The sequence below is a fragment of the Marinovum algicola genome (assembly GCF_900109145.1).
GTDB classification, from domain to species: Bacteria; Pseudomonadota; Alphaproteobacteria; order Rhodobacterales; family Rhodobacteraceae; genus Marinovum; species Marinovum algicola.
Genome location: NZ_FNYY01000005.1, coordinates 107,952 through 162,308 on the forward strand (window position 1 = coordinate 107,952; position 54,357 = coordinate 162,308).

The 54,357-nt window shown below is 63.9% G+C and carries 56 protein-coding genes (2 of these 56 running past the window's edge); 26 read left to right on the forward strand and 30 right to left on the reverse strand.

The genetic code is table 11. The features are described from left to right. The 3 genes in view from ruvB to ruvC are tightly spaced (at most 25 nt apart) and all read right to left on the reverse strand, a layout consistent with a single transcriptional unit that may run on beyond the window. On the reverse strand, positions 1-109 hold the 5' end (the start) of the coding sequence (gene ruvB / locus BMW90_RS09145) for a Holliday junction branch migration DNA helicase RuvB (protein WP_074836215.1). It extends 917 nt beyond the left edge of the window; the window shows 109 of its 1,026 coding nt (coding positions 1-109); the start codon lies at positions 107-109; its stop codon lies off the left edge, out of view. A gap of 25 nt (positions 110-134) precedes the next feature. Continuing rightward, entirely contained in the window at positions 135-800 is a 666-nt protein-coding gene (gene ruvA, locus BMW90_RS09150; RefSeq protein WP_048532812.1) for a Holliday junction branch migration protein RuvA, read from the reverse strand. After that, positions 797-1,291 carry a crossover junction endodeoxyribonuclease RuvC gene (ruvC, locus tag BMW90_RS09155; protein WP_074836216.1) on the reverse strand — a complete coding sequence of 165 codons (495 nt, stop codon included), beginning with the start codon at positions 1,289-1,291 and terminating at the stop codon, positions 797-799. The genes ruvA and ruvC overlap by 4 nt, the downstream gene beginning before the upstream one ends. Positions 1,292-1,612: 321 nt before the next feature. On the opposite strand from ruvC, the gene BMW90_RS09160 reads away from it, so the two are divergent. After that, positions 1,613-1,828 carry a DUF1127 domain-containing protein gene (locus BMW90_RS09160; RefSeq protein WP_048532810.1) on the forward strand — a complete coding sequence of 72 codons (216 nt, stop codon included), beginning with the start codon at positions 1,613-1,615 and terminating at the stop codon, positions 1,826-1,828. Between the two features lie 225 nt (positions 1,829-2,053). On the opposite strand, the gene BMW90_RS09165 is transcribed toward BMW90_RS09160, so the two are convergent. The 3 genes from BMW90_RS09165 to BMW90_RS09175 form a co-directional block, all read right to left on the reverse strand. Continuing rightward, positions 2,054-2,398 (reverse strand): Rossmann-fold NAD(P)-binding domain-containing protein, encoded by a 345-nt coding sequence (locus BMW90_RS09165; protein ID WP_048532809.1) that lies wholly within the window; start codon positions 2,396-2,398, stop codon positions 2,054-2,056. A gap of 107 nt (positions 2,399-2,505) precedes the next feature. Then, positions 2,506-3,378: a 50S ribosomal protein L11 methyltransferase gene (locus tag BMW90_RS09170; RefSeq protein WP_074836218.1), complete on the reverse strand. Its 873-nt coding sequence runs from the start codon at positions 3,376-3,378 to the stop codon at positions 2,506-2,508. A 151-nt stretch (positions 3,379-3,529) separates the two neighbouring features. After that, a complete protein-coding gene (locus BMW90_RS09175; RefSeq protein WP_074836219.1) occupies positions 3,530-4,765 on the reverse strand; it encodes an MFS transporter in 1,236 nt (411 codons plus the stop codon). A gap of 118 nt (positions 4,766-4,883) precedes the next feature. On the opposite strand from BMW90_RS09175, the gene BMW90_RS09180 reads away from it, so the two are divergent. Next, positions 4,884-5,510 (forward strand): hypothetical protein, encoded by a 627-nt coding sequence (locus BMW90_RS09180; RefSeq protein WP_074836221.1) that lies wholly within the window; start codon positions 4,884-4,886, stop codon positions 5,508-5,510. 69 nt (positions 5,511-5,579) lie between these two features. Here BMW90_RS09180 and BMW90_RS09185 read toward each other — a convergent pair whose 3' ends face one another. Next, a complete protein-coding gene (locus tag BMW90_RS09185) occupies positions 5,580-5,831 on the reverse strand; it encodes a hypothetical protein (protein WP_048532805.1) in 252 nt (83 codons plus the stop codon). Between the two features lie 113 nt (positions 5,832-5,944). Continuing rightward, entirely contained in the window at positions 5,945-6,766 is an 822-nt protein-coding gene (locus BMW90_RS09190; protein WP_074836224.1) for a glycosyltransferase, read from the reverse strand. Between the two features lie 163 nt (positions 6,767-6,929). Between BMW90_RS09190 and BMW90_RS09195 the strand changes: the two genes are divergently transcribed. After that, positions 6,930-7,319, forward strand: a complete 390-nt coding sequence (locus BMW90_RS09195) for a YbgC/FadM family acyl-CoA thioesterase (protein WP_074836225.1) — start codon at positions 6,930-6,932, stop codon at positions 7,317-7,319. On the opposite strand, the gene BMW90_RS09200 is transcribed toward BMW90_RS09195, so the two are convergent. After that, complete coding sequence (locus BMW90_RS09200) at positions 7,316-8,113, reverse strand: protein-disulfide reductase DsbD domain-containing protein (protein WP_083416010.1); 798 nt, start codon at positions 8,111-8,113, stop codon at positions 7,316-7,318. The two genes, BMW90_RS09195 and BMW90_RS09200, sit on opposite strands and share 4 nt — an antisense overlap. Positions 8,114-8,231: 118 nt before the next feature. On the opposite strand from BMW90_RS09200, the gene BMW90_RS09205 reads away from it, so the two are divergent. Next, on the forward strand, positions 8,232-8,816 hold the full coding sequence (locus BMW90_RS09205; RefSeq protein ID WP_244526469.1) for a YqgE/AlgH family protein: 585 nt from the start codon (positions 8,232-8,234) through the stop codon (positions 8,814-8,816). A 200-nt stretch (positions 8,817-9,016) separates the two neighbouring features. Here the strand turns inward: BMW90_RS09205 and BMW90_RS09210 are convergent, their stop codons facing one another. Beyond that, the gene (locus BMW90_RS09210; RefSeq protein WP_074836229.1) at positions 9,017-10,069 is read right to left on the reverse strand and encodes an MBL fold metallo-hydrolase; all 1,053 of its coding nucleotides are present in this window, start codon (positions 10,067-10,069) and stop codon (positions 9,017-9,019) included. Continuing rightward, positions 10,069-11,787, reverse strand: a complete 1,719-nt coding sequence (locus tag BMW90_RS09215) for an acyl-CoA dehydrogenase family protein (protein ID WP_074836230.1) — start codon at positions 11,785-11,787, stop codon at positions 10,069-10,071. The genes BMW90_RS09210 and BMW90_RS09215 overlap by 1 nt, the downstream gene beginning before the upstream one ends. 92 nt (positions 11,788-11,879) lie before the next feature. On the opposite strand from BMW90_RS09215, the gene BMW90_RS09220 reads away from it, so the two are divergent. After that, positions 11,880-12,824, forward strand: a complete 945-nt coding sequence (locus BMW90_RS09220; protein ID WP_074836232.1) for an L-threonylcarbamoyladenylate synthase — start codon at positions 11,880-11,882, stop codon at positions 12,822-12,824. A 34-nt stretch (positions 12,825-12,858) separates the two neighbouring features. On the opposite strand, the gene BMW90_RS09225 is transcribed toward BMW90_RS09220, so the two are convergent. Continuing rightward, the gene (locus tag BMW90_RS09225; protein WP_074836234.1) at positions 12,859-14,508 is read right to left on the reverse strand and encodes an electron transfer flavoprotein-ubiquinone oxidoreductase; all 1,650 of its coding nucleotides are present in this window, start codon (positions 14,506-14,508) and stop codon (positions 12,859-12,861) included. Positions 14,509-14,804: 296 nt separating this feature from the next. On the opposite strand from BMW90_RS09225, the gene greA reads away from it, so the two are divergent. From greA to BMW90_RS09240, 3 genes are all read left to right on the forward strand, one after another. After that, on the forward strand, positions 14,805-15,275 hold the full coding sequence (greA, locus tag BMW90_RS09230; protein WP_048532790.1) for a transcription elongation factor GreA: 471 nt from the start codon (positions 14,805-14,807) through the stop codon (positions 15,273-15,275). Positions 15,276-15,322: 47 nt separating this feature from the next. Then, positions 15,323-16,381, forward strand: a complete 1,059-nt coding sequence (locus BMW90_RS09235) for a hypothetical protein (RefSeq protein WP_074836236.1) — start codon at positions 15,323-15,325, stop codon at positions 16,379-16,381. A 132-nt stretch (positions 16,382-16,513) separates the two neighbouring features. Then, positions 16,514-16,693, forward strand: coding sequence for a hypothetical protein (locus BMW90_RS09240; RefSeq protein ID WP_074836237.1), 180 nt, complete (start codon positions 16,514-16,516; stop codon positions 16,691-16,693). Between the two features lie 126 nt (positions 16,694-16,819). On the opposite strand, the gene BMW90_RS09245 is transcribed toward BMW90_RS09240, so the two are convergent. From BMW90_RS09245 to BMW90_RS09255, 3 genes are read right to left on the reverse strand one after another with little or no spacing between them, the layout of a single operon-like run. Next, entirely contained in the window at positions 16,820-18,595 is a 1,776-nt protein-coding gene (locus BMW90_RS09245) for a bifunctional molybdopterin-guanine dinucleotide biosynthesis adaptor protein MobB/molybdopterin molybdotransferase MoeA (protein WP_074836239.1), read from the reverse strand. Next, the gene (mobA, locus tag BMW90_RS09250) at positions 18,592-19,221 is read right to left on the reverse strand and encodes a molybdenum cofactor guanylyltransferase MobA (protein ID WP_074836240.1); all 630 of its coding nucleotides are present in this window, start codon (positions 19,219-19,221) and stop codon (positions 18,592-18,594) included. The genes BMW90_RS09245 and mobA overlap by 4 nt, the downstream gene beginning before the upstream one ends. Before the next feature lie 43 nt (positions 19,222-19,264). Beyond that, positions 19,265-20,149 carry a formate dehydrogenase accessory sulfurtransferase FdhD gene (locus tag BMW90_RS09255; RefSeq protein WP_074836242.1) on the reverse strand — a complete coding sequence of 295 codons (885 nt, stop codon included), beginning with the start codon at positions 20,147-20,149 and terminating at the stop codon, positions 19,265-19,267. Positions 20,150-20,201: 52 nt separating this feature from the next. On the opposite strand from BMW90_RS09255, the gene BMW90_RS09260 reads away from it, so the two are divergent. Then, a complete protein-coding gene (locus BMW90_RS09260) occupies positions 20,202-20,915 on the forward strand; it encodes an AzlC family ABC transporter permease (protein WP_048532781.1) in 714 nt (237 codons plus the stop codon). Continuing rightward, the gene (locus BMW90_RS09265) at positions 20,912-21,238 is read left to right on the forward strand and encodes an AzlD domain-containing protein (protein WP_074836243.1); all 327 of its coding nucleotides are present in this window, start codon (positions 20,912-20,914) and stop codon (positions 21,236-21,238) included. Before BMW90_RS09260 ends, BMW90_RS09265 begins: the two co-directional genes overlap by 4 nt. A 49-nt stretch (positions 21,239-21,287) precedes the next feature. On the opposite strand, the gene BMW90_RS09270 is transcribed toward BMW90_RS09265, so the two are convergent. From BMW90_RS09270 to BMW90_RS09285, 4 genes are all read right to left on the reverse strand, one after another. Beyond that, positions 21,288-21,917 (reverse strand): hypothetical protein, encoded by a 630-nt coding sequence (locus BMW90_RS09270; RefSeq protein WP_170850529.1) that lies wholly within the window; start codon positions 21,915-21,917, stop codon positions 21,288-21,290. Positions 21,918-21,939: 22 nt separating this feature from the next. After that, positions 21,940-22,074, reverse strand: a complete 135-nt coding sequence (locus tag BMW90_RS09275; RefSeq protein ID WP_074836245.1) for an aa3-type cytochrome c oxidase subunit IV — start codon at positions 22,072-22,074, stop codon at positions 21,940-21,942. A gap of 79 nt (positions 22,075-22,153) precedes the next feature. Continuing rightward, complete coding sequence (locus tag BMW90_RS09280) at positions 22,154-22,636, reverse strand: DUF6173 family protein (RefSeq protein WP_074836246.1); 483 nt, start codon at positions 22,634-22,636, stop codon at positions 22,154-22,156. Between the two features lie 13 nt (positions 22,637-22,649). Beyond that, on the reverse strand, positions 22,650-23,108 hold the full coding sequence (locus BMW90_RS09285) for an Lrp/AsnC family transcriptional regulator (RefSeq protein WP_074836248.1): 459 nt from the start codon (positions 23,106-23,108) through the stop codon (positions 22,650-22,652). 105 nt (positions 23,109-23,213) lie between these two features. Between BMW90_RS09285 and BMW90_RS09290 the strand changes: the two genes are divergently transcribed. The 3 genes from BMW90_RS09290 (at position 23,214) to BMW90_RS09300 (ending at position 26,094) form a co-directional block, all read left to right on the forward strand. After that, positions 23,214-23,432, forward strand: coding sequence for a DUF6356 family protein (locus BMW90_RS09290; protein ID WP_244526470.1), 219 nt, complete (start codon positions 23,214-23,216; stop codon positions 23,430-23,432). Positions 23,433-23,570: 138 nt separating this feature from the next. Then, positions 23,571-25,289, forward strand: a complete 1,719-nt coding sequence (locus BMW90_RS09295; RefSeq protein WP_083416005.1) for a tetratricopeptide repeat protein — start codon at positions 23,571-23,573, stop codon at positions 25,287-25,289. Continuing rightward, entirely contained in the window at positions 25,276-26,094 is an 819-nt protein-coding gene (locus BMW90_RS09300; protein WP_074836249.1) for a 4-(cytidine 5'-diphospho)-2-C-methyl-D-erythritol kinase, read from the forward strand. The genes BMW90_RS09295 and BMW90_RS09300 overlap by 14 nt, the downstream gene beginning before the upstream one ends. 92 nt (positions 26,095-26,186) lie before the next feature. Here the strand turns inward: BMW90_RS09300 and BMW90_RS09305 are convergent, their stop codons facing one another. Further along, positions 26,187-27,185: a polyprenyl synthetase family protein gene (locus BMW90_RS09305; protein ID WP_074836251.1), complete on the reverse strand. Its 999-nt coding sequence runs from the start codon at positions 27,183-27,185 to the stop codon at positions 26,187-26,189. A gap of 55 nt (positions 27,186-27,240) precedes the next feature. On the opposite strand from BMW90_RS09305, the gene BMW90_RS09310 reads away from it, so the two are divergent. From BMW90_RS09310 to BMW90_RS09320, 3 genes are all read left to right on the forward strand, one after another. Then, the gene (locus BMW90_RS09310; protein WP_048532770.1) at positions 27,241-27,453 is read left to right on the forward strand and encodes a putative signal transducing protein; all 213 of its coding nucleotides are present in this window, start codon (positions 27,241-27,243) and stop codon (positions 27,451-27,453) included. Then, positions 27,428-28,213 carry a tRNA1(Val) (adenine(37)-N6)-methyltransferase gene (locus BMW90_RS09315; RefSeq protein ID WP_244526471.1) on the forward strand — a complete coding sequence of 262 codons (786 nt, stop codon included), beginning with the start codon at positions 27,428-27,430 and terminating at the stop codon, positions 28,211-28,213. Before BMW90_RS09310 ends, BMW90_RS09315 begins: the two co-directional genes overlap by 26 nt. Positions 28,214-28,304: 91 nt before the next feature. Next, positions 28,305-28,478, forward strand: coding sequence for a YdcH family protein (locus BMW90_RS09320; protein ID WP_074836254.1), 174 nt, complete (start codon positions 28,305-28,307; stop codon positions 28,476-28,478). A 201-nt stretch (positions 28,479-28,679) separates the two neighbouring features. On the opposite strand, the gene phbB is transcribed toward BMW90_RS09320, so the two are convergent. The 3 genes from phbB to BMW90_RS09335 all read right to left on the reverse strand — a co-directional run bounded on the left by phbB (position 28,680) and on the right by BMW90_RS09335 (position 31,750). Continuing rightward, a complete protein-coding gene (phbB, locus tag BMW90_RS09325; protein ID WP_048532766.1) occupies positions 28,680-29,402 on the reverse strand; it encodes an acetoacetyl-CoA reductase in 723 nt (240 codons plus the stop codon). A 144-nt stretch (positions 29,403-29,546) separates the two neighbouring features. Further along, complete coding sequence (locus tag BMW90_RS09330; protein ID WP_048532764.1) at positions 29,547-30,722, reverse strand: acetyl-CoA C-acetyltransferase; 1,176 nt, start codon at positions 30,720-30,722, stop codon at positions 29,547-29,549. A gap of 191 nt (positions 30,723-30,913) precedes the next feature. Next, positions 30,914-31,750 (reverse strand): EAL domain-containing protein, encoded by an 837-nt coding sequence (locus BMW90_RS09335; RefSeq protein ID WP_244526472.1) that lies wholly within the window; start codon positions 31,748-31,750, stop codon positions 30,914-30,916. 85 nt (positions 31,751-31,835) lie between these two features. Here BMW90_RS09335 and BMW90_RS09340 point away from each other — a divergent pair, with 85 nt between their 5' ends. From BMW90_RS09340 to BMW90_RS09365, 6 genes are all read left to right on the forward strand, one after another. Continuing rightward, positions 31,836-32,450: a DNA-3-methyladenine glycosylase I gene (locus BMW90_RS09340; protein WP_074836257.1), complete on the forward strand. Its 615-nt coding sequence runs from the start codon at positions 31,836-31,838 to the stop codon at positions 32,448-32,450. A gap of 191 nt (positions 32,451-32,641) precedes the next feature. Further along, positions 32,642-33,262, forward strand: a complete 621-nt coding sequence (gene rpsD, locus BMW90_RS09345; protein ID WP_048532758.1) for a 30S ribosomal protein S4 — start codon at positions 32,642-32,644, stop codon at positions 33,260-33,262. Positions 33,263-33,339: 77 nt separating this feature from the next. Further along, positions 33,340-34,761, forward strand: coding sequence for a homospermidine synthase (locus tag BMW90_RS09350; RefSeq protein ID WP_074836258.1), 1,422 nt, complete (start codon positions 33,340-33,342; stop codon positions 34,759-34,761). Between the two features lie 302 nt (positions 34,762-35,063). Continuing rightward, complete coding sequence (hisC, locus tag BMW90_RS09355; RefSeq protein WP_074836260.1) at positions 35,064-36,146, forward strand: histidinol-phosphate transaminase; 1,083 nt, start codon at positions 35,064-35,066, stop codon at positions 36,144-36,146. Further along, positions 36,146-37,069 carry a prephenate/arogenate dehydrogenase family protein gene (locus BMW90_RS09360; RefSeq protein ID WP_048532752.1) on the forward strand — a complete coding sequence of 308 codons (924 nt, stop codon included), beginning with the start codon at positions 36,146-36,148 and terminating at the stop codon, positions 37,067-37,069. Before hisC ends, BMW90_RS09360 begins: the two co-directional genes overlap by 1 nt. 18 nt (positions 37,070-37,087) lie before the next feature. Next, positions 37,088-37,876, forward strand: a complete 789-nt coding sequence (locus tag BMW90_RS09365; RefSeq protein ID WP_074836261.1) for an extensin-like domain-containing protein — start codon at positions 37,088-37,090, stop codon at positions 37,874-37,876. Here BMW90_RS09365 and BMW90_RS09370 read toward each other — a convergent pair. The 4 genes from BMW90_RS09370 to BMW90_RS09385 all read right to left on the reverse strand — a co-directional run bounded on the left by BMW90_RS09370 (position 37,864) and on the right by BMW90_RS09385 (position 41,278). Continuing rightward, a complete protein-coding gene (locus BMW90_RS09370) occupies positions 37,864-38,736 on the reverse strand; it encodes a hypothetical protein (protein ID WP_074836263.1) in 873 nt (290 codons plus the stop codon). The two genes, BMW90_RS09365 and BMW90_RS09370, sit on opposite strands and share 13 nt — an antisense overlap. A gap of 5 nt (positions 38,737-38,741) precedes the next feature. Further along, the gene (locus tag BMW90_RS09375) at positions 38,742-39,662 is read right to left on the reverse strand and encodes a manganese-dependent inorganic pyrophosphatase (RefSeq protein WP_074836265.1); all 921 of its coding nucleotides are present in this window, start codon (positions 39,660-39,662) and stop codon (positions 38,742-38,744) included. 115 nt (positions 39,663-39,777) lie between these two features. After that, positions 39,778-40,563 carry an SseB family protein gene (locus tag BMW90_RS09380; protein WP_074836266.1) on the reverse strand — a complete coding sequence of 262 codons (786 nt, stop codon included), beginning with the start codon at positions 40,561-40,563 and terminating at the stop codon, positions 39,778-39,780. A 127-nt stretch (positions 40,564-40,690) separates the two neighbouring features. Continuing rightward, positions 40,691-41,278, reverse strand: a complete 588-nt coding sequence (locus BMW90_RS09385) for a uracil-DNA glycosylase family protein (protein WP_074836268.1) — start codon at positions 41,276-41,278, stop codon at positions 40,691-40,693. Between the two features lie 214 nt (positions 41,279-41,492). Between BMW90_RS09385 and nrtS the strand changes: the two genes are divergently transcribed. From nrtS to BMW90_RS09405, 4 genes are all read left to right on the forward strand, one after another. Next, positions 41,493-41,747, forward strand: a complete 255-nt coding sequence (nrtS, locus tag BMW90_RS09390) for a nitrate/nitrite transporter NrtS (RefSeq protein ID WP_074836269.1) — start codon at positions 41,493-41,495, stop codon at positions 41,745-41,747. Between the two features lie 217 nt (positions 41,748-41,964). After that, positions 41,965-43,314: a tyrosine-type recombinase/integrase gene (locus BMW90_RS09395; RefSeq protein WP_139211293.1), complete on the forward strand. Its 1,350-nt coding sequence runs from the start codon at positions 41,965-41,967 to the stop codon at positions 43,312-43,314. Between the two features lie 329 nt (positions 43,315-43,643). Then, positions 43,644-46,022, forward strand: coding sequence for a hypothetical protein (locus tag BMW90_RS09400; RefSeq protein WP_074836272.1), 2,379 nt, complete (start codon positions 43,644-43,646; stop codon positions 46,020-46,022). A 585-nt stretch (positions 46,023-46,607) separates the two neighbouring features. Beyond that, positions 46,608-47,168, forward strand: coding sequence for a recombinase family protein (locus BMW90_RS09405; RefSeq protein WP_074836274.1), 561 nt, complete (start codon positions 46,608-46,610; stop codon positions 47,166-47,168). Between the two features lie 49 nt (positions 47,169-47,217). Here BMW90_RS09405 and BMW90_RS26320 read toward each other — a convergent pair whose 3' ends face one another. The 3 genes in view from BMW90_RS26320 to BMW90_RS09420 are tightly spaced (at most 3 nt apart) and all read right to left on the reverse strand, a layout consistent with a single transcriptional unit that may run on beyond the window. After that, complete coding sequence (locus BMW90_RS26320) at positions 47,218-48,078, reverse strand: HNH endonuclease (RefSeq protein ID WP_074836275.1); 861 nt, start codon at positions 48,076-48,078, stop codon at positions 47,218-47,220. Continuing rightward, entirely contained in the window at positions 48,078-49,610 is a 1,533-nt protein-coding gene (locus tag BMW90_RS09415) for an AAA family ATPase (RefSeq protein ID WP_074836277.1), read from the reverse strand. The genes BMW90_RS26320 and BMW90_RS09415 overlap by 1 nt, the downstream gene beginning before the upstream one ends. A 3-nt stretch (positions 49,611-49,613) precedes the next feature. After that, a protein-coding gene (locus BMW90_RS09420; protein WP_074836278.1) for a DEAD/DEAH box helicase crosses the window boundary here: on the reverse strand, positions 49,614-54,357 show its 3' portion. Its footprint extends 125 nt past the window's final position; only the last 4,744 of its 4,869 coding nucleotides appear in the window; its start codon lies off the right edge, out of view; it ends in the stop codon at positions 49,614-49,616.

Sequence of the window (54,357 nt, forward strand, 5' to 3'; positions counted from 1 at the left end):
CGCGGGCCTCGGCCTGACCGATGAAATCGCCGAGCTGCTGCGGGCGCAGCGCGCGGTCGACATCCTCGGGCCGCGCTTCGGGGCGCAGGGTGGGGTCCGGTTCGCTCATCTCTGCCGCTCCTCGCGCCTTTGCCTCATCCTTTCGGCGCCAAGAGCTTGAGCGCGGCGCGGATCAGGGCCGGGGTTTCGGCCGCGGGGTCGTCGCCGGCGGCCTGGGCCACCGCGCCCGCCGCCTCGCCGGGACCGTAGCCCAGGTTGCTCAATGCCGACAGCGCCTCGGCCTGGGCGTTGCTTGTCTTGGGTGCGGGTTTGGCTGCGGGCCGGGCCGGGGCCGGCTCGATCACCGCGTCTTCGACATCGCCCAGTTCGGCCGTCCGGGCGCCGCCCATGGCCATCACCGCCGGCGCCTTGTCCTTCAGCTCATGCACCACCCGCTGCGCGGTTTTGGGGCCGATCCCCTTGGCCGCCTTGATCGCCGTGACATCGCCAAGCGCGATCGCCCGGCCCACGCCCTCGGGGCCCAGTGCGCCCTGGATCGCCAGTGCCGCCTTGGCGCCGACGCCCTGCACCGTCAGCAGCAGCCGGTGCCATTCCTTCTCGACCAGCGACGGAAAGCCGTAGAGCTGCAACAGATCCTCGCGCACCACCAGATCGGTATAAAGCGCCACCGCTTCGCCGGGGCCGGGCAGGGTGGCCAGGGTGCGCTCGGAACAGAACACCACATAGCCCACGCCGCGCACGTCGAGCAGCACGTGATCCTCGCCGCGATAGTCGATCCGCCCCGAGAGCTTGCCGATCATGACGCCCGCGCCTCGCGCAGGCTGGGCGAACGGTAATAGAGCGCATGGGTGATGGCGATGGCCAGCGCGTCGGCCGCATCGGCCCCGGCCAGCACCACGCCGGGCAATTGCATCTTGACCATATGGGCCACCTGTTTCTTGTCCGCATGGCCGACACCGACCACGCATTTCTTGACCGCGTTGGGGGCATATTCGCCAACCGCGAGCCCGGCCTGCGCCGGCACCAGAAGCGCGATGCCCCGGGCCTGGCCCAGCTTCAGCGTCGCCACCGCATCCTTGTTGACGAAGGTCTGTTCCACCGCCGCCGTGGTGGGGGCGAACCGCGCCAGCACCGCCGAGAGCTGTTCATGCAACGACACCAGCCGCAGTGCAAGATCCGTGCCCGAGGAATGGCAGATGCCGTTTGCCACATGCGTCAGCTTGTTGCCCGAGACGTCGATCACGCCCCAGCCCAGGTTGCGCAAACCCGGATCGATGCCCAGAACCCGCATGACTGCCCCGTTTGTTGCCTTTTTGTTTCGCTAGCACGAACCGGGAACAAACGCCAAGCGAAACCTGTCAAGCCGATTGCCCGGTCAGGACCGGGCCGGCGGCGATCCAGGGCCGTCGCAAAACGCGTCCCGCGAAGGTCTGAAAACGACATGAAAGCCCTTAGTTTATTGATTTATTTCAGACTCTTGGGGGCCAAAAGAGCCATGCAGAAAACGCATATGGGGAATGCGCCGGTGGCGCTTGCTCGGGGCGTGTTTGCACATTAATTGCGCGAAATGAAAACACGCGCCGCCATGGCGCTTTAGCCTAGGAGCAAAACAATGGCAGTTTCTGAACAGAGCCACGCCCATATCGCCATTGCCGGCGTTGCCGAACGGATCGGTCGCGTCATTATCGCCATGATCTCGGCCGTGCAAGAGTGGAACGACGCCCGCCAGACCCGCAAGATGCTGTCGCAGCTGAGCGAGAGCGAGCTGGACGACATCGGTCTGACCCGCGCTGACATCGACCGCGTCGCACGCGGCGATTATCACTGAAAGCGCGCAGATGAGTACGCCCCCGGGCCGCGACTTCGATGGAAGCCGCGGCCTTACTCGTTAATGGGGGGCGGGTAAGTCTGATGATGCGGCCCGCAGAAATCTAGGCGTGGGTGCGGGCCGCGGGAATCCGGTCCGGGCCGCGGGGGGCGGCTGGACCGGAGCACTGGTTAACAAACAATCGGATGCGCGGGGCGCGGCACGCCAGGGCCGGCGCCCCTGCGATCACATAAGCAGCGGTGCAATGAAGCGGGCGACGGCCTGCGATACGGGCTCGATCTGCATCGCCCAGGCGGCGCCCTGCTCGAAAATCGTGCCCTCGGCCAGCAGCGCCAGCTTGTCTTCGTATTGAACTGGGCCCTGATGGGCGATCAGCAGGCCCTTGAAGCCGACAAAGCCCAGGCCGATGGTCAGCAGGCCGCGCAGCGGCACGCCGGTGAGCCCGCGGCGCGGACGTTGACGGATGACCCCTGTACGGTCAATGAAATTGACGTGACCGCGCGCCAGCTTGCGGTTCTTTCTGGCAATGCGATTCACACGTTTGTCGAAATGGAAAAGCGTTTCCGACATGGCAGCCTCTAACTATCTGGCCCCCACCAGACACGGGAACCTTAATGGGCTGCAAATGTGGCGGCACTGCGGCAACTGCCTCGAATTGACCGAAAAACCCCGCAAAATCAGCTAGATTTGCGGAGGGTCAGGGTCGTCCATTCAACAATATCTTCGCGTTGCACCAGATTGATACCATTCCGGGAATAAACCGCAATGACCTCATCCGCCTGTTCGGTGAGGATTCCGGATAGAATCGCATATCCCCCGGTATCGAGCGCCCGGGCCATATCGGGAGCCAGGGCGATCAGCGGCCCCATCAGGATATTGGCAAAGACCAGATCAAAGGGCGCGCGCGCGGCGATGTCGGGATGATCGAAGCCGGTGGCCTCGACACAGGCCACCCGTCCCTCGAGCCCGTTGGCGCGGACATTGGCCTCGGCCACGTCGACGGCCACTCGGTCGATATCCGAAGCCAGCACTTCTTGCGGCCAGATCCGCGCCGCCGCCATCGCCAGAACGGCAGTGCCACAGCCGATGTCGGCCACGCTCTGGCCTTCGAAGCCCTCATTGGCCAGCCGGTCGAGCGCCCGCAGACAGCCCAGCGTGGTGCCATGGTGGCCGGTGCCAAAGGCCATGGCGGCCTCGATCAGCAGCGGCTCGGCGTTTTCGGGCACCTTGTCGGCGTCATGGCTGCCATAGACAAAGAACCGGCCGGCCTCGACCGGAGCAAGCTCGCGCCGGACCTTGGCCACCCAGTCGGTCTCGGGCAGTTCAGAGATGACGAAGTCCTTGGCGGCGAAGGCGGCCGAGAGCAGCGCAAGCGCTGCCGCATCGGGGGCTTCGGTGAAATAGCCGCCGATCTCCCAGAGGCCCGAACCATCCTCCATCTCGAAGACGCCGACGCCGGTGGGCTCCGGCTCCAGCCGTTCCATCGCCAGACCGAGCGCATGGGCCTGATCTTTTCCGGTCAGGGTGGTGAAGGCGGTGAATGTGGGCATGAGGAGCCTCCTGGCAAGCGTTTCCGGTCTCTAGCCCGAAGTCGCGGCCATGGCCAGTCACTCTCTGCCTGGCCCGGATGGCCCGCCGCGCCCCGGACGTGATCCGGGGCCTCTTGGCCCGGCTGGCGAAGCGCTCCCGGCCGGGCGGGGATCACTCGGCGGGGGCGGCGGCGATATAGCCGGAAAACACCGTCTCGTTGCCGGGCGCCGGGTGGCGCGGGATCAGCAGCGCCAACAAGAAGGAGGCCGTGGCGATCCCCGCCGCCCCGACAAAGACCGCGCCGGGCGAGATCAGCCAGAGATACCCCAGCCCTGCCGGCAGGAACACCGCCGCGATATGGTTGATGGTAAAGGCCACCGCCGCCGTGGGGGCGATGTCGCGCGGATCGGCGATCTTCTGGAAATAGGTCTTGAGCGCCAGCGCCAGGGCAAAGAACATGTGATCGATCACGTAGAGCGAGGCGGCCAGCAGCACGCCCCAGCCGAAATAGTAGATGCCGCCATAAGCCAGAAACACCGCGATCAACCCGGCGTATTCAAAGAGCAGCGTCGCGCGTTCGCCGAACCGGCCGACGGCGCGGCCCATCACGGGCGCAAAGACCATGTTGGCCACGAGGTTGATCAGGAACAGCGCCGTGACTTCATGCACCTGAAAGCCGAAGCGTTCGACCATCATGAAACCGGCAAAGACCACGAAGATCTGCCGCCGCGCGCCGGACAGGAATTGCAGCACGTAATAGAGCCAGTAGCGCCGCCGCAGGATCAGCTTCTTGATCTGCGGATCGGGGGCTTCGAACCGCGGATAGGCCTGCATCGCCAGCACGGCCAGCGCCGCGGTGATGCCGCCGGCGATCAGGTAGACATGTGGATAAGACAGTCCCAGCGCCTCCCAGGTCAGCACGATGGCGCCATAGGCCAGCAGGGTCGCCGCCGAGCCCGCCGCCAGCAGCAGGCCGAGAATGCGCGGCGCCTGATCTTTGGGCATCCATTGCAACTGTAGCGACTGGTTGACCGTCTCGTAGTAGTGAAAGCCGATCGATGACAGCATGGTCACTGTCAGGATACCCGCCATCGAGGGGAAATATGCGGTCACCGCCGTCGCCACCCCCAACAGCAGCAGCGCGACAAGCCCCAGCACCTGCTCATGCATAAGCATGATCAGCGCGATGACGCCCACCGCCAGAAAGCCGGGGATTTCGCGTACCGTGTGCAGCCAGCCGATGTCCGATCCGTCAAACCCGGCCACTTCGATGACGAAGTTGTTGAGCAGCGCCGACCAGGTGGCAAAGGCCACCGGCATCGCCGCCGCCATGAGAAACAGCAACGTCACCGGCCGCTGCCAGAGTGGCAGCTCGCGGGAGGTGGAAAGGGGCACGCAACGGATCATGAGCCTTGCCATACGCCCGCCCGCGCGCGAAGGCGAGCGAAACCGGCGCGCAGGCGCCTCTGCATGGCCGCACAGAGCGCGGTTTATCCCGCCGTCGCAGGGTGCTAAGGACGGCGCCATGCTGACGTCCGACGATATCGCCCCGCTTTTCACCCGCGCCGACGGGAGCTATCTCTTTGCCCGCTGGGGCCGTCCGATCGCGCCGATCGTCTTTGGCGTGACCGAGGCCACCCTGCCTGTGATCAAGGGCGCGATGGAGGCGGTGGTTGCCATGGCCGGCCACCAGATGGCCGAGACCGACCCGGAGCTGGGCAGCAACTGCATGTTTTTCTTCTTCCGTGACTGGGACGAGCTGACCGAGGTGCCCGACCTCGACAAGCTGGTGCCGGATCTGGCGCCGCTTGTGACGCGGCTCAAGGCGGCAGAGGCCAACCAGTACCGGGTGTTCCGTTTTGACGATCAGGGCGCGATCAAGGCGGCTTTTGTCTTTCTGCGGATGGACAAGGAGCTGGGCGCCCAGCCGGCCGCGGATCTGGCGCTGGGGCAGGTGGTGCAGGTGATGCTGCTCTGGTCGGAACAGGCCTTTGCCGAGGTCTCGCCCTTGGCCATTGCCGGGGGCAGGACCGTCTTGCGCCCCGAGATCGGCGCCGTGATCCGCGCCGGCTATGATCCCGTGATGCCGGCGGTGGCGCAGGATCCGAGCCATGCGCTCCGGCTGGCGGCGCGGGTGGGCATGGCGCAATAGCTTTGTGGGGGCAGGGCCGCGGCGCCCTCCCGAACGCCGCGACCCCGGATCATCTGTCGGGGGCAGGTTTCACTTCTTGTCGTGCCGACCCGGGGCGTAATCCTTGCCGTTGGTCCGGCCATCGCCATTGCGATCCTCGCCGACGCTGGCCGAATAGCCGGGCGAATAATCGCCGCCGTTGGCCTTGCCGTTGCCATTGCGGTCGCTGATGTCGTCAGGGTTGTCCTTGGCCACCTGTCCCGGCGGATTGCCGCCTTCGTGCAGGGCGGCCACGGGGCCAGCGGCAATAACCGCGCTCAGTGCAATCAGAAAAAGTCTCATGCTGTAATCTCCCATGTCAGACCGAAATCCTCGGTCGGCGGAAGCTACGTAAGGTCAACCTCAAAAGTTTCGCGCGTGACGGATTTTTCGCGGATCAGGGGGCGGCCGCGCCATCAGGCGGCTTGTTCCACCCGCGTCTCTGCATCGGCAATCGGCCAGTCGGCGATCAGCTCTCGCAGCAGGGGAAAGGCGCGGTGCATCTTCTCCATCTCATCGGCCTGTACGATGTTGTCGGAATACTGCGCCCGGCTGTCGTTGCTGTCGTGCACCGCCCGGATATAGCTCGGGCTGCGCGAATAGATCACCCGGACCGGGCGACGCTCGAGGATCTTCTTGTGGGCGATGCCAAAGGGCTGACGGCGCGATCCGGTGGGGGCGGTGACCGCCAGCCCGAGATTGGTGGCCGCATTGAGCCGGTGGCGCAGCGATATCTGGCCGTCCCGGAACACTGCCGAAATGCCACGCGCATGCGAGAGAAAACAATATTCCTCGCCCGGCGCGCGCAGTTTCTTGGCGGCCATCGCCTCGGCGCGCAGCTTTTCGGTGAAATCGGCGCTGACCGCGTCATCGTCATCGAGCACGATCTGCGTGCTCCAGGGATCGCGGTTGAAGGTTGCCTTGCGGTAGCGGGTGAAACAGGTGCCGGCGCTGTCGGGGCCGCGAAAGATCACATGCGCGCGGTCGCCCAGCATGTCGCCGCAGACCTGTTGCAGCCGGGATTTGTGCCGCTCTGGCAGCGCCTCGGCCGAAAGCACGATCAGGCCGAAATCGCCATCGCTCTGATCGGCCAGCGAGCGCAGGGCGATCTTTTCGAGGAAATAATGCCGCCCGTCAAGCCGCGCGTCATCGAACAGCTTGGCGGCGTCGTTCGACGCCTCGGATTGCCAGCCGGAGCGCCCGAAATAGGAATAGCGCATTTCGTAGATCATGTGCATCGGCGGCCTCGCGGATCATTCGAGACAAAGTCTAGCGAGAGGCGGGCGGCCAACCAAGCGGCTTAGCGGCACTTGCGTCGGGGCTGTTGCCAAATTGAATCCGCCCGGCTTGCACCGCGCGCGGCGGGATGGTTTGACGGGGGCGGGCAACAGGGGATTTGCGATGCGCCACCGTTTCGACTGCCGGGTCTATTACGAAGACACCGATATGGCGGGGATCGTCTACCACGCCAATTTCCTCAAGTTCATCGAACGCGGGCGCAGCGAATGGGTGGCCTCGCTGGGAATCGACCAGCGGCAGATGAAGACGCGTGACGGGCAGGTCTTTGTCGTCAGGCGGATCGAAGGCGACTATCTGAGCCCGGCGTATTATGGTGATGACCTGACGGTCCTGACCACAGCGGACAAGATCGGCGGCGCCCGCATGGTACTGCGCCAGCAGGTCTGCCGGGATGAGACGCCGCTGTTCGAGGCGCTGGTGACCGTGGTGGTTCTGGGGCCGGGTGGTCAGGTGCTGCGGCTGCCGCCGGAGCTGCGGCGCGCGCTGTCCTAGCCGCTGGCGCAGCCGCGAATGTCGACGGCGTGACGTTTGCCCAGAACGGTAAAGCGCAGGCCGGAGCGGTCGAGCGCAAAGGGCGCGCCCTCGACATGCTGCATTTCGGTCGATGCGGTCAGGATGTTGCCGGCGCGGCGGGTCTCGGCCTCGGCGACCCAGATCGACGGGTTGGCGGTCTCGACCACCACGAACTCCTGGCCGCCGGCGCTGGGCATGGCGATGCGCGCGGTCAGGGCGACGCCGCCCTCGACCGGCGAGATGCGGCAGGAAACCTGGCCGACCTGCGCCTCGCGCGCCGTCAGCGGCCGGTCGACCAGCGCCGCGACAAGCCGCGGATCGCGCCTGTCGCCGGGGGTCAGCGTGGCGGAGAACCGCAATTCCGCAGGCACGCAGACATCCTTGCAGACGCCAAGCTCCATTCGGCCGGTCAGGCGCATCTCGCCGCCGGTGCTCTCCGGGCGGATCATCAGCGGGATCACCACGTCGCCGGGATAGCCGATTGAGGTCATGCCGTTCTGGTCCATCGCCTCGGGCGTCGGCCAGAGCGCGCGCAGGCCGGCGATATTGCGGCTGCCGGCCCAATCGAAACGCGGCGGGATGCCGGCGTCGCCGGGGCTGCGCCAATAGGTCTTCCACCCCGGCGCGAGATCGAGCAGCAGCCCGACCACATGGCTGCCGTCGGCCTGTTGCCAGCCGGGGATCAGCGCGGCGCGCGCCACCTCTGTCGTCTGGGCGGCGGCGGGCCCGGCAAGTCCGAACGCAAGCGCAAGTGAAGTCAGCAGGTGTCGCATCATAGGTTATGAGATGCGGGAAAGCCGGCTGAAATCCAACTCACTTTGTGGCGAGCCTTGCGTCATCTGGCGCCACGGCCCATCTTGACTGCAAGGCAGCAAGGGGAGCGCAGAGGCGATGAACGAGCCGATGACCAACGACGGCGATACCGGCCTGACAGGACAAGTGCTGATCGCGATGCCGGGGATGCTTGACCCGCGCTTCGCCCATTCCGTCGTCTATCTCTGTGCCCATTCACCGGAAGGCGCGATGGGGCTGATCTTCAACAAGCCGGTGGCCGATCTCGGGCTGGGCGAGTTGCTGGAACAGCTCGAGGTGCCGGTGACCGACGACTTCCGCCAGAGCCGGCTGCATTTCGGCGGACCGGTGGAGCAGGGCCGGGGCTTCGTGCTGCACACGCCGGATTACGAATCGCCGGTGGCGACCCTGCATGTGGACGAGATGGTCTCGATGACCGCGACGATGGACATCCTCGAAGAGATCGGCGCCGGCCGCGGCCCGCGGCGGCGTCTGGTGGCGCTGGGGTATGCCGGATGGGGGCCGGGGCAGCTCGAGATGGAGCTCGGGCAGAACGGCTGGCTGACCTGCGAACCCGACCCGGCGCTGCTTTTTGACCGGCCGGACCCGGAAAAATGGGAGGCCGCGCTGGGCGTGCTGGGGATCGATGCCCTGGCGCTGTCCGCGACTGCCGGGCACGCCTGAACGGCGCGCGCGTCGCGAAGGCAGGCCGCTTTGTTGCGTCCCGGGTTTGCCTCGGGATCGCGCCCGGCGTTGCGGCCCCGCACTTGGCCCGGAGGCCCCGGATCGGGTCCGGGGCGGTGGTGTGGGCAGAGCTGGCCTTGAATGGCACGCGTCCCGGGCTCGCCCCGGGACCTCGCGGCTGGTTGCCCCCAAGCTGAAAATCAGCCGGCAGCCACCCGTTGCCAGACCCAGGCGCCGTCGTCGCGGATCTCGCGCGTGGCCTGACCGGTGTGCCAGAGGTGCAGGCAATGCGCCATCGCCTCGACCATCGCCAAGCCGTATTCGCCGGCGCCGATCCGGCGCTTGAAAAGCGGCGCGAAGCAGTCGGTGGCGGTGCGTGGCGTTGCGAGATGGGCCGCAAGCCGCCTGAGCGCGCCGTGATGGTTGTCGATCAACTGGTGCAGGCGCAGCGGCAGCCCGGTGAAGGGCAGCTTGTGCCCGCCAAGCACCAGGTGCTCCTCGCGCGCGAGCGGCAGGAAGCGTTCGCAGCTCTCCAGCCAGTCGGCCACCGGATCGGCCTCGGGCTCGGTGGCATAGACGCCGATGTTCGACGAGATCGACGGCAGGATCTGATCGCCGGCGATCACCAGGTTGTCGTCGCGACTCCAGAAGGTGGCATGCGCCGGGGCATGGCCATTGCCGAGATGCACGGCCCAGCGGCGGCCGCCCATGGTGACCTCGTCACCCTGGGCGATCCGATGAAACCCCAGCGGCAGCGGCGCCACCACATCGGCGAAATTGAACGGCCGCTCGGCGCTGCGTTTCGCCAGGATCTCGGGGTCCATGCCGCAGGCGCGCCAGAAGGCCAGGGTTTCCTCGGTGGGCCCGTGCTGTTCGTCCAGCGTCAGCATCCGCGTCATCAGCCAGGCGGTGCGGGTGGCCCAGACCTCGGCGCCATGGGTGGATTTGAGCCAGCCCACCATGCCGGTGTGATCGGGGTGGTGGTGGGTCATCACCACGCGGCGCACGGGCTTGCCGGCGAGCGGCCCGGCAAGCAGCCGGTCCCAGAGCGCGCGGCTGCGTTTCGACGAAACGCCGCTGTCGATCACCGTCCAGCCGTCGCCATCATCGAGCGCATAGACGTTGACATGGTCCAGCGCCATGGGCAGCGGCAGGCGCATCCAGAGCACACCCGGCGCCACCTCCGTCGCCGCGCCCTCGGCGGGTGGCTCGGGCCAGGGATAGCGGATGCCGGAGGTGTCGCCGTCCCGCATCAGGAGGCCAGGTCTTCGGGGCTCAGCGCATAGAGGGCCGCCGCGCCGGCGCGCGATTGTTCGAGCAGGCTGGCGTGTTCCGGCAGCAGCCGTTCGATGTAGAACCGCGCCAGCCGGCCGCGGGCGCTGTCGGCGCCGTCGGCCTCGGCGGCCTTGAGGTGGAAATGTCCGCCCAGCACCCGGGCAAAGCCCATCAGGAAAGGCACCGCGCCGGCGAAGCGTTCGTTCAGGTCGCTTGTACCGATCAGAGCCTCGACGGTTTCGCGCAGCGTTTCCGAGGCCTGCCAGACCGGCTCGGCCAGATCGGGCAGGGTGGCGCGCAGCCCCTCGGCATGGGCCTCGACCTCATCCAGCAGCGCATTCATCGCCTCGCCGCCGTCCATCATCTTGCGGCCCACCAGATCCATCGCCTGAATGCCGTTGGTGCCCTCGTAGATCGCGGTGACGCGGACATCGCGATAGAATTGCGCCGCGCCGGTCTCTTCGATGAAGCCCATGCCGCCGTGCACCTGCACCCCGGTTTCGGCGACGCGCATGCCGGTCTGGGTGCCAAAGGCCTTGGCGATCGGGGTCAGCAGCGCGGCCCGCGCCGTCCAGGCCGGATCGCCGGTGGCCTGGCCCATGTCGATCGCCTGGGCGCATGCCACGGCAATGGCACGGGCGACAAAGGTGTCGGCGCGCATTTCGGCCAGCATCCGGCGCACGTCGGCGTGATCGACGATGGTGCCGGTGCCGCCCGCGACCGGGGTGCGGCCCTGCTTGCGGTCGAGCGCATAGGCCAGCGCGGTCTGGGTCGCCGCCTCGGCCTGGCCCAGCCCCTGCACACCGACGCCGAGGCGGGCGTTGTTCATCATGGTGAACATGGCGCGCATGCCGTCATGCGCCTCGCCCACCAGCCAGCCGGTGGCGCCGTCGTACTCCATCACCGCCGTGGGCGAGCCATGCAGGCCCATCTTGTGCTCGAGCGAGACCACCCGCAGGCTGTTGGGTTTGCCGGGAGCGCCGTTGTCATCGGGGATGAACTTGGGCACCAGGAAAAGCGAGATGCCCTTGGTGCCCGGCTTGCCATCGGGCAGGCGAGCGAGGACCAGGTGACAGACGTTCTCGGCAAAGTCATTGTCGCCCCAGGAGATGAAGATCTTCTGGCCGGAGACCGCATAGGTGCCGTCGCCGTCGGGCTCGGCCTTCGACCGCAGCGCGCCCACGTCCGACCCGGCCTGCGGCTCGGTCAGGTTCATCGTGCCGGTCCATTCGCCCGAGATCAGCTTGGGGATATAGAGGTCTTTCAGCGCGTCCGAGGCGTGGTTTTCCAGCGCCTCGATCTGGCCCTGGCTCATCAACGGCGCCAGTTGCAGCGACAGGCAGGCGCCCGACATCATGTCGTTGACCGCCGTGGTCAGCATCATCGGCAGGCCCATGCCGCCATGTTCGGGGCTGGCCGACATGCCGATCCAGCCACCTTCGCCGATCGCCTTGTGCCCCTCGGCAAAGCCGGGCGAGGTGCGCACCACGCCGTTTTCAAGCACCGCCGGGTGCAGATCGCCGTTGCGCTGGTACTGCGAAAGCTTGTCCTCGCAAAGCCGGGCGGCCTCGGCCAATACGGCCTGGGCCATGTCTTCGGAGGCTTCGGCGAAGGTTTCGGTTGCGGCAACCGGGGCCAGTGGCACGACATGGCGGAAAATGACGTCGTAATCACTGAGCGGGGCGGAATAGGCCATGGGAATACTCCCTTGCAAAGGCTTTGCTTTCTGTTGCGCTACAGCTATACGGCTGCGCAGCTTTGCGGCAACTGAAACGCGGCGTCACGGACATGACCCAGATTGAGACAGACCGGCTCGATCCCGCCTCTGGCGGAGTGGCGCGCGCCGTGGCGGTGCTGCGCGCCGGCGGCCGCGTGGCGTTCCCGACCGAGACGGTCTACGGCCTCGGTGCCGATGCCCGCGACGGTGCGGCGGTGGCGGGGATCTATGCCGCCAAGGGCCGGCCCAGCTTCAACCCGCTGATTGCCCATGTGGCGGATATCGCCACCGCGCGGCGGTACGTGCATTGGAGCGACCTGGCCGACCGGGTGGCGCAGGCCTTCTGGCCGGGGCCGCTGACGCTTGTTCTGCCGCTGCGCGAGGATGCCGGAATATCGCCGCTGGTGACGGCGGGGCTGTCGACTCTGGCGGTGCGGGTGCCGGCGCATCCGCTGGCACAAGAGCTGTTGCGGGCCTTTGACGGGCCGCTGGCGGCGCCCTCGGCCAACCCCTCGGGCCGGATCAGCCCGACCTTGCCGGACCATGTGCTGGCGGGGCTCGATGGCGAGATCGAGGCGGTGCTGATGGGCGGCGCCAGCGAGGTCGGTGTGGAATCGACGATCCTCTGGCTGGCGCCGGCGCCGGTGCTGCTGCGCCCCGGCGGGCTGCCGGCCGAGGCGCTCGAGGCGATGCTGGGCGCGCCGCTCGAGACCGGCGGCTCGGCCGAGGCGCCTTCTGCGCCCGGTCAGCTGCTGTCGCATTACGCGCCCGAGGCGGGCCTGCGGATGGATGCCACCGAGGCGCGCGCGGGCGAGGTGCTGCTGGGTTTCGGGCCGGTGTCAGGCGCGATGTCCCTGTCCGAGAGTGGCGATCTGCACGAGGCGGCGGCGCGGCTCTTCGGGGCGCTGCATGCGCTGGACGGTCAGGCGTCGGTGATCGCGGTGGCGCCGATCCCGGAGGTGGGGTTGGGCCGGGCGATCAACGACCGGCTGCGGCGGGCGGCGGCGCCGCGCTGAGCCGCCGTATGGGCGTTCCGGCGCGGCGCTCACCTCACATATTCGGATAATTCGGCCCGTCGCCGCCCTGCGGTGTCACCCATTTGATGTTCTGCGACGGGTCCTTGATGTCGCAAGTCTTGCAATGCACGCAGTTCTGGAAGTTGATCACGAACTCCGACCGCCCATCCTTTTCCACCACTTCATAGACCCCGGCCGGGCAATAGCGCTGCGCCGGTTCGGCGTATTTCGGCAGGTTCTCGTCGATCGGCACCGAGGGGTCGAGCAGCCGCAGGTGACAGGGCTGGCTCTCTTCGTGGTTGGTGAAGGAGAAGGCGACATTGGTGAGCCGGTCAAAGCTCAGCTTGCCATCGGGCTTGGGATAGTCGATCGGCTTGTGGTGATAGACCGTCTGGGTGGCCTCGGCATCCGATTTCCCATGCTTCAACGTGCCGAAGAGCGAGCCGCCAAACAGCGAATTGGTCCACATGTCGAGCCCGCCAAGCGCCAGTGAAGCAGTGAGGCCCCATTTCGACCACATCGGCTTGACGTTGCGCACTTTCTTCAGGTCCTTGCCGATTGCGCCTTCGCGCACTTCGGTCTCATAGGCGCTCAGCTCGTCGCCGGCGCGCTCGGCCTTGATCGCATCATAAGCCGCCTCGGCCGCCGCCTTGCCCGACAGCATGGCATTGTGGTTGCCCTTGATGCGGGGCACGTTGACCATGCCCACCGAACAGCCCAGCAGCGCCACGCCCGGCGCCACCATCTTGGGCATCGACTGATAGCCGCCCTCGGTGATCGCCCGCGCACCATAGGCGACGCGCTTGCCGCCTTTCAGCAGCTCGGCCACCATCGGGTGATGCTTGAACCGCTGGAATTCCATATAGGGGAAGAGATGCGGGTTCTTGTAGTTCAGGTGAACCACGAAACCCACATAAACCTGATTGTTGTCAAGGTGATAGATGAAGGATCCGCCGCCTGCATTGCCGCCCAGCGGCCAGCCCATCGTGTGGGTGACCGAGCCTTCGCGGTGTTTGGCGGGATCGATCTCCCAGATCTCCTTCAAGCCGAGGCCGAATTTCTGCGGCTCTTTCCCGGCCGAGAGGTCGTATTTCGCGATCACTTCCTTCGACAGATGCCCGCGCACGCCTTCGCCGAGGAAGACGTATTTGCCGTGCAGCTCCATGCCCGGCTCGTAGCCCGGTCCCTCGCTGCCATCGGGGTTGCGGCCGAACTCGCCGGCGATCACGCCCTTCACTTCGCCGTTCTCGCCATAGACCAGCTCGGAACAGGCCATGCCGGGGAAGATCTCGACGCCCAGGGCTTCGGCCTGTTCCGCCATCCAGCGACAGACATTGCCCATGCTGACGATGTAGTTGCCATGGTTGTTCATCAGCTTCGGCATCGGCCAGTTGGGGATGCGGACCTTGCCCGCTTCGCCCAGCATGTAAAAATTGTCATCCCGGACCGGCACATTGATCGGCGCGCCCTTGTCCTTCCAGTCGGGGATCAGCGCGTCGAGACCGCAAGGATCGAGCACCGCGCCCGACAGGATATGCGCCCCCACCTCGGAGCCCTTTTCCAGCACCACCACCTCGAGATCGGCATCGAGCTGCTTGAGCCGGATCGCCGCGGACAGGCCGGCCGGCCCGGCGCCCACGATCACCACATCATATTCCATCGCTTCGCGCGCCACGTCGCTCATCTCCGTCCCCTTGGCTTGTGCTGCACCTGCATCATAATCCGCAGAGTCCTGCCCGGAAAATACCCCTTGGTCAACGTCCGGCGCTGCGTCAAAACCGGTCATTTGCCGGACAATTCGGAAAATTTCGGGATGTTAGCGCCCAAGCTGTGCGGCGCTGCCGAATCGCGCGGCGCTTTGCCCATGCAGGGAAATCCCCCTTGCATCCGGTCCGATGCTCGGGGCAATGTCGCTGAAACGAGCTGAGATGAATTCGCCGCCGCCTCGACAGGGGCAGGCGGCCCTTTCTGGTAAGGCCTATGGAAAAGATACCTATGACGCGCGCCGGCCACGCCGCGCTCGAATCCGAATTGAAAACGCTCAAATCCGTCGAGCGTCCCGCCGTCATCCAGGCGATTGCCGAGGCGCGCGAGCTGGGCGACCTCAAGGAGAACGCCGAGTATCATTCGGCGCGGGAAAAACAGGGGTTCATCGAAGGCCGGATCAAGGAACTCGAGGGTGTGCTCAGCCTGACCGAGGTGATCGATCCGACCAAGCTGTCGGGGCCGGTCAAATTCGGCGCCACCGTCACCGTCGTCGACGAGGACACCGACGAAGAAAAGACCTGGCAGATCGTCGGCGAACATGAAGCCAATGTCGAAAAGGGCCTGCTGAACATGAAATCGCCGATCGCCCGTGCCCTGATCGGCAAGGAAGAGGGTGACAGCGTCGAAGTCCGCACGCCGGGCGGGACGAAGGATTACGAAATCCTGAAAGTCGCCTATATCTGACGGCGCGCTCCCTGCGCGCTGAGCGCCCCCTCATGAAGAGCCCGGCCATGCCCGACGCGACATCCGACACCCCCCCGACCGACCCGGGCGCCAGGCTTGCGCCGGCGGCGCCGACGCCGCTGGGCATCTACGACCGCAGCCGCGGCCCGCAGGTCACCGGCATCGAGGTGACCGCCGTGGCGCTGTCGCTGGTCTGGCTGTTGGGGGCGGCGATCTTCTTTGTCGTGCTGGAGCCGTCGAACGGCACCGATGACAGTCTGCGGTTCCTGATGACCATGCTGGCGGTGTTCATGCCGGTGGGGATGATCTGGGTCGCCGCCACCGCTGCGCGCGCCTCGCGGGTGATGCGCGAAGAGGCGACGCGGCTTCAGACCGCCATCGACGCGTTGCGCCATGCCTATGTCAGCCAGAGCCAGGGCGGCGCCTCGGCGACCTCGGTGGGCCGCAAGCTCGACGAGATCGCGGCGGCGCAGCGCAAGGCCGAGGCGACGCTGGCGATGTTCTCCTCGACCCGCGAGATCGGCAGCCACCGTCCGGCCCAGCCCGGCGCCCGCGCACCCGCCGCGCGGCCGCAGGGCCAGGCCGACGATCAGCCGGCGCTGGCGCTGGGCACCCCGGCCGAGGCGCTGACGCCCGAGCTGTCGAATGACGATTTCATCCTCGCGCTGAACTTCCCGGAAACGGCCGAGGACCGCGACGGTTTCTCCGCCCTGCGCCGGGCGCTGAAGCATCGGCCCACCGCGCAGCTGGTGCAGGCGGCGCAGGATGTGCTGACCCTGTTGAGCCAGGACGGCATCTACATGGACGACCTGCGCCCCGACATGGCCAAGCCCGACGTCTGGCGCCGTTTTGCCGAGGGCGCCCGCGGCCGCGCCATCGCCGGGCTGGGCGGCGTGCGCGACCGGTCGTCGCTGGCACTGTCAGCGGGGCGGATGAAGCAGGATCCGATCTTCCGCGACGCGGCGCATCATTTCCTGCGGGTCTATGACCGGGCGTTCCAGAGCTTTTCCGAACGCGCCTCGGATGCCGAGGTGGCGGCGTTTTCCAACACCCGGACCTCGCGCGCCTTCATGTTGCTGGGCCGGGTCGCGGGGACGTTCGACTGACGGCTGATCCGGCTTGGGGCTGGTTATGCGGAGGCCCCGGATCGGGGTCCGGGGCGGGGGTCCTGAAATCCTCGCGTCCCGGGCCTGACCCGGGACCTCCTGGCCCCGCCACCGAGCGCGCCGGATCACATCTTGAAATTTCCGAATGGCAGAAGCTTCCCCGACGCGGCGCATCATTTCCTGCGGGTCTATGACCGGGCGTTCCAGAGCTTTTCCGAACGCGCCTCGGATGCCGAGGTGGCGGCGTTTTCCAACACCCGCACCTCGCGCGCCTTCATGTTGCTGGGCCGGGTCGCGGGGACGTTCGACTGACGGCTGATCCGGCTTGGGGCTGGTTGACGCGGAGGCCCCGGATCGGGGTCCGGGGCGGGGGTACTGAAATCCTCGCGTCCCGGGCCTGACCCGGGAGCTCCTGGCCCCGCCACCGAGCGCGCCAGATCACATCCCGAAACTTCCGAATGGCAGGAACCGCACCGGATCGCCGACGGCGATCTCGGCCGCGCCATCGGGCAGTTCCACCAGCCCTTCGGCCCAACTCAGCCCGCTGATCCGGCCCGAGCCTTCGGAGCCAAAGACCTCCGCTCGCCCCTCCCGCATCCTGGCGCGCAGGTATTCCCGCCGCCCCGGTTTCTTGCGCTTGGCGAACCCCGCCGGCACCTCGAAGCTCTGCGGTGCCGGCCAGTCGCCGCCGGCCAGCAGCGCGACCGCCGGGCGGGCAAAGATCAGCGCGCAGACCAGCGCCGCCACCGGGTTGCCCGGCAGGCCGAAGACCGGCACGCCGTGCCAGGTGCCAAGCGCCAGCGGCCGGCCAGGCTTGACCGCGATCCGCCAGAGCTGCATCGCCCCCGCTTCGCGCAGCAGCGCCGACATGTGGTCTTCGTCCCCCGCCGAGGCGCCGCCAGAGGTCAGCAGCACATCTGCCCGCCCGGCCGCGTCGTCGAGCCGGGCGCGCAGCGCGGCGCGGTCATCGGGGGCAATCCCCAGGTCGACCGCCTCGACGCCCCAGCGCCGCGCCAGCGCCAGAAGCATCGGGCGGTTGGCGTCAAAAATCTGCCCGCCGCCCGCGGCGGCGCCGGGCGGCCGGATCTCGTCGCCGGTGGACAGCACGCCCAGCCGCAGCCGCCGCCGAAGCGGCAATGTCCCGTGGCCGACGGCCGCCAGCAGCGCCAGGTCGGCCGGGGTCAGCGGGCGCCCGGCACGCAACACGGTCGCGCCTTCGGCCACATCCTCGCCGGCGCGGCGGGCATTGGCGCCGCGTTTGAGCGGCCCGTTGAGGGCAATCTGCCGGCCGTCGGTCGTCACATCCTCTTGCAGCGCCACGCTGTCCACGCCCTCGGGAAGCGCCGCGCCGGTCAGGATGCGAAGGGCATGGCCCGGCGGCACGGCGCCGGCAAAGGGCACCCCCGCCGCCGCCCGGCCTTCGACCAGCGGCAGCCGGGCCACGCCCGCGGGCAGCGGGCCGGCAAAGCCATAGCCGTCGACCGCCGAATTGGCCTGCGGCGGGTTTGCGCGGCGAGCGGTGAGATCTTGTGCGAGGATGCGGCCCTCGGCCGCCTCCAGCGGCTGCTGTTCGATGCCCACCACCGGGCGCAGGTTGGCACGCAGATGCGCCAGGGCGTCCTCCACCGGCACCCAGTCGACCCCGGCCGGCAGGGCAAAGCAATCGTTGCTGAGCGGCGGCGGGGCGAGGGGCGCTGCGTCCGCCGCAGGCGCCTCCTGCGCCACCAGCCCCACCTCGCGCAGGATGAAATCGGCAATGGCGGCGGTGTCGTCGAGGTGAAACACCGGCCGGTCGAGCGCTGGGGCGGCATCCGAGGCGACGGCGCGGATCGTCGGGTCGCCGGGCGCGATCAGCGGCTGGCCGGTGGCGGCGCGCTGGGCTTCGATCTTGGGGTGACGGTCGCGCTTGTAGCCTTCGACCAGCACCAGATCGCAGGGCGCGAGTTGCGTCAGCAGCGCCTCGAGCGGCGGCTCGCTGGCGCCACGCAGCTCGGTCATCAGCGCCACGCGGTTGCGCGAGGCCAGCAGAACCTGCGCCGCGCCGGCCTCGCGGTGACGGTGCGAATCCTTGCCCGGCTGATCGACGTCAAAGCTGTGATGGGCATGTTTCACCGTCGATACGGTAAAGCCGCGTCCGGTGATCTCGGACACCAGCCGCTCCATCAGCCCGGTCTTGCCCGAGTTTTTCCAGCCGGTCACGCCATAGAGTCTCATGACAGCAGTGCCTCCGCGTGCGCCAGATCCTCGGGCGTGTTGACGTTGAAAAAGGCCTGGCTGTCGGGGAAAAGCGCCTCGCGGCCACCGTGCCGGTCGGTCCAGAGCACAACCTTTTTCAGCCCCTCGTGCAATGCCGCGCGCAGGTCGTCGCGCAGGGCGACCGGCCAGAGGCCGAAGGTCGGGTGACGGATCAGGCCGGATTTCGACATGGATTTGGTCTCTTCCACGTCGCGCGGTGTGGCGGCGAGCACCAGCGGATGGGCCTGGCCCCGGGCCTGCGCGCCGAGCCGCGCCACCAGGTCGGCGGGCAGAAAGGGCGTGTCGGCGGCGGCGGTGACGATCTGGTCGAAACCGCGCGTCGCCGCGTGGTCCAACCCGGCCAGAACCCCGGCCAGCGGGCCGGCAAAGCCCGGGATCGTGTCGGCGACCACGGGCAGGCCAAGGCCCGCAAAGCGCGCCGGGTCGCCATTGGCATTGAGCACGATCTCGCTCACCTGCGGCTGCAACCGGGCGATCACATGGGCGAGGATCGTGGTGCTACCCAGCGGCAACAGCCCCTTGTCGCCGCCGCCCATGCGCCTGGCCTGGCCGCCGGCAAGGATCACGCCCAGCGGCGCGCTCATCGGTGCGCCCCTCCGCTTTGCCGATCTCGTAGAGCCTCGGCCGTCATTGCCCGCCCCCCTTGCGCCGGTGCTTGCCGGGTTCCTCCGGCACGCTGTCGGGGTCGGCGTCCCAGGTGATGCGTTCTTCGCCCGACAGGCAGACAAAGCGCTTGCCGCGCATCCGCCCGATCAGCGTCAGGCCCACCTGCCGGGCAATCTCGACCCCCCAGGCGGTAAAGCCGGAGCGCGAGGCCAGCACCGGGATGCCCATATGCGCCGTCTTGATCACCATTTCCGAGGTCAGCCGGCCGGTGGTATAGAGGATCTTGTCGCCGCCGGCGACGCGCTCCTGCATCATCCATCCGGCGATCTTGTCGACCGCGTTGTGCCGTCCGACGTCCTCCATGTAGACCAGCGGGCGGTCCTGGTGACAGAGCACCGTGCCATGGATCGCCCCGGCCTCGAGATAGAGCGACGGCGTGCGGTTGATCCGGGCCGACAGCGCATAGAGCCAGCTCGCGCGCAGCTCGGCCTCGGGCAGGGTAAGGTCTTCGAGCCCCTCCATCATGTCGCCAAAGACCGTGCCGACGGCACAGCCGCTGGTGCGGGTCTTCTTCTTGAGCTTGTCCTCGTGGCTGGTCTGGCGCGCGGTGCGCACCACGACCACCTCGAGATCGGCGTCATAATCGACCCCGGTCACCACGTCTTCGGAGCCGAGCATCGCCTGATTGCGCAGAAAGCCCAGCGCCAGATATTCGGGATAATCGCCGATCGTCATCGCGGTGACGATTTCCTGCGAGTTGAGATAGATCGTCAGCGGCCGCTCCTCGACCACCGATATTTCCTGCGCCTGGCCGGCATGATCGACACCGCGCACCACCCGCGTCAGACGCGGGGCCGAGGGATCGGGGGCGATCAGAAAGGGGGCGGCATCTGGTGCGGTCGGCAATTGCGTCTCCCGGCGTCTCTTAGTAGGGCTTGCGCGAACCTAGGATGAAGCCATGCAACCCTCCACCCCCAAACGCGATTTCTGGCGCGGGATGCGCGACGGCGCGCCCTTTATTCTCGTCATCATCCCCTTTGGCGGGCTGTTCGGCGTGGTCGCCACCGAGGCCGGGCTCAACGTCTTCGAGGCGCTGACCTTTTCCATTGTGGTGATCGCCGGCGCGGCGCAGTTCACTGCGCTGCAACTGATGGTCGAGGATGTGCCGCTGTTGATCGTGCTGATCTCGGCCCTGGCGGTCAACCTGCGGATGGCGATGTATTCCGCCGCGCTGACGCCGCACCTGGGCGCGGCGCCGGTCTGGCAGCGCGCGCTCTGCGCCTATTTCACCATCGATCAGAGCTTTGCCACCAGCCAACTCACCTTCGAACGCGAGCCGGACCTGCCGGTCGCCAACAAGGTGGCCTATTTCCTCGGCACCGCCTTGGCGGTGTCGCCGCTGTGGTGGGTGGCCACGGTGGTGGGGGCGTTGCTGGGCAAGAGCGTGCCCGAGTGGATGGCGCTCGACTTTGCCATTCCGATCACCTTCCTGGCGCTGCTTACGCCGATGCTGCGCACATTGCCGCATGTGATCGCGGCGCTGGTGTCGATCGTGGTGGCGCTGGTCTTTGCCTTTCTGCCATACAACCTTGGCCTTCTGGTCGCGGGTGTCGCCGCGATGATGGCCGGGGCCGAGGCCGAGCGACGGCTGACCCGGAGAGCGGCGGCATGATCACCACGGTCGAGATCTGGGTGGCGATCATCGTCATCGGGCTGGGCAGCTTCCTGCTGCGGTTCAGCTTTACCGGCCTTGTCGGCGGACGCAATCTGCCGGCCTGGGTGCTGCGGCACCTGCGCTATACGGCGGTGGCGCTTCTGCCGGGGCTGGTGGCACCGCTTGTTGTCTGGCCGGCGGCCACGGGTGGCACCCCGGATGCCCCGCGTATGGTCGCCGCCGCGGCCACGATCCTCGTCGGGCTGGCCACACGCAACGTGCTGGCGGCGATCGGGGCCGGGGCGGCCGGGCTCTATCTCACGCCCTATCTGGTGGGGTAGGGCGCGGGCCGGGCCCGCGCGGCGCGCTAGTCAATCTTAACGCGTGGCGTCATTGGCTCCGCCGGGCGCGCTGTTCGGCGTCGAATTCCGCAATCGCCTCGGATTTGTCATCCGAATCGTTTTCCCTCAGGGTGCGCGTCGTCACGCCGGGCAGCTTGGCGAACTGATCGCTGAGACTGTTGGGAAAGAATGTCGGCCGGATGCTTTCGAACCCCGGCAGTTGCCGCAGCAGCCGGCTGGTGGCCTGGCTGCAAAAGGCCTGTGACACCGCGCCATTGTCGAGCGCCAGTTGCAGTGCCTTTTCGGCGGTCGCGGCATCGACCTCGATCCGCTGGATCACCACGTGAAAGGTTTCACGAGCGTGAGCGCGGGCATAGAAATCGGCGATTCGCGGGGTGACGCCGAACAGCACGTCGCCCCGCTCGGCAATATCCGGATGCTGGACCGATCCGGCGGGATCAAAAATCACCCGCTGCGACCCGTTGATCATCAGGCTGGTATGCGCGCCGGCCCCGGTCTTGTTGCTGACCATCGTATAGAGCGTCAGCGCCGGCGGCCCGTCATGACGATAGGCGGCGCGCTGCACCACCTCGAGATCATCGTACCGGGTGCGATCCGGCGCGGCGCCGCAGCCGCCCAGAACGGCGAGGCCCAGACAGGCCGCAATCAGCGTTTTCATAAGTCAGGCCCCGGCCGCAGCGTCAGGTGTTGAAGATCGCGAGGAACAGCAGGATCAGGATCGTGGCCACCACCACCCGGATCGTGGCCGTGACGAACCCGTTGAAGGTTTCTTCCTGAACGGTGATGTCCATCTCGCCGTGCTTGTGATCAGCCATCTGTCGTAGTCCTCTGAACTGGTTTGCCCGAGGATGTAGCGGATTCCCGCAGGGGTGTCACGCCTCCATCGGCGCGCGATTATGTCGCTTCCGGCGACTCTTCGCGGGTGGCATCCTCGAGCCTCTGCGCCAGCCGGAAACCGATCCGCCGGGGCTTCTCGGCCTCGACCAGCTTGGGCAGGGCCCGCAGCAAGACATTGAGTTGGCTGATATGCTGGACAAGCTGGGTGCGGATGCCCTGCGGGTCGGTGCCGTAGAATGTGATGATGTCAGGATCGAAGAATCCCATGCCCTCAATCCGCAATACACCGGCCTGCGACCCGGTGAACCCCATCGCCACCTCATGCGCATTGTCGAGATCGGCCTCGAAGTCGCGGATATAGAGAACCAGCCGCTCATAGGCCCATTCCGCCGGGCTTTTCCGGGCCACCGGCTTGTCGGTGACACAGCCGTCCGGCGTGGCCCCGCCCTTGCGGCTGTCATCGGCATAAACCTCGATGCGACGGGGCAGGGCGGCGGCCTCATAGGCCTCGGCGGTGGTGGAAATTTCGGTCTCGTCCATGGGGCCTCTGGCGTTAAAGCGGGAGTTCGGTGGTGTCCTTGATGTCTTCCATAACAAAGCTGGCAGAGATATCCGAGACCGGCACCATCGCGATCAACTTCTTGTAAAACGCGTCATAGGCCGGCACGTCGGCGACCCGCACCCGCAGCACGTAATCGAGTTCGCCGGTCATCCGGTGAGCGCCGGTTATTTCCGGCAGCAGCCGGACGGCGCGGCCGAATTTCTCCATCCAGTCGGCGTCATGAGCATTGGTGCGCACCATGACAAAGGCCTGAAGCGGACAGCCGGCGCGCGCCGGATCCAGCAGCGCCACCCGCTTGCGGATCACGCCGCGCGCTTCGAGATTGCGCATCCGCCGCCAGCAGGCATTGCGCGACAGCCCGGCGGCGGCAGCCAGATCATCCATGCTCTGGGTGGCGTCGCGCTGCAATGCGGTGAGGATTTTGAGATCGAATGGGTCAAGGTCGGCCATGGCTGGGATCATGTCCCAATGCCGGGCCGATGTGCAATGAATTTCGGGATCTCCTCTCACGCCCGCAGGGCTAGCCTTGGGCAAACGCACCTTACGGAGAGACCCATGTCTGCACAGAACGGCCCGATGGCCTTTTTCACCGCCCATCCCGCCTCGGTCAACGAGAGCTATTTCCAGCACATGCGCTTTGCCCTGGGCTTTGCCGGGCTGCTGGTGCTGGCGGCGGGGGCCGCGCTGGTGCATGCGGTGTTTCCGGCGCTGTGCGAGACAACGGCCAGCCGGCTGGTGCGCCGGATGCATGACCGGCTGACACGCCGGCACTGAGCCGATTTTCCCGGCGACGGCCCCGATTTTCGTCTCACGATGACGTGAAATCGCCGATAAGGGGATATCTAGAACCGCTGCATTGCCTGTTTACTGCCTGCAAACTAGGGTGTCTGACAAGCCAATGAGGAGCAGCGGGTGACAGCGAACAGATTTGGATGGATCGTGGCATGGGGCCTGGCGCTTGCCACTGCGGCGCCGGTTTCGGCGGCAACCCTGTCGGGGGCCTATCTGGCCGCGCGTCAGGCCGGGTATCAGACGGATTTCCGGGCGGCGGCCGATTATTACGAAAAGGCCCTGTTCCTCGACCGCGAAAATCCCAGCCTGATCGAGGCGGCCGGCGCCGCCCGCCTGTCGCTGGGCGAGGTCGATCGTGCGATTGATCACGCGCGCAAGCTCGAAGAGATGGGCATTCGCTCGCAACTGGCGCAGATGGCGCTGACGGCGGGCCATGCCCGCGACGGCCGCTACGGCGATATCCTCGGCATGATCGACGACAGCCGCGGCATCGGCCCGCTGGTCGACGGGCTGCTGGTGGCCTGGGCCAAGCTGGGGCAGGGCGACATGAGCGCCGCCCTGGTGGCCTTTGACGAGGTTGCCAACGAAAAGGGGCTGGGCAGCTTTGCCGCCTATCACAAGGCGCTGGCGCTGGCCTCGGTCGGCGATTTCGAGCGCGCCGAGGAAATCATGTCGGACGAGACCAGCGGCGGCGCCCTGCTGACCCGTCGCGGCATCGTTGCGCGGGCCCAGGTGCTGAGCCAGCTCGGCCGCAACGCCGAGGCCGCCGAGCTGATGGACGCAAGCTTCAACGCGCGCCTCGACCCGGGGCTGAGCGCGCTGCGCGAATCGCTCGAAGGCTCCGCGCCGGTGGGCTTTGATATTGTCAGCTCGCCGCGCGAAGGCATGGCCGAGGTCTTTTACACCATTGCCGGCGCGCTCGAGGGCGAAGCGGGCGACGATTACACCCTGCTTTATACCCAGATCGCCGAATATCTGCGCCCCGATCACATCGACGCCATCCTGCTGACCGCGCAGCTGATGGAGGATCTGGGCCGCTACGAGCTGGCCGTCGCCACCTATGAACGGGTGCCCGAGGACGATCCGGCCTATCACGCCGCAGTTCTGGGCAAATGCGATGCGCTGCGCGCTTCGGGCAAGGTCAAGGACGCGATCACCGAACTCGAGGCCCTGGCGGTAACCCATGGCGACCTGCCGGTGGTGCATGTCTCGCTTGGCGATCTCTATCGCGGCGAGGCCGATTACGAAGCCGCCACCTCGGCCTATGACAAGGCGGTGGCGCTCTATGGCGAGCCGACCAAGGCGCAATGGTTTGTGTTTTTCGCCCGCGGCATCGCACAGGAGCGGCGCGGCGAATGGGCCAGCGCAGAGGCCGATTTCCGCCGCGCGCTCGATCTCAGCCCGGATCAGCCGCAGGTGCTGAACTATCTAGGCTATTCGCTGGTGGAAAAGCGCCAGAAGCTCGATGAGGCGCTGGCGATGATCGAACGCGCCGTCGACATGCGGCCGAACTCCGGGCATATCGTCGACAGTCTCGGCTGGGTGCTCTATCGCCTGGGCCGCTATGACGAGGCGGTGGGCCACATGGAACGTGCCGCCGAGCTGATGCCGGTGGATCCGGTGGTCAACGATCACCTGGGCGACGTCTATTGGGCGGTGGACCGCAAGCTCGAGGCGCGGTTCCAGTGGCACCGGGCGCTGAGCTTTGTCGATCCCGATGACCCCGATGGCGAGGCCGATCCCGAGCGCATCCGCCGCAAGCTGGAGCTTGGCCTCGACGCCGTGCTGGCCGAGGAAGGCGCGCCGCCGCTCGAGGTGGTGGAGAATGGCGCCAACTGAGGCCTTCGCCCCGGCGAAGATCAACCTGACACTGCATGTCACCGGCCAGCGTGCCGACGGCTATCACCTGCTTGATTCGCTGGTGGTCTTTGCCGGGGTGGGCGACGTCCTGCGCGTTGCGCCGGCCGACGAGATGTCCTTGCGCGTCACCGGGCCGATGGCGGCGGGTGTGCCCGAGGACGCGCGCAACCTCTGTTGGAAAGCGGCCGAGGCCTTTGGCGCGCCGGTCCGCATCGAGCTGGAAAAGCACCTTCCGGCGGCGGCGGGCATTGGCGGCGGCTCTTCCGACGCGGCGGCGGTGCTGCGGGCGATGGAGACGATTTACGGCCGGCCCTTCAGCGGCGACGCCCTGCGCCTCGGGGCCGATGTTCCGGTCTGTCTGCTGGCCCATGCGGCACGGATGTCGGGGATCGGCGAACAGGTGCTGCCGCTGTCGCAGCCGCCGATGGATGCGGTGCTGGTCAATCCGGGCGTCGCGGTCTCGACGCCGGCGGTCTTCAAGGCGCTGAGATCACGGGACAATCCGCCGATGACGGATTGGCCGCTGGATGGCCGGAGCGACAGCACATTGGCCTGGCTGCGCACCATGCGCAACGATCTCGAGCCGCCGGCGATCGGGGTGCAGCCGGTGATCGGCCGCGTCCTGACGGCGCTGGACGAGGAAGGCGCCGACCTGGCGCGGATGTCGGGGTCTGGCGCGACCTGTTTCGGGCTGTTCCCCGACGGCAGCGCGGCCACCGCTGCGGCGGCGGGCCTGCGCGCGGCACATCCCGACTGGTGGGTGGTCGCCACGACTCTGACCTGAGCGCCCGCGGCCCGGACCCGATCCGGGGCCTCCCGGTGGGCCAGGGGGTCCCGGATCGGGTCCGGGACGGGGTGGGGCAGGTTCGGGACGGGTTAGTTCACCCGCGCGACGACATAGGTGGCGAGATCGTCGAGCATGGCGCGGATCGGGTGGTCGGGCAGGCGGGTCAGGGCGTCACGCGCCCTGTCGGCCCAGTCCAGCGCGTCCTGCCGCGCGGCCTCGAGGCTGCCGTGCCGCTCCAGCAGCGCCAGCGCCTGCGCGAGATCGCCGTCTTCCTGCCGCCCTTTCTCGATGGTGCGTTTCCAGAAGGCGCGTTCCTCGGCATCGGCCTGGGCCACCGCCTTGATCACCGGCAGGGTGAGCTTGCGTTCGCGGAAATCGTCGCCGACGTTCTTGCCGGTCGCCTCCGAGCCCCAGTAATCCAGCAGGTCGTCGACCATCTGAAAGGCGACCCCCAGCGCATCGCCAAAATCGAACAGCGCCTTGATCTCTTCTTCCGGGCGGCCGGCGATCACGCCGCCCACTTCGGTCGCGGCCGAGAACAGCGCGGCGGTCTTGCCACGGATCACTTGCAGATAGACCGCTTCGTCGGTGGCCAGGTTCTGTGCGGCCGAGAGCTGCAAGACCTCGCCTTCGGCAATCGTCGCGGCGGCGTTCGACAGGATGTCGAGCACCCGGAGATCGCCCGGTTCCACCATCAGCTGAAAGGCGCGGGCAAAGAGGTAGTCGCCCACCAGAACGCTCGACTTGTTGTCCCACAGCAGGTTGGCGGTGGGCCGGCCCCGGCGCTGGGCGCTTTCGTCGACCACGTCGTCATGCAGCAGCGTCGCGGTGTGGATGAATTCGACCGTCGCCGCCAGCTTGACGTGATCGGCGCCCTCATAGCCGCACATCCGCGCACAGGCCAGCGTCAGCATCGGCCGCAGCCGCTTGCCGCCGGCATCGACCAGATGCGCCGTCACCTCGGGAATGCGCGGCGCATGTTTCGACGCCATGCGGCCCCGGATCACCTCGCCCACGGCCTCGAGATCCGCGGCGAGGAGCTCGGCCAGCCGTTCGTGAGGTTTTGCCACCGCGTTGTCCAAGCTCATCACACTCCCGTCACAAGGCTCGACATGTCTGCCACCTTGCCCTTACATCGCCAACATGGAAGAGCTGTTGCGCACCAACGACATCACCGTCATCGCCTATGCCACTGCCCTGTTGCAGGACGAGGGTATAGAATGGTTTGAATTGGACGTAAATATGAGCGTGCTCGAAGGATCGATCGGCATTTTGCCGCGCCGGCTGATGGTGCGCCGGGACGAGCTGGCGCGGGCGCGGGTGCTGATGCATGACCATGACATCCGTCTCGACTGAGACAACCGACAATGCCTTTCTCGGTGGTCGAGTGCAGCTGTTGCAGCCGCGCCGGGGCTATCGCGCCGGCGTGGACCCGGTGCTGCTGGCGGCGGCCGTCGCGGCGCGGCCGGGTGAGGCGGTGCTCGAACTGGGCTGCGGCGTCGGAACGGCGCTTCTCTGCCTTGGGGCGCGGGTGCCGGGACTGACGCTCTGCGGGGTGGAAGTGCAGCCCGACTATGCCGAACTGGCGCGGCGCAACGCCGCCCGCAACCGGCTGTCCGCCGAGGTGGTCTGCGCCGATCTGGCCGATCTGCCGCCCGGGGTAAAGGCCCGCACCTTCGATCAAGTCCTTGCCAACCCGCCATATTTCCAGCGTACCACCAGCCACGCCAGCCCCGATGCCGGGCGTGAGACGGGCCGTGGCGAGGGGCTGGCGCTGGGGCACTGGATTGCCGTCGCGGCCCGGCGGCTCAGGACCGGCGGCTTTGCCACTTTCATCCAGCGCGCCGAGCGGCTGCCCGAGATGCTGGCAGGCTGCGAGGGGCGGCTCGGCGGGCTCGAGGTGCTGCCCCTGATCCCGCGTGCCGGCCGGGCCGCGCGGCTGGTTCTGCTGCGGGGCCGAAAGGGCGGCGGCGCGGCCTTTCGACTGCACGCTCCGGTTGTGCTGCACCATGGCGAAGCGCATCTGGCCGATGGCGACGATTACGCGCCTCGGATCGCGGATGTGCTGCGAAACGGGGCGGCCTTGCCTTTTGCAGCGGCAGGAAAACAAGGGTGAGCGGGGCTCCGCGGTCTTTTGCAGTCGCAGCGTGACAGAACTGTAAAAGTGTGCTGCACTGGGGATCCACACGAACCTTAGGAGGATCCTCATGAGCTTGAGTTCGCACCTGCACGAATTGAAGAAGAAGCATCAGGTACTGTCGGACAGGGTGGAGGAAGCCCAGCGGGCCCCAGGCACCGACGACCTGACAATCGCGAACCTCAAAAAGCAGAAATTGCGGCTGAAGGAAGAAATCTCCCGGATTTCGGAGGAAGTGGCCTAACGCGTCACCGTCGGCACCATGTGCGCTGCCGGTGCAAGAAATTCTGGCCGTGGCAAAGGGATGTAGCCCGGCCGGCTGGCCATCAGATGGGGGCGGGTGTCCGCCCCTTTTTGGTGCCGGGCCGCCGTGCGGCGGTGGCAGAACAGAAAATGGCCGGTCGCTGGGACCGGCCATTTCGCGTATCAGAAGCAAGTGCCCGGATCAGACGAAGAACTGGCCGCCGTTGGCCGAGATCGTCGAACCGTTGATGAAACCGGCGTCGTCGGAGGCCAGGAAGGCCACGCAGCGGGCGATTTCCTCGGGTTCGCCGAGGCGGCCGGCGGGGATCTGGCCGATGATCGATTCGCGGACCTTTTCCGGCACCGCCATGACCATTTCGGTGGCGATGTAGCCGGGACAGATGGCATTGGCGGTGATGCCGGCGCGCGCACCTTCCTGCGCCAGCGACTTGACGATGCCGAGATCGCCGGCCTTGGTGGCGGCATAGTTGACCTGGGCGAACTGACCTTTCTGACCGTTGATCGAAGAGATCACGATGACGCGGCCGAACTTGCGCTCGCGCATGCCGGGCCAGATCGGGTGAACGGTGTTGAACACGCCGGTCAGATTGGTGTCGATCACCTCGTTCCATTGTTGCGGCGTCATCTTGTGGAACGGCGCGTCGCGGGTGATGCCGGCGTTTGCGACCACGATGTCGATCGGGCCGACCTCGGATTCGACCTTTTCGATCCCGGCCTTGGATTCGTCGTAGTCGCCGACGTTCCACTTGTAGGTCTTGATGCCAGTTTCCTCGGTGAACTTGGCCGCGGCCTCGTCGTTACCGGCATAGGTGGCGACCACCGTGCAACCCTGCGCCTTGAGCGCCTTGGAAATCGCCGCGCCGATACCGCGCGAACCGCCGGTGACGAGTGCAATTCTTGCCATGATCTTCCTCCAATTCAATCTGCGTTTGTAATGGTGTTACCGCGCCACCGTTCATCGCGCAACAATATTGCGCAACTTTCGTCTGTTGCGGTTTTTCCTGAGGGGTGGGAGAGGCCGGGGCGCCCCTGCGCCCCGGCCGAAGGGTTACGGGCGTTCGACGCAGAGCGCCACGCCCATGCCGCCGCCGATGCAGAGCGTGGCGAGGCCTTTCTTGGCACCGCGACGCTGCATTTCGAACAGCAGGGTGTTGAGCACGCGGGCGCCCGAAGCGCCGATCGGGTGGCCTATGGCGATGGCGCCGCCGTTGACGTTCACGATGGAGGGATCCCAGCCCATGTCCTTGTTCACGGCGCAGGCCTGGGCGGCAAAGGCTTCGTTGGCTTCGACCAGGTCGAGATCATCGACCGACCAGCCGGCCTTTTCCAGCGCCTTGCGCGAGGCATAGATCGGGCCGACGCCCATGATCGACGGGTCGAGCCCGGCGGTGGCATAAGAGGCGATGCGCGCCAGCGGCTCGATGCCGCGCTTTTCGGCTTCGTCGGCCGACATCAGCAGGGCGCCGGCGGCACCGTCGTTGAGACCCGAGGCATTGGCCGCGGTGACCGAGCCGTCCTTGGTGAAGGCGGGGCGCAGCTTCTGCATCGCGTCGATGGTCGCGCCGTGGCGGATGTATTCGTCATCCTTCACCTCGATGTCGCCCTTGCGGGTCTTGACGGTGAAGGGCACGATCTCGTCGGCGAATTTGCCGGCCTTCTGCGCGGCTTCGGCCTTGTTTTGCGAGCTGACGGCGAATTCATCCTGCTGGTCGCGGCTGATCTGCCATTTCTCGGCCACGTTCTCGGCGGTCTGGCCCATGTGATAGCCGTTGAAGGCATCCCAGAGACCGTCGCGGATCATGGTGTCGATGTACTTCATGTCGCCCATTTTCTGGCCATTGCGCAGGTTGGCGCAATGCGGCGACATCGACATGTTTTCCTGGCCACCGGCGGCGACGATCGAGGCATCGCCAAGCTGGATGTGCTGGGCGGCAAGTGCCACGGCGCGCAGGCCCGAGCCACAGACCTGGTTGATGCCCCAGGCGGCGGATTCCTGCGGAAACCCGGCGTTGATATGCGCCTGACGCGCCGGGTTCTGGCCCTGGCCCGCGGTCAGAACCTGGCCGAGGATGGTCTCGCTCACGTCGGAGCCTTCAATGCCCGCACGCTCGACAAGCGCCCGGAGCACGGAGGCGCCGAGATCATGGGCGGGGGTGTTGGCAAACGAGCCCAGGAAAGACCCGACAGGGGTCCGGGCGGCCGAGGCGATAACGACATTGGTCATGGTTTCTTCCTTCACCGTTTGTGGCGCAGGGAGGATAGCAGGACCTCATCGTGCGGCCCGTATCCTCCCGCCGCTCGAGACGATGCCATAACGTAAGCCTGACCATGCCACAACAGTTCCCGTACCGCTTGACGTGCATGTCGCAGCCGCGATTTACAACTGCCGGAATGGTCGGCAAGGGTGCTGAAATCTCAGGCGCTGGCCCGGGCCTTGCGGCCGTCAAGCCAGCCCGGAGACACCGTGGGCGCGCCGAAGAAATAGCCTTGCAGACAGTCGACGCCCATCGCCGTAAGTGCCGACACATCTTCGGCATTTTCCACATTCTCGGCCACTGTGAACATGTCGAACTGTTGTGCGATCGCCAATATCGCCTGGGTCAGCACCTGGTTGTCGGGATCGGCATGGATGTTGCGGATGAACTGGCCGTCGATCTTGAGGATATCGAACTGGAACTGCTTAAAATGTCGCAGGGCGGTAAAGCCGGCGCCAAAATCGTCGAGCGCAAAGGCGATCCCGCGTTTTTGCAGGTCAGACATGAATCCGATGACGATTTCGGGCACCAGCATGGCCGAATTTTCGGTGATCTCGAGAATCAGCCGTTCGCCTACCGTCGGATCGGCCTTGAGCCCGCGGTCCAGCGTGCGCATCCAGGGCCGATAGCCGATCGAGCGCGCCGACATGTTGATCGCAAGCCGCAGGGACGGCGTGCACGCCAGCGTCAGCAGGCCCTTTTCCAGCGCCAGGCAGTCGATCCGCCGGCCTGTTTCGCTCTCTTCTATCGGCTGAATAAAATCGACGGCGGGAATCACCCTTCCGGTCTCGTCGAGCACCCGGATCAGCCCCTCGTAAAACGCCATGCGGTCGGGGCGGCGCGCCTGCACCACGGGTTGAAAGGCCAGCATCACCTGCTTGTGCCTGACCGCCTCATCGACCATGCGCAGGGTGTCACGGTCGCGCAGCATCAGCGCCTCGGCCAGCGCGTTGCCGTTTTGGCGGCGCCCGCGCATGTCAGTCCGTCGCTCGTTCATCCAAGACCCTCCGTTGCGGTCCCGGCCAATCTGCGCCACAAGGTTTAATCTGGGGTTTACAAGGTCGAAATAGCGAGGAGGGCAGATGGCGGATGCAGGTGGCAGGCGCTGTGGCTGGGCCGGGCCGGAGCCGATTTACCTTGCCTATCATGACACCGAATGGGGCGTGCCGGAATACGATGCCCGCGCGCTCTGGGAAAAGCTGATCCTCGACGGCTTTCAAGCCGGGCTGAGCTGGATCACGATTCTCAAGAAGCGCGCGGCCTTTCGCGCGGCCTTTGCCGGGTTCGACCCGCAGGTGATCGCCGGCTGGGGCGAGGCCGAGGTGGCGCGGTTGCTGGCCGATCCCGGCATCGTGCGTCATCGCGGCAAGATCGAGGCCACAATCTCCAATGCCCGGGCCTTTTGCGAGCTGGGGCAGGGGTTCGACGATTTCCTCTGGCGGTACGTCGATGGCGTGCCGCTACAGAACCGCTGGGCCAGCGATGCCGAGGTGCCGGGCTTCACACCGCTGTCCCAGCGGGTGTCGAAGGACTTGAAGAAGGCCGGCTTTCGGTTTTGCGGCCCGACGATCACCTATGCCTTCATGCAGGCCTGCGGACTGGTCAACGACCATCTGGTCTGCTGCCCGCGGCATGCCGCCTGCGCGGCGCTGGCCGAAGGCGCCGATCCGTCAGGTGAGAGGCGCGCGCCCTGTTGACTCTGCCGCGCGCTGCTGTATACGCGCGGCTTCATTGGTGTTGGTGGCCCCCGCAAGGGGATGCCTGTCGAAGCCCCGGCAACGGGGTCTTAGAGGACAACGCCCTTTATATCGCCGCAGCAGGGCCGGGGCGGGACCGATTTGGAACGGTTTCGGATCAGGTTGCGGAGCCAAGGTAAAGGAGATCAGCCGTGACCAAACGCACGTCTGCCAAGTACAAGATCGACCGCCGCATGGGCGAAAACATCTGGGGCCGTCCGAAGTCCCCGGTCAACCGCCGCGAATACGGCCCCGGCCAGCACGGTCAGCGTCGCAAGGGCAAACTGTCCGACTTCGGCCTCCAGCTGCGCGCCAAACAGAAGCTGAAAGGCTACTACGGCGACCTGACCGAAAAGCAATTCCGCCGGATCTTCCGCGAAGCCGAGCGTCTGAAAGGCGACACCGGTGAGCACCTGATCGGCCTGCTCGAGCGCCGTCTCGACGCCGTGGTCTACCGCGCCAAATTCGTGCCGACCATGTTCGCCGCCCGTCAGTTCGTGAACCACGGCCACGTCACCGTGAACGGCCGCCGCGTCAACATCCCCTCCTACCGCGTGAAAGAGGGTGACGTGATCGAAGTCCGCGAGAAATCCAAGCAGATGGCCGCGATCCTCGAAGCCACCCAGCTGGCCGAGCGTGACGTGCCCGATTACATCGACACCGATCACTCCAAGCTGACCGCCACCTTCGTGCGCGCGCCCGGTCTTTCCGACGTGCCGTACCCGGTTGTGATGGAACCGAATCTCGTCATCGAATATTACGCACAGAACTAAATCGTTCTGGCACTGATGTTCCGAAAGGCCGCGCTGCTTGCGCGGCCTTTTTTTGTTCCGGCCCCGAGGAGACAGGCATGACTCAGGACTATCCCATCTATGGCCGCATCGACGGCCCGATCGTGATGATCGGTTTCGGCTCGATCGGCAAAGGCACCTGGCCGCTGATCGAACGGCATTTCGAATATGATGCGGATCGCTTTGTGGTGGTGGAGCCCGACAAGAGCCACCACAACTTCCTGCGCCAGCACAAGCTGAACTTCATCGACGTGGCGCTCACCGCCGAAAATTATCGCGAGGTGCTGGGCGGGTTGTTCCCCGACGGCAAGGGGTTCTGTGTCAACCTCAGCGTCGATACCTCCTCGCTCGATATCATGAAATTCTGCCGCGAGCTTGGGGTGCTCTACATCGACACCGTGGTCGAACCCTGGGCCGGCTACTATTTCGACACCGAGGACAATGCCGCGCGCACCAACTATGCCCTGCGGCAGAAGGTGCGCGACGAGAAGGCAGCCAATCCCGGCGGCACCACCGCCGTCTCCTGCTGCGGCGCCAACCCGGGCATGGTGAGCTGGTTCGTCAAGGAGGCGCTGCTGACGCTGGCCCGCGACACCGGCCGCGAGGCCGAGGCGCCCGCCGACCGCGAAGGCTGGGCGAAGCTGATGCAATCTCTGGGCGTCAAGGGCGTGCATATCGCCGAGCGCGACACCCAGGCGCGGCGCACGCCGCGGCCGCGGGGCGTTTTCGTCAACACCTGGTCGGTCGAGGGGTTCATCGCCGAAGGGTTCCAGCCGGCGGAGCTCGGCTGGGGCACGCATGAGACCTGGTTCCCCGAAAATGCCCATCGCCAGGAAACCGGCTGCAAATCCGCGATCTGGCTGGAGCGTCCGGGCGCCATCACCCGCGTTCATACCTGGTGTCCCACGCCCGGCCCGCAGTTCGGCTTTCTGGTGACCCACAACGAGGCCGTTTCGATCAGCGATTACTACACCGTGGGCGCGGGGCATGATCCCGAGTTCCGCCCGACCTGTCATTACGCCTATCACCCCGCCGATGACGCCGTGCTGTCGCTGCATGAGATGTTCGGTTCGGGCCAACAGCAGCAGAAACACCACATCCTCACCGAGGACGAGATCGTCGAGGGCATCGACGAGCTGGGCGTGCTGCTCTTCGGGCACGAGAAAAACGCGCTGTGGTATGGCTCGCGCCTGTCGAACGAAGAGACCCGCGACCTGGCGCCCTATCAGAACGCCACCGGCTTGCAGGTGACCTCTGCGGTGCTCGCCGGCATGGTCTGGGCGCTGGAGAACCCGCAGGCCGGCATCGTCGAGACCGACGAGATGGACCATGCGCGCTGTCTCGAGGTGCAACGACCCTACCTCGGGCCGGTCGAGGCGCATTATACCGACTGGACCCCGCTCAAGGACCGCTGGGAGCATTTTCCGGAGGACATCGACGAAAGCGATCCCTGGCTGTTCCGCAACGTGCTGGCGAGCTGAGGCGGGCGGGGAGCGCCCCGTGCCGCCTGCCGGCCGAGCGGCCCCGGCCCCGGCGCGGGGGCCGGGGCGGGTTGCCTCCGATGGCCGGCGCCTGTTGAGCGCAACCGCCCCCAAAGGCGATCTTCCGCAGCCGGGCCGCATGCCCCCGTCCCGGCCGCCGCGCCGGGACCTCGTGGCCGGCTCCCCCGCGCATCGCGCCCGGAGAGCCGCCGGTGGTGCCGCGCCGTCGCCGCTCCGCGGCACTGCGCACCTTCCCTTGTCTGCCCGGGCGCTCTAAGAGGTTGCCCTGAAAGGAGCCCCTCATGACGCTGATCACCCCGCAACCCGGGATCATGGAGATTGCCCTCTACCAGGGCGGCAAGTCGAAGATCGCCGGGCGTGACGACGTGCTCAAACTCTCGTCGAACGAAAACCCGCTGGGCGTGCCGCCCGGCGCGCAGGCGGCCATCGTGGCGGCGGCGGGGCAGGTGCATCTCTATCCCTCGACCGATCACGCCGCCCTGCGCGGCGCCATCGGCGCGGTGCACGGGCTCGACCCCGAGCGGATCATCTGTGGCGTCGGCTCGGACGAGGTGCTGCAATTCGTCACCCAGGCCTATGCCGGACCGGGTGACGAGATCATCCACACCGAACATGGCTTCTCGATGTATCCGGTTCTCACCCATATGACCGGCGCGACGCCGGTGCGTGTGCCCGAGGCCGGGCGGCGGGTGGATGTCGATGCCATTCTTGACGCAGTGACCGCGCGCACCCGGATGGTGCTTCTCACCAATCCCGGCAACCCCACCGGGACGCTGCTCGCCGACGAAGAGCTGTTGCGGCTGGCCGATGGTCTGCCCGAGCGCGTCATCCTGGTGATCGACGCCGCTTATGCCGAATTCGCCGAGGGTTACGACGGCGGCGCGGCGCTGGCGACCGAACGGCCCAACGTTCTGATGACGCGGACCTTTTCCAAAATTTACGGCCTTGGCGGCCTGCGTGTCGGCTGGGGCTATGGCCCGCAGGAGATGATCGACGTTCTGCGCCGGCTGCGCCAGCCGTTCAACTTGTCGGAATTGCAGATGGCGGCGGCCGAGGCGGCGGTGCGCGATGCGGACTGGCTGCGCGACTGTGTGGCGCTCAACCGCGATCAGCGGGCGCGGCTGACCGGCGCGCTGCGGCAGTTGGGCCTGGCCTGCGACGACAGCGAGACCAATTTCGTGCTGGCGCGATTTGCCGACGCGGCCGAGGCGGAGGCGGCCGATCGGGCCTTGCAGGCCGCCGGCATTCTGGTGCGCGGGGTGGGCGGCTACGGCTTCCCCGAGGGTCTGCGCATCACCGTCGGCGACGCCGATCAGACCGGCCGGGTGATCGCCGCGCTCTCGCGCTGGCGGGAGGGCGGCTGATGGCGCAGATCTACGGCAAGGTTGCCCTGATCGGGCTCGGGCTGATCGCGTCGTCGATGGCCCATGCCATGCGGCGCGGCGGTGTCGCCGCGGAAATCAGCGGCTACGCCCGCTCGCAGGCGACGCGCGACACGGCACGCCGCATCCAGCTCTGCGATACGGTCTGCGACAGCGCCGAGGCGGCTGTCGAGGGCGCCGATCTGATCGTGCTCGCGGTGCCGGTGGGCGCGATGGGCGTGGTGGCCGAGGCCATCGCCCCGCATCTGAAACCCGGCGCCACGGTGATTGACGTCGGTTCGGTCAAGGCCGCCGTGGTCGAGGCGGTCGGTCCGCATGTGCCCGACGGCGTGCATTTCGTGCCGACCCACCCGATGGCCGGCACCGAGCATTCCGGGCCGGAGGCGGGCTTTGCCTCGCTGTTCGACAACCGCTGGACGCTGATCGTGCCGCCCGACGGCGCCGACAGGGCTGCGGTGGAGCGGGTCGAGGCCTATTGGCAGGCACTTGGCGCCAATTGCGAGCGGATGGAAGTGACGCATCACGATCTGGTCTGCGCCGTGGTCAGCCATATTCCGCACCTGATCGCCTATACGATGGTGGGCGTGGCCGACGATCTCTCCCGCGTGTCCGACCAGGAGGTGATCAAGTTCTCGGCCGCCGGGTTTCGGGATTTCACCCGCATCGCCGCCTCCGATCCGACGATGTGGCGCGATGTCTTCCTCACCAACAAAGAGGCGACGCTGGAAATGCTCGGTCGCTTCACCGAAGAGCTGTTTGCCCTGCAACGGGCGATCCGCACCGGGGACGGCGAGGAATTGTTCGATTATTTCACCCGGACGCGGGCGATCAGGCGTGGTATCATCGAGGCCGGGCAGGACACCGATGCCCCGGATTTCGGACGGGCGAAGAAACACGACAGGTAGGGTAACGAGGGGCGGTTGATGCGGGGGCTGGCGACGCGGGTTGTGACAAGGCGGGTACTGCCCGTGCTGCTGACCGGCCTTCTGGCCACCTCTGCCTCCGCCAGCTCCATGGCGCCCGAAACCAGCCTGCGGCCGGTGGCGCGGTCGGTCGGGGTCTTTCTCTCGTCCATGTCCCGGGCGCAACTGCTGCCACCCCTGCCATTGCGCCCGCTGCGCTCGCCCCGGCCCACGGTGCGCCCCGAGGGGTTCGTGACCAAGATTATGGCACAGCGCGAAAAGCCGCGCGGCCAACTCTGCGGGCTGGTGGGGGTCGAAGGCGAAGAGATCGGCCCCGTGGCCGGCCGGATTGCCGGCTGCGGCACCGACCGGGCGGTCCGGGTCTCGGCGGTCTCGGGCGTGCAGCTCAGCCAGCGCGCGGTGCTGACCTGCGGCACCGCGCGGGCCTTGCAGTCCTGGGTCGACACCGGGCTGCGGCCGGCGGTGGGCAAGATGGGCGGCGGCATCGCCGGTCTGCGTGTCGCGGCGCATTATTCGTGCCGCACCCGCAACAACCGGCCCGGCGCCAGGATCAGCGAACACGGCAAGGCCAAGGCGATCGACATTTCCGAGATTGTCCTGGTCAACGGGGACACGCTCAACGTGCTGCGCGACTGGCGGCGGGGCCGCAAGGGGCGCGCGTTGCAGCGGGCGCATGGCGCGGCCTGCGGCATTTTCGGCACCACCTTGGGGCCGGGGTCAGACGGCTATCACGAGGATCATCTGCACTACGACACCGCGCGCCATCGCGGCGGCGCCTACTGTCGCTGAGCCTGCCAGGCGGCCCGCAGCCTGTCGCGCTGGTTCGGGGTGCGCTGGGCCACGGCGAGGTCGCCGATCATGTCGGACAGGGCCCGGCGCTCTGCGCCCCGGCTCCGCGCCCATTGGCTCAGAAGTTGCGCCAGCGCCGCGGTGCGCATGAACTCCGCGTCCGGCATCGGGATGCCCGAGCTGACCTTGCGGGATTTTTCGCGCCGCCCCGGGGGCGGGCGCAGGTCGAGCGCCCGGGAAAAGACGACCTGGGCGAGATCGGCGATTTCCTCCGCCTGTGCCGGCTCTTTCTCCTGGCGGTCCGAGACGAGGGCGAAGGCGAGGCAGCGCATGACATTGGCCGAGCTGCGGTAGAACCCGGCGGGCAGGGGCCGGGCAAGCTGGCTGCGGCAGAGCGCCACCGCCTCGGTGGCGAGATCGGCCAGCAGCGCGGCATCGCCCAGCATCAGCGCCGCGTTCAGCGCCACATAGGCCCGGGAAAAGCCGACGTGGCAGCGATCCTGCCGGATGTCCTCGCTGGTGGAAAACGCCGCGATCTCGTCACCGAGCGCCAGCAGCGGCGCCAGGCCTTCCGAGAGACGGGTGTCGTCGCCCAGCTCCAGTGCCTTGTGGGTCCGGGCAATGCGGGCATTGGCGCGGTGATGCGGCGCGAGGTCGGGCAGCGCGGCAATCGCGTCGAAAAGCGTGATCTGGTCGTCGAGTGCCGATGGCCGGGCCCGGGCGGAGTAGAGCACCGAGGCCGCGGCCCTGTTCTTGCGCGCTGCCGGCAGCGCCGCGAGCGAAGCGATGGCCTTTTCGACCGGGAGCGCGGCGAAGTCCGGCAGCGCGCCCGAGGTTTTCGAGAGACCGAACAGGCCCACCGCAATTAGACCTTGAGGTTCGGAATGATCTGCTTCTTGCGGCTGACCACGCCGGGCAGGACCAGCGTGTCGCCGGCGGCTTCGGCGTCAAAGCTCTTGGCGGCGACGTTTTTCACCAGCTCGTTGGGCACCAGCAGGGTCGATTCCTCGTTCAGGATGTCGACCACGAAGAGCAGCACCTGATCGACGCCATCCTCTTTCGCCACCTCCTGCATCGAGGTCATCAGGCTGTCCTTGCGGTCGAGGACAGTCTTGGGCGCGGTGGTTTCCAGCACCGAGACGCGGAATTTGGTGTCGCCGACGCCATATTCCTTGGAATCCATCCGCAGCAGCTCGGCGTCGGAAAACGCCGAGACGTCGGATTTCGCGGCGAACATCTTTTCCGCCAGGTCGCCGATCTCGACACCGAGATCCTTGGCCAGCGCTTCGGCGATGGCGCGGTCTTCCTGCGTGGTGGTGGGCGAGCGGAATTCCAGCGTGTCGGAAATGATGCAGGACAGCATCGCGCCCTTGATCGCCTTCGGGGCCTGCGCCAGATCGTCGCCGATCATCTTGTACATGATGGTCGCGGTGCAGGCGAGCGGCTCGATGCGGATGTCGATCGGGCCCTTGGTTTCCAGCCCGCCGACCAGCTTGTGGTGGTCGATGATGGCCTGGATGTCGGCGTCGTTGATCCCCTCGGGCAGCTCGGCCGGGTTGTTGGTGTCGACGATGACGACCGGCGCATCGGCGGCGACGCCGGAAATGATCTCGGGCTTGTCGAGGCCCCAATGCGCGAGCACGAAGGCGGCTTCGGTATTGGGCTCGCCCAGCAGCTTGGGCGCGGCGGGGGTGCCCTTGATCTCGGAGAGATACCAGGCCCAGACGATGGGCGCGCCGGTGGAATCGGTGTCGGGGGATTTATGGCCGAAAACCTGGATGGTCATGAATGTCGTCCTCGGGGAGATGGGATGTTTCGCGCCTTATAGGCGGCAGGTTCCGCGATGTCACGGGGGCGGGTAAGGGTGCGACGATGGGTGGGGTTTCGCGCCCGGCTCCGCTTTAGCGCAGGATCGGCGGCTTGTCGGGGTCGCTGCCGGGGGCGGGGCGATCCTCCGGTGTCGGCGGCTGCGGCAGGTCGAAGCGCAGCCCGTGGCGCGCCAGCGTCGCCGCCATCGGATCGCTGGTGGCAAAGAAGGCCACGTCAAGCGCCGCCGCCTCCAGCCCGGAAAAGGTCAAGGCCTCGTTGATCGCCCGCGCCAGCGCCGGCTCGGCCCCCGGTGTCGCGCCGACAAAGCCCAGCAGGTGGCCGCGCGCGCCGCCGGTATAGGTAACGCCCGCCAGATAGGCAAAACGCGCCAGCCCGCCGGCGCTGGCCAGCTTGGCATCGAGCGCGGTCAGCAGCGCCTCAGGCAGGCCGCGCGGCGCGGTGATCTCTTCGGGCCGCGCCTCGGCCTCGGCGGGGCCGTCCGACAGGGTCTCGGCCAGCCAGTCGACCGCTTCGGGCGGGATCAGGATCTGCGACGGCGCCACCTCGGGGTTGACCGCCAGTCCGATGCCCTGACCGGCCAGCATGCCGGCAATCGCCCGTCCCGAGAGCGCGACATAAGGCGAGATCCGGCCGGTGAATCGCGCCAGCCGCTCTTCGCGGTCGAAGACCAGCACGAAGCGCGCATCGGCCACGTCGAACAGCTCGGGCTCGACGTTCTCGCCCTCGGGCGCGCCGGCGAGCAGCAGAAAGACCTCGCCATCGGCCAGCCGCTCGTAAAACCGCAGGCGCGCGGCGTCATCTTCGGGCGCCGCCTCCATCGCGGCATGGGCCAGGTCGAGCGGCGTGGGGTCTGTCATCTCGGCATCTCCTTGCCTCGTGTCCGGGGAAACGGCGGCAGATCGGCCGCGGGCCCCGGGGTTGCTTTCGCTCTCGGGTAGTGCGCCCGGGCCGACGAGGCAAGCGAAAGGCGCCGACAACATCGGCTCAGCCCGCCAGAACCTCGCGCACGCGGCGTTGCAGTTCCGGCACCAGATCGGCCTCGAACCAGGGGTTCCTCTTCAGCCAGCCGGTGTTGCGCCAGGAGGGATGGGGCAGGGGGATGACGCCCTCGGGCGCCGCGCGCCAGTCCTGCACCACCTCGGTGACCGGGCGGCGCGTGCCCAGATGCCATTTCTGGGCATGGCCGCCGATCACGAGCTTGAGCCGCAGGTTGGGCATCGATGCCATCGCCCGACTGTGCCAGGTTTCGGAACAGAGCCGTGGCGGCGGCAGATCGCTGCCGTTGGCGTCATAGCCGGGAAAGCAGAAGCTGTTGGGCAGGATGGCGATGCGGCTGCGGTCGTAGAAGGTGTCCTTGTCCACTCCCAGCCAGTGCCGCAGCCGGTCGCCCGACCGGTCCCAGAATGGCACCCCGGCCTCATGCACCCGCAGCCCCGGCGCCTGGCTCGCGATCAGCAGCCGTGCCGCTGGATCGAACCAGACCACCGGCCGCGGGGTATGCCGGGTGCGGGTCGCGGCAAATCGCGCGGCGCAGAGCCGGCAGGCAGAGATCGCGGTGTGCAGGTCGCTCATGCTGCTTAGATAGGCCCGGGCCGGACGGACACAAGCCGGCACCGACAAAGCCGCGCCGGAGCAGGCCGAAGCAGCGCGGCGTGTCTTGCGCCGGCGCCCCGCAGGCTCGACTTTCGCCGGCAGACCTGCTTTCTGCGGGGACGTCTGCCGCCGCGCGTCGCGCAACAGCGTGCCTTGGGCCGGCGGCGCAGCGCCGAGCCGGGAGAAAGAGCCAATGACCAGCACCACGGGCGGCACGTCCCGCGAGGGAATTATCCGGATCGCGACCCGCAGATCGGTTGTCACCCGCGCGTTTCGCGTGGCGATTGTGGTCGGGACCGTTCTGGGGCTGCTCAACCACGGCGACGCGATCCTTGCGGGAACGGTGAACGCCGGGCAATTCGCCAAGATCTGCCTGACCTTCCTGGTGCCCTTTTCGGTCTCGACCTATTCCTCGGTACTGGCCATCCGCGAGCGCGATGCCGGCTGACCGGAAATCAAGGGGCGCCAAGGCTGACCGCGCGACGCTGCGGTTGGACGGAATTGGCCTTTAAAGCGCTGATCTTGAAGAGGTCTTGGGTCTAAATGGTGCCCGGGGGCGGCACCACTGCCACACTATTGCCTTATTTTTCTCAGTGACTTACCGGAAAAAATGCGCGATCACAGTCGAAAAACTGTACATAGAAGTGTCTATAGGATTGGCCCATTTGACCCGCACCCTGCATAAGTTGAAAGACAGCGCACTGCGCGCCGCCATGAACAAGGATGTCACATTGCATGATGGGGGCGGCCTCTACTTCGTCAGCACCGCGACTGGTGCTGCGTCATTCCATTACAGATACCAGATCGACAAGCGTACAACCAAGATGGGCTTGGGTCCTTACCCGACCGTGTCGCTCGCTGACGCGAGGGAGCAGCACAAATACTGGCAGCGGCTGAAAAGTTTGGGGCGAGACCCCAAAACAGCTAGAGACGCAGAGAGGGCCGGCAGCGCACGAAACTACCGAACGGTAGACAACATCTTCACGACGTTCTTTGAGACCCACAAGCGCTCTCTGAAGGGCGAGGGAGAGGCTGGGCGATGGTGGTCGCCAGTCAAGCATCACGTTCTACCGCACCTTGGACACGAGACCGTAGAGACCTTAACTGCCGACAAGATCGTGGCAGCTTTCGAACCGATTTGGACCTCAAAGAAAGACACGGCACGTAAGGCATTCAACCGGTTCCGAATGGCAATGGAATACGCAAGGGCAGATGAAGCGTTTGACCTCCAGATAATAGAAGACGCCTTCAGAAAGCTTGGTCCGCAAGGCAAGCACAAACGCGTGTCTGCACGTGCGTTGCATTGGAAAGAATGGCCCCCTGTTTATGCAGATCTAACAAGTTCCATGACTCACACTGCACTAAAACTGATGGTGCTGACTGTTGTAAGGACATCCAACATTCGCTTCATGCGTTGGGATCAAGTCGATCGCCGTCAGGCGATTTGGACGCTCGCGGAGGAGGATACGAAAACAGGCCAACCCTTCCGAGTCCCATTGCAGAAGCAGGCGATTACATTGCTGATGCAGGCCGATCGGTGGCGGGACGCCTCTGGGTACGTATTCCCTGTACCCAAGAACAAGCGGGGTGTACTATCAGAAAATGCGTTCCTCCAGTATTTCAAAAGGCAGAACATCGACACAACAGGCCACGGCATCCGCTCAACCGTGACAGACTTCCTTCGTGAGACCGATCGCGCAGACCAAGAACTTTCTGAACTGGCGCTCGCGCACCAAACTAAGAAAGAAGTCACCGCCGCTTACTTCAGAAGCGATCTCTTGGAGCAGCGCAGGGCGATCATGCAAGAATGGGCGGATTTTGTAACGCAAGGCGCGGTCACCAAAATCATCAACGCACAACAGGACAAAGACACCGACCGCTACCTGCGCTTCTTGGAAACATTGGATGAAGAAGCCCTCAGAAAAGTAGAAGCTGGCTTGCCTGCGTACGACGTGGATAAATGGTATCGAAAAGACCTAACGCCGGATGATTTGGCTGAGGACTTACCTGATTAATTCTTGAAGGCGAGGGGACCCAATAGGGCAGGGGGTGTCTTGAGAGATACCTCCCTACAGCGGCTATGGACCAGTGCGAGTGCAACCGGGAAGAAGTTGCATTAATAATGCCCTACGCCATTCTCGCGCCCTCCGGAAACTCACGCTTCAACGAAAAAGCATTGACTTGCGAAAATCTCGAATCTATTTATCAAGCATCGAAACCGCCGAACGCTCCGGCACAAGACTTCATGAGCGAATCAGGAGACGTCACATGACGCGTTCAATTCAAAATCGTTGGAGACCTTTCCTGTAAGTTTCGAGGTCTCCGCTTAGAAAGGAGACCCAGCATGGCGCTAGACCAGAATAAGAACAGTTTCAACGAAAATTTCGTTGAGATCGATGAGCAAGGCACCTTCGAATATGACACGGGAGAGTGTCCTGCGCTCGTACCCGTGTACCTCGGCTCAACTTCTGGCCTCAGCGGGATGGCAGAAGATGAATGGGCGGGCCTAGAAGAACTCTTGCAAGCGCCTTCCAGCGATCCTCGATCAGACTGGGAGCTTGCTGCTGCATGTCTCACAGCGCATGAACTTTTTTCAAAACATGGGTTGCATGTTGATCTGTCCTGTCAAAACTGGCAACCGACCAAGAAGCAAGCGGCGATCCTGATCAGCTTTGTAGAACAGAGGTTTTCCGATTGGCCTGTGGGCGACAGAACCTTGGAATTCGCATACCGCGATGCACGCTGCATCCTTTTCCAGCAGAAGTTGGAGGCCTATGATCGCCAACGGGTGGCTGAAGAGAAATCAAAGCAGCCACGAGCCAAGGTAAAGAAACCGACGGCCTTCGCACAGATCGACAAAGCCCTTGCCGGGGTCAAGGCGCGCATTGACTCTCTGGAACTTGACGCCCTCATCCGCCGCCTGTGCCGGACGATCAACTTCAAAACTGATCTTCAAGCGATGAACTACCTTGTGGATCGCTTTGTCGAGAGCAATCACGTCCACTTAGGGAAGCGCGATGCGCGAAAAGTTGTAAATCGAATTGTAGCCGAGCAGGCCTCGGCAAACCGCCCAAAGCGCGGAGCGGATACAATCCCTGTGGTGAACGAATGGTCTGACCATGAAATGGCTGAGTTCGCACAGGATCGGCTTGACGAAGCAGTGGATGCGAATGGTGATCCTGTAATCTATGTGTTCAAGGGCGATGTATGTGATCTGCACGAAGGTAGCCGCAGGATGCTCAGTGAGGCGCAATTCGGTACGATTCTCGACTCAAATACGCGGTGGCTTCGCAGGAAGGGCGAGGATGACAAGAGGATTGAATTCGCCCCTAAGCAGATCGTAAGGCACAACTACAATCGGCTAGACAAGAAATATGCGGTCCTTGCTGAGGTAAAGTCTTCGCCCTACTTTACTTCGAACGGACGTCGGGTCGACACTGCTGGGTATGACAAGTTATCCGAAACGTTCCTTGACTGTGAGTTAGATGTGCCAGCCGTTAGTGCTGAACCTTCGCCCGAGGAAGTCCACGACGCAAAGCAGCTATTGATCGAAGAAATGATGGGCGATTTCCCCTTTGAGGGGATTCTTGACCGCTGCGAACGCATGAATCGCGGCTTGCACAACGTACCCGGCAGCCAGCCAATGCCTTCAATAGCCCACGCAGTCTGTATGTGTATCGAACGCTCCGTTCGCGATTTAATCGCTGGCCCAACTCCTGTTTATGCTCCAACAAAGCCGGCACCCGGGACTGGAGCTGGCCGACTAGTAGGCGCAATTACACTTGCAGCGACCGGAAGAAAGGCAGCGGCAGAGCCTATGCCTTCGTCAGACGAAGAGTATGCCAAGGTAATGGGCGCACACATCAATCATTCTTCCGAGTTCACCTTCTTCGACAACATGAACGCAGCAATCTCTCTGGGTTCATTCGCGTCAAACGTGTCTGAAGGCAGGGTGCGGACGCGCCTTTTGGGGTCCAGTCGCATGGTGGAGGCAGACGTCCGCCATACATGGGTCGCCGCTGCCAACAACATCAAGGGAACTAGCGAAATCCTTCGCCGAATGGTCATGATTGAACTCGACGCGAAGACGCCGAACCCTGAAAACAGGACGGGCTTTCGCCATTCTGATCTGGAATCTTGGACTCAGGAAAACCGACCCAAGCTGGTCTGGGCGATCCTGACATTGGTTCAGAACTGGGTCGCCAAGGGGATGAAGCCATGGACCGGGAGGCCGAAGGCAAGCTTCGAGTCATGGAGCCGCGTTATGGGAGGAATCCTTCGCGACGCAGGAATCCGAGGGTTCTTGGAAAATGAGGCGCGTCTCCGCTCATATGGTGCGATCGGTGGCGACAATGGGGTTGAGATGTTCATTCAGCACCTTGCATCTACCCATTGCGATGGAACCTTGTTCCGGGCCGGCGGCACCGCTGAGATACGAGGACGTAAGGGAGTTGCAGTCTTTAGTATCAAGGATGAATTGAACGTGGCGGATGACGGCAAGCCTCTCCTGTTGGACGGCTGGGGCTACAATCGTGATGATGGGAGCTACAATCATGCGCGCGGCATCGTCACCGCTTTCCGCGAGACTGCCCGCCGTGCATATGAGGTAACTTCATTCGAGGGTGATGAGGAAGTGCGGTACGCGATCAGTTTCACGGAGGCTCCCGACCCGCAGTCTCAAAACCAATACTTCTGGGAAATGAGCAAGCGCCGGATCAACTGATGCGCCGTCGTTGTCACCCCCCGCGTTAGCGGGGGGCAATCCTGTGCAGTGTTGCGGGCATGGGCTGGCGGATGCGGGGTTCAGCGGGTTTGAAGGTCCGCAGCCCCGCACCCCTGTTTTTCTTGGTTCTTTTGCAGCGAAGGTCTCCGTTGCGGGCTTGAAGTTCGTTCTAGGTCTTCCTTCGGATCCTGATATCTTTCGGTGCTTCAAAAGAACCTATGATCGCTTCGGTACACACGAGGGACGAACCGATCAGGCGAGAAAACATGCTTACATCCGCTCGTGGATTCTCGCGGAATATAGCCCGCAGTCCGCAGGATTCGCCCAAGCCTATGAAATATAGCGTTTTCTTGACGCGGGCATGTGCCCGCACACCCCCGCGACAAGTCCGCGTGTTCGAATCGTTGCGAGTGCTAGGTTTGAGGCTCTCTATGCTGCAAGGTGCTCACCGCACGACGTCCGATTTGAGTATACGCTAAACGGACATGAGAAAGTCGTTCAGATGTGTCAGATTAGACTTAACGAATCATTTATCAGACAGTATGGTTAATACAGATAGTCAAATCGGACACTGGAGTTCAGCAGATGGGTGAAGTGATAGGCTACGCACGGGTTTCTAGTGCAGGCCAGAAACTAGATGTTCAGAGCGCCGCCCTAGCGGGCGCAGGTTGCGAGCGGATATTCGCGGAGAAGAAGAGCGGAACGAAAAGGCAGGGGCGCGTCGAATTGGAACGCATGATGGACTACGTCCGGAAGGGCGACACCGTCGTCTGCGTCCGTTTGGATCGTCTCGCGCGTTCAACACGCGATCTGCTGCAAATCGCTGAGACACTGGAAGAGAAAGGCGTGAACCTCAAAGTGCTTGAACAGGAAATCGACACCGGCACCCCCGCCGGTCGTTTGTTCTTTACGATGATCGCGGCAATAGGTGAATTCGAAACAGAACTTCGCAAAGAGCGTCAGCGCGAAGGAATTGATGCAGCCTTGGCCAAAGGTATAGACAGCCCGTTCAGGGGACGGCCTGCCAAAATTCAACTAAAAGACGTTCAGGCAGCACTTGAAGCGAATAATGGTTCCAAAGCCGCCGCTGCTCGCGAACTGGGCATCAGCCGAGACAGCGTTTATCGGATAGTCCGTGAACAGTAGTCTTGGTCGCGGGTGTTGGAGATTCCAGATGAGCATAGCACCTCCAACCTCAATACTCCTGAGAACAAAACCAATCTGACCTTGCAAGCGCTAAGAACATGACCCTTCGCCAGTTGTTTATTGGAAGAGCTAGGGTTTGGCTCTTTTCCAATAAATAGTTGGAGAACTCATCGGCGCTGAAGTTCAGCAAACTCGTTGCGCGAGTTTGGATAGTCTCTGGGAGATCAGCGGCAGCTTCAGTTCCGAACTTTTCGGCTAGGCCATATTCTATGAAATGCGCCTCAACCCTTTGCTGAGCAAAAGCCTCCCAGTGTTCCGGCGCTTGAACGAAGAACTCGACCACGGGCGGACTGGCCTCGATAACTTGCGCGAAGACCCATTGTTCTGAGAAGTACTTCTGGTCGTCAAAATACGGGTGCAACACCTGCGCAGCCATCTCTTCAGGGTAGGAATTGAGCTTGTCAGAATTGCAGTCACGGCAACAAGGAACAAGATTTCCGGGTACGACTGAATAGGTTGGAAAATTCGCTTTTGGAACGAAGTGATCGAGAGTTCTCACGTGACCGATGCCCCCGCAAAAAGGGCACTTGCCATTGGCGCTGACTTTAATCTGTTGGTAGATGTTCCGCCCGGGCTTTCCTTCCGGCCTTAGGTACCGCTCGTACAGATTAATCAAATGTGACTTTCGCAATTCTCCAAAGACCTCTTGGTCGACACCTCGAAGAGACGGAATTCTTGGCAGCAAGTACAATTCCCCAGCGGCGGCTTTCGCAACGTAGTCATGCTCAATGGGGGCACATGGCGCTAGGTTGTCTCGATACCGACTCTCTATCGCCGCAGGACCGACACCATCCATGCAAGCCTCAAAAGCCTCTTCGAAGCTAATTTCGGGTGCTACTAGTCGCTTCATTATTGGCTCTGCCGACTTTTCTCGTGCAAAAGAGATCTAAGGATTGCACGTCCTTCAAATCCTATCTGTTCGTCGAAGACATCCAGTATATCCTCATAGGAACTGCTAGTTTCAGCTTCTTTTTGCAGAAGCGCATTGAACCCTGACTTTGCAACCTCCAGTCCAAACACCTCTCTCGTAAGCAGGCCAACATTCTCAGCAAAGGTTTCAACATCGGGACGCGACGATGACGAAGCAAGTCCCGAACGCGTTATTTTCCAGACGCATGATTTCGGCACCTCTTGAAGTACAACCGGGGAGTGCGTTGCAATTATTGCCACGCCATTACGGTCGTGCAGCAATTCGCTCAAGCTTCTGACGAGCGCAGACAACAGTGGGGGATGCAAGTGGCTTTCAGGTTCGTCAAACAAAACAAGTGTCTTTTCTTCAACCCGTGATACGAGCTTGGTAATCGTTAGAAGAACAATTGCATGTCCAGAGCTCATAGTTTGAATACGTTCGAGGGCTTCATCAGCGAGTGTTCTCCCGCGAAGCTCCGAAAGCTCTTCGAGCGCCTTCTCTGCAAAGTTGTCATCCGATGCCAACGTCTGAACGGCTTTGAGCCAGCGTTTCCGTTTTCCCGGTTCACTCAAGCAAAGCTTCAGGCTTTCGACGAATTCAGTATGCAGGTCAGAAATCGGCTTTAAAAGTGTCCCGCTTTCATCCTCATCGTCCTTAAGACCTATGTAAAAGTAGCAAGTCCCTTTCTTTGGGTCCGGTTGCTCCGGTGGGGGAGCGAAGGGGTCGAAAGCACTGAACGAAACTGAGACTAGACTACTGAAAAAATCATCACCGATGGGCTCGTTCCCGAACAGGTTCCTCTCTTGAAATTCCCCCGCCGTATCGCCTGTTTCCAAAATGGAGTAGATCATTTGGTTCAAGAGCGTCGTCTTTCCCACCCCATTCCTGCCGATTATGGCATGAATGTTAGAGCTAGGCTTGGAATTGGCTTTCACCTTAAAATCAAGAGTATAGCCGGCGAATTCTTTGTCTTCTGGCAGAACGAAACAGAAGTCGAAGTCAGTAACCGGGACCCCACCTGCAAGTACCCGACGGAACTGTTCCTCGATAGTGTTGATGCTTACTCCGCGCAGATGTGAGGTTTGGAAAACGGACTCTTCACAAGCAAGTTCCAAGAGCTTTCGATTGTGAACTACGTCCTTCAGCGCCTCAAGGTATTCCTCCCGGAACTCTTCAGAGTAATCCCTCGCAAGTTCATGATAGTAGTCGACGTCTGTTCCCAACGAGAAATAGCCCTCAGGAAGCTCAGTAAATGGCTCATCAAGCGTCGAGTAAGTTGAGGTTTCTTCCGTTTGCCCCACAAAGCCAATCTTTACGTTGCTAAGCTGGTTTTGCTCTCCGTTTTCGTCGAATACGTAAACCTCGAACATCGTCACGAACGAATAGTCGTTCCAGCGGTCGACCTTCAGGTAGACCGTGTTGACCCCCTTGGAAGGAACCGAAGTGTCTCTTGAAATGACGCGAAACTGCATGGCTCAGTCGATATCCAGCGGCGGAAGGCCGTTCACGATCTTCATCGTTTCAATGCTGACGGTGATCACCCGTTGGAATAGCTCCAGCGGATATTTGGGATCGCCGACCGTCTCGTTGGCGTAGTCGTTGGCGTCGTTGACGATGCCGCTTTTCTTGTCGGTCTTCACGACCTGCCGTTCCATCACCCATTCCAGCGCGGGCTTGCCGTTGACGACGTAGTCGTAGGCCTCAAGCGGAATATTCTGGAGCGTGATGTTGTCGTTGTAGATGACGGTCGTGAGGTCCTTTTCCTTGCCCTTGCCGCCCCACTTCCATTTGGTGGTGTGCTTGACGCGGTAGAACGCGACGGGATCGCTCTGGGCCTCCGGGATAAGCCGGTGATCGCCTTCTTTGAACGTGACCATATATGGCTCAACGCTCTCAAAGTTCACATGCAGATCGCCCAGCGCGCGGCCTGCGTCGCGGAAGGCGACGAAATCGGCGAAGGTGCGGACCGCCGGGATACGGGGCAGCGCCTTGGCGAGGTTGTTGGCGAACCGCTCGCGGTAGTCGGGCGAATGCAGCAGGCCGTAGATGTAATAGAACAGGTCTTCCTTGCTGATCTCTTCGCCCGAATAGGCGGCTTGGAAATGCGCGCGGCCCTCATCGGTAATTGCATCGCGGCGGGTGAGGCCGACTGTCTGATCGCCTGAGGCGGCGAAGAGGCCGTCACCGGGTTGGGCTTCTTCATAGAGATAGAGAGGAAAACACTTACTCTTTTCGATCATGTCGTAATTTGGGAGCACATCCACACAAAGCACAGAGAAGCCGCTACGTGCGCCTTTGCCTGAAAGGCAGATTATCCTCGAATCTTCAGGAACCAATGCGAAGCCTCCGGCGCGCTCAATTATGCTCCCATCATAGTAGAGGTATGTCTTTTCGAATGGGCGGAACGTTGCCAACCTCGTTCGGTCGCTTTTGAATCTGAGCCGCTTACCCCGCTCGAAGGTTTTTTCTAGGTCTGCGGACCATTTGATCCGCTTTGGATCGCGAACAACGTCCTTTAGAGAAGCTTTTTCGGCGACTTCGGCGTTAAAAGTTTCCATCGTCTCGCGGACATTTATTTGCAGCTTCGTTTCGGAAAACCCATAAACCCAAGTATCGCGGGCTGTAGATACACCATTCGAAAACGTCGCGAACACCGTAGGTTGATCATCTGCTGATCGAGACCCGATCTCTATGTATTTATCGAAGCTGGCGTCCACCTGATCAAGCCAGTCGTTCTTCTCGTCGGGAGTGATGGTCTCCCAACCAACGCTCTTGGCAATCCCATCAATAGAGCCAAAGTTCCGAATAACATTCTTCTTTTCAGCAGTTGTAAGGTCTGGACCAATATCGTGAAAATGTATCCGGCCATGATCGGTTTTTCCCGTATTCTTGACCAGAACAGCTATGGAAATGCCGGTCATACTGCCGGACTCAAAAATATTTTGGCCTTCACGGGCCGCCCCCTTGGAGAGCATGCTCTTCCGCACGTCGCCACGAAGATGAAAAATGTAGAGATCGCTGAACTCTTCAACGAGACACTTGCGCATCCCATCAGCATAGCCCCGTTCGATCCATGCGCTTCCAGCAACAAATGCCATTACGCCCGCATCGCCTATCCGATCTGACGCCCAGCGAAACGCTCTTATGTAGCTGTTGTATAGCTGATTTTTCAGTTTAGCTTTGGATGCCTCTGCGTAACTGTCACGGATCGCTGAATCGAGCTGAGGATAGCTAATGTTAGCAGCATCGTCGTTCGCGTTTTCTTGTCCACCAGAGTAAGGCGGATTGCCGATGATCACGCGGATATCCAGCGCCTTTTGCTTGGTCCGGCGTTCCGAGTTGTCGGGCAGGAGATTGGCGACCATATCGCGCTCTTGCTCGTACATCTGGAAAGTATCGGTCAGCAGAATGCCCTTGAACGGCTCATAGGGAGCATCCTTGTTCAACTCTCCCTGCGCCAGCTCGTGATAGACCGTCTCGATGTTCACAGCGGCGATGTAATAGGCCAACAGCACGATCTCGTTGGCGTGAATCTCGTTCTTGTATTTGTGCTCCAGCTCTTCCGGCGCGATCAGGCCGGATTGCAGCAAGCGGGTGATGAAGGTGCCCGTTCCAGTGAAGGGGTCAAGGATGTGGACACCTTGGGACCCTAGCGTTTGTCCAAACTGGGCCTTCAGCACGTCGTTGACAGAATGCAGGATGAAGTCGACCACTTCGACGGGGGTGTAGACGATGCCAAGGCGCTGGGTGAGGACAGGGAACGCGCCTTTGAAAAAGCTGTCGTAAAGCTTCAGGATCAGCTCTTGCCGCCCGTTTGCCGTGACCACATTCTCTGCACGGCGCTGGACGCTGGCGTAGAACTTTTCAAGGCTTTCGGATTCCTTAGACAGGTTGTGCTGGTGAAGCTGGCCCAGCACGATCTCCATCGCGCGGGAGACCGGGTTTTCCTTTGTGAAATCGCTGCTTTTGAACAGGGCGTCGAAGACGGGTTTGGTGATGAGGTGCTGGGCGAGCATCTCAATCGCTTCGTCTTCGGTGATCTCGGGGTTTAGGTCGTCTTGGAGTTCAGCAAGGAAGGCGAGGAAGGCTTCGCGCTCTGGCCCTTCCTGCGCGACGATGGTCTTGATGCGGGTGATGTGGGTCTGGGCGATCTCTGCGATGTCCTTGGCCCATTTATCCCAGTATTCGCGGGTTCCGCATTTCTCGACGATCTTCGCCATGATGGCGCGGGTGAACTCGTCAAAGACAAAGGCTTGTTGCGCGTCAGCGTCGTCCGTTCTGCGTGGCGCTGGGCCCTCCTTGCCAATCTCCGAACCGGGTTTGCTGCGCTTCTGCTTGTTGGTGTCGAAGTCGTCGACGACGGCTGTCAGTTCCCTCAGCTCGCTCTCCGAGGATATGCTGACCAGCTCTACCTTGTCGCTGATATCCTCGCCCAGTTCGGCTTGGTTGATGCGGGCGTCCAGACGCTCGTCGTGGGCGCGTAGGGCGTTGAGGATTTGCCAGACGACCTTGTACCGCTCGTTGTCGTTGAGGGCGTCCTCTGGCTTCGTATTGGGCGGAATGGCGACGGGCAGGATCACATAGCCCAGCTTCTTGCCTTCAGCGCGCCGCATAACGCGGCCTACAGACTGCACAACGTCGATCTGGCTCTTACGGGGGTGCATGAACATGATCGCGTCCAGAGCGGGCACGTCGACGCCCTCAGAAAGCACCTTGGCATTGGTGAGAATGCGGCACGTGTTGTCGCCTGCGTCCGCCTTTAGCCAGTTGAGCATTTCCTCCCGCGAGCTGGCGTTGTAGCTGCCATCAACATGGCGAACTTCGGTGCTTAGATGGCGGTCGTCTTCGATCAGGTCGTTGCCAACGTATTCGTCGACCACTTTTGTGAACTCGCCTTCGATGATCTCGGATTTCTTGATGGTTTGACAGAAGGCCAGCGCGCGTTTCATGGGGCGCGAATCAAATTCGAGGTCCTTCGCGAGGTCGCTTTTCGTCAGAGCCTTATAACAACCGATGATCTTTGTCGCGTCATCCAGCGTTAGCTCTGGGCCATCCTTCAGACGGTTCTGAATGGTCTGCGAGACCAAGCCTTCGTCAACGGCGAGTACAACCACCTTATAGTCTGTCAGAAGCTGGTTCTCGACGGCCCAACCAAAGCCCCGGTGAAACAGGTCTTTGCCAAACTTGGCCTCGTCATCCATCGACGCGAGTTTAGCGTCATAGTCATCGGCCTTGCGCTTGGCCGTATCCGCGAAGATGCGCGGCGTCGCGGTCATGTAAAGGCGCTTCTTTGCCGCGACATAGTCGTTGTCGTGGATGCGAACAAAGTTGCTGTCGTCCTCGTCCTTCAGCGTTACGCCTGTGGTTCGGTGTGCCTCGTCACAGATCACCAAATCGAACACCGGTAGTTCGTGGTATTTTTGGGCGCGGGTGAGGACGTCAATGGAATGGTAGGTGGAGAAGACCACTGTCATCTGATCTGAGGGCGCAGACAGAACCTGACGGGCGAGTTTTTCGGGGTCTGTCGTCGCCGGGAAGGCCAGATCATGAACGTTTAGATCAAGGCTGTCAGCGTCAGCTCTGCGGCCGACCTTCGTATCAGAACAGGCGGAGAATGCGGTGAACGGATGCTCTCTGTCGTTCGTCCACTCCCGAACGGTCTGGGACATCAGTGCAAGCGATGGGACCATGAACAGAACGCGCTTTCCCGGACCTGCCAGTGTTTCCGCAATTCGTAGCCCCGTGAAGGTCTTACCCGTCCCGCACGCCATGATCAGCTTACCGCGATCTGCGGTTTCCAGCCCTGCCTGTACTTCGCGCAATGCATCCCGCTGATGATCGCGGAGTTGTTTCTTGGGTGCTAGGCTAACCGTGCCAGAACGGATAAACTGGGACCAATCAATGCGGCTTGCCTCAAGCTCTGCGACGCTGATCCGGTTCCAATCCTTTGAGAGCTTATCCAGCGTTTCCTGTGTGTTGCGACCAAGCTCTTTGTGCGTTGTGTCCGCGATTACTAGCCGGGTGAACAGATCATTGGATGATGCCGAGATAAAGCTGTCGATATCGGGCTTTTGGATGGTGTGGTTGGGTGCATAGAACTTGCACTGGATCGCCGCATAGCCAGAACCGTCCGACAGAGTCCCTACAAGATCGATTCCGGTGTCAGTGTTGCTCCAGCCTTGCGACGTTGCCCAATCGGCGAACGGCTCAACTTTCGAA

What these genes read in the sequence shown, in the direction of transcription:
- ruvA (WP_048532812.1), bottom strand. Translation starts at nt 800, where the DNA reads ATGATCGGCAAGCTCTCGGGGCGGATCGACTATCGCGGCGAGGATCAC.
- ruvC (WP_074836216.1), bottom strand. Translation starts at nt 1,291, where the DNA reads ATGCGGGTTCTGGGCATCGATCCGGGTTTGCGCAACCTGGGCTGGGGC.
- BMW90_RS09160 (WP_048532810.1), top strand. Translation starts at nt 1,613, where the DNA reads ATGGCAGTTTCTGAACAGAGCCACGCCCATATCGCCATTGCCGGCGTT.
- BMW90_RS09165 (WP_048532809.1), bottom strand. Translation starts at nt 2,398, where the DNA reads ATGTCGGAAACGCTTTTCCATTTCGACAAACGTGTGAATCGCATTGCC.
- BMW90_RS09170 (WP_074836218.1), bottom strand. Translation starts at nt 3,378, where the DNA reads ATGCCCACATTCACCGCCTTCACCACCCTGACCGGAAAAGATCAGGCC.
- BMW90_RS09175 (WP_074836219.1), bottom strand. Translation starts at nt 4,765, where the DNA reads ATGATCCGTTGCGTGCCCCTTTCCACCTCCCGCGAGCTGCCACTCTGG.
- BMW90_RS09180 (WP_074836221.1), top strand. Translation starts at nt 4,884, where the DNA reads ATGCTGACGTCCGACGATATCGCCCCGCTTTTCACCCGCGCCGACGGG.
- BMW90_RS09185 (WP_048532805.1), bottom strand. Translation starts at nt 5,831, where the DNA reads ATGAGACTTTTTCTGATTGCACTGAGCGCGGTTATTGCCGCTGGCCCC.
- BMW90_RS09190 (WP_074836224.1), bottom strand. Translation starts at nt 6,766, where the DNA reads ATGCACATGATCTACGAAATGCGCTATTCCTATTTCGGGCGCTCCGGC.
- BMW90_RS09195 (WP_074836225.1), top strand. Translation starts at nt 6,930, where the DNA reads ATGCGCCACCGTTTCGACTGCCGGGTCTATTACGAAGACACCGATATG.
- BMW90_RS09200 (WP_083416010.1), bottom strand. Translation starts at nt 8,113, where the DNA reads ATGCGACACCTGCTGACTTCACTTGCGCTTGCGTTCGGACTTGCCGGG.
- BMW90_RS09205 (WP_244526469.1), top strand. Translation starts at nt 8,232, where the DNA reads ATGAACGAGCCGATGACCAACGACGGCGATACCGGCCTGACAGGACAA.
- BMW90_RS09210 (WP_074836229.1), bottom strand. Translation starts at nt 10,069, where the DNA reads ATGCGGGACGGCGACACCTCCGGCATCCGCTATCCCTGGCCCGAGCCA.
- BMW90_RS09215 (WP_074836230.1), bottom strand. Translation starts at nt 11,787, where the DNA reads ATGGCCTATTCCGCCCCGCTCAGTGATTACGACGTCATTTTCCGCCAT.
- BMW90_RS09220 (WP_074836232.1), top strand. Translation starts at nt 11,880, where the DNA reads ATGACCCAGATTGAGACAGACCGGCTCGATCCCGCCTCTGGCGGAGTG.
- BMW90_RS09225 (WP_074836234.1), bottom strand. Translation starts at nt 14,508, where the DNA reads ATGAGCGACGTGGCGCGCGAAGCGATGGAATATGATGTGGTGATCGTG.
- greA (WP_048532790.1), top strand. Translation starts at nt 14,805, where the DNA reads ATGGAAAAGATACCTATGACGCGCGCCGGCCACGCCGCGCTCGAATCC.
- BMW90_RS09235 (WP_074836236.1), top strand. Translation starts at nt 15,323, where the DNA reads ATGCCCGACGCGACATCCGACACCCCCCCGACCGACCCGGGCGCCAGG.
- BMW90_RS09245 (WP_074836239.1), bottom strand. Translation starts at nt 18,595, where the DNA reads ATGAGACTCTATGGCGTGACCGGCTGGAAAAACTCGGGCAAGACCGGG.
- mobA (WP_074836240.1), bottom strand. Translation starts at nt 19,221, where the DNA reads ATGAGCGCGCCGCTGGGCGTGATCCTTGCCGGCGGCCAGGCCAGGCGC.
- BMW90_RS09260 (WP_048532781.1), top strand. Translation starts at nt 20,202, where the DNA reads ATGCAACCCTCCACCCCCAAACGCGATTTCTGGCGCGGGATGCGCGAC.
- BMW90_RS09265 (WP_074836243.1), top strand. Translation starts at nt 20,912, where the DNA reads ATGATCACCACGGTCGAGATCTGGGTGGCGATCATCGTCATCGGGCTG.
- BMW90_RS09270 (WP_170850529.1), bottom strand. Translation starts at nt 21,917, where the DNA reads ATGAAAACGCTGATTGCGGCCTGTCTGGGCCTCGCCGTTCTGGGCGGC.
- BMW90_RS09275 (WP_074836245.1), bottom strand. Translation starts at nt 22,074, where the DNA reads ATGGCTGATCACAAGCACGGCGAGATGGACATCACCGTTCAGGAAGAA.
- BMW90_RS09280 (WP_074836246.1), bottom strand. Translation starts at nt 22,636, where the DNA reads ATGGACGAGACCGAAATTTCCACCACCGCCGAGGCCTATGAGGCCGCC.
- BMW90_RS09285 (WP_074836248.1), bottom strand. Translation starts at nt 23,108, where the DNA reads ATGGCCGACCTTGACCCATTCGATCTCAAAATCCTCACCGCATTGCAG.
- BMW90_RS09290 (WP_244526470.1), top strand. Translation starts at nt 23,214, where the DNA reads ATGTCTGCACAGAACGGCCCGATGGCCTTTTTCACCGCCCATCCCGCC.
- BMW90_RS09300 (WP_074836249.1), top strand. Translation starts at nt 25,276, where the DNA reads ATGGCGCCAACTGAGGCCTTCGCCCCGGCGAAGATCAACCTGACACTG.
- BMW90_RS09305 (WP_074836251.1), bottom strand. Translation starts at nt 27,185, where the DNA reads ATGAGCTTGGACAACGCGGTGGCAAAACCTCACGAACGGCTGGCCGAG.
- BMW90_RS09310 (WP_048532770.1), top strand. Translation starts at nt 27,241, where the DNA reads ATGGAAGAGCTGTTGCGCACCAACGACATCACCGTCATCGCCTATGCC.
- BMW90_RS09315 (WP_244526471.1), top strand. Translation starts at nt 27,428, where the DNA reads ATGACCATGACATCCGTCTCGACTGAGACAACCGACAATGCCTTTCTC.
- BMW90_RS09320 (WP_074836254.1), top strand. Translation starts at nt 28,305, where the DNA reads ATGAGCTTGAGTTCGCACCTGCACGAATTGAAGAAGAAGCATCAGGTA.
- phbB (WP_048532766.1), bottom strand. Translation starts at nt 29,402, where the DNA reads ATGGCAAGAATTGCACTCGTCACCGGCGGTTCGCGCGGTATCGGCGCG.
- BMW90_RS09330 (WP_048532764.1), bottom strand. Translation starts at nt 30,722, where the DNA reads ATGACCAATGTCGTTATCGCCTCGGCCGCCCGGACCCCTGTCGGGTCT.
- BMW90_RS09335 (WP_244526472.1), bottom strand. Translation starts at nt 31,750, where the DNA reads ATGAACGAGCGACGGACTGACATGCGCGGGCGCCGCCAAAACGGCAAC.
- BMW90_RS09340 (WP_074836257.1), top strand. Translation starts at nt 31,836, where the DNA reads ATGGCGGATGCAGGTGGCAGGCGCTGTGGCTGGGCCGGGCCGGAGCCG.
- BMW90_RS09350 (WP_074836258.1), top strand. Translation starts at nt 33,340, where the DNA reads ATGACTCAGGACTATCCCATCTATGGCCGCATCGACGGCCCGATCGTG.
- hisC (WP_074836260.1), top strand. Translation starts at nt 35,064, where the DNA reads ATGACGCTGATCACCCCGCAACCCGGGATCATGGAGATTGCCCTCTAC.
- BMW90_RS09360 (WP_048532752.1), top strand. Translation starts at nt 36,146, where the DNA reads ATGGCGCAGATCTACGGCAAGGTTGCCCTGATCGGGCTCGGGCTGATC.
- BMW90_RS09365 (WP_074836261.1), top strand. Translation starts at nt 37,088, where the DNA reads ATGCGGGGGCTGGCGACGCGGGTTGTGACAAGGCGGGTACTGCCCGTG.
- BMW90_RS09375 (WP_074836265.1), bottom strand. Translation starts at nt 39,662, where the DNA reads ATGACCATCCAGGTTTTCGGCCATAAATCCCCCGACACCGATTCCACC.
- BMW90_RS09380 (WP_074836266.1), bottom strand. Translation starts at nt 40,563, where the DNA reads ATGACAGACCCCACGCCGCTCGACCTGGCCCATGCCGCGATGGAGGCG.
- BMW90_RS09385 (WP_074836268.1), bottom strand. Translation starts at nt 41,278, where the DNA reads ATGAGCGACCTGCACACCGCGATCTCTGCCTGCCGGCTCTGCGCCGCG.
- nrtS (WP_074836269.1), top strand. Translation starts at nt 41,493, where the DNA reads ATGACCAGCACCACGGGCGGCACGTCCCGCGAGGGAATTATCCGGATC.
- BMW90_RS09400 (WP_074836272.1), top strand. Translation starts at nt 43,644, where the DNA reads ATGGCGCTAGACCAGAATAAGAACAGTTTCAACGAAAATTTCGTTGAG.
- BMW90_RS09405 (WP_074836274.1), top strand. Translation starts at nt 46,608, where the DNA reads ATGGGTGAAGTGATAGGCTACGCACGGGTTTCTAGTGCAGGCCAGAAA.
- BMW90_RS26320 (WP_074836275.1), bottom strand. Translation starts at nt 48,078, where the DNA reads ATGAAGCGACTAGTAGCACCCGAAATTAGCTTCGAAGAGGCTTTTGAG.
- BMW90_RS09415 (WP_074836277.1), bottom strand. Translation starts at nt 49,610, where the DNA reads ATGCAGTTTCGCGTCATTTCAAGAGACACTTCGGTTCCTTCCAAGGGG.